This window comes from Trichococcus collinsii (genome assembly GCF_900107505.1).
In the GTDB taxonomy this organism is placed as follows: Bacteria; Bacillota; Bacilli; order Lactobacillales; family Aerococcaceae; genus Trichococcus; species Trichococcus collinsii.
Window position 1 is genome coordinate 346,030 of sequence record NZ_FNQH01000001.1, and the last position, 57,671, is coordinate 403,700.

The following is a 57,671-nucleotide window of genomic DNA, read 5'->3' on the forward strand; positions in this document are numbered from 1 at the left end:
CAACAATACAGGGAAGCTTTATGGGATGCCAATGAACTATTGGAAAATGTCATAAGTATCATCCAACGCGGCGTCGATGACGCTATCGAAAAAGATGAACCATGATGATTGAAGAGATATATTAATTGAGGTGAAAAAATGCCACAGAAGACTAAAAACACGCCCATGATGGAGCAGTACCTATCCATAAAAGAGCAGTATCCGGATGCGTTTTTGTTTTATCGCTTGGGCGATTTCTATGAATTGTTCCATGATGATGCTATGAAGGCTGCAAAATTACTGGAAATTACGCTGACGAGCCGCAATAAAAATGCCGACGAACCGATTCCCATGTGTGGGGTCCCGTATCACGCAGCGGCGGAATATATCAGAAGACTCGTGGAAATGGGGCACAAGGTCGCCGTTTGCGAACAGATGGAGGATGCCAAGCTGACAAAAGGCATGGTGCGGCGGGAAGTCGTCCGGGTTATTACCCCAGGTACATTTTTGAATGAGAACGGTAGCGAGAGCAAGACAAATAATTACTTGGCAAGTGTCATTCAAATCGAAGCCGCGGGGTACGCGCTGGGATATGTCGATATCGGAACGGGGGAACTGAAAGTCACCCTCCTGAGTAACGAAGATGCCGTATTCAATGAACTCCAGACATTGCCGTTCAAAGAGATCGTCTTGGATACAAAAACAGCTGATGGGCTGACGGAAAAGTTGGAAAAACATTTTGGTATCCTGGTTTCCATTCAGGCAAAGTTGATTTCGGAGACAGACTTCCACGATTTGGTTGCGGAATTGCCGCAACAGTCTGAAAAGGATGTACTTGTCCTGTTGTTGAGCTATCTTTCGGATACCCAAAAGCGTAGCCTCTCCCATCTCCAGAAAGCCGTCGCCTATCAAACCGATGCTTTCCTGAAGATGGATACCTATGCGCGGCGCAACCTCGAGCTGGCTGCATCTATCCGGACGCAGCAGAAGAAAGGCAGCCTGTTGTGGACGCTTGATGAAACCAAAACGGCTATGGGCGGGCGCATGCTGAAACAATGGCTCGAAAAGCCGTTGATCAACCTGAGCGACATACTCGAAAGACAACGGAAAGTAGAGTCGCTAGTCAATCACTACTTTGAACGAATGGACATCAATGATGCCTTGACATCGGTGTATGATCTGGAACGTTTGGTCGCCCGAGTGTCACTAGGCAATGTCAACGGTCGCGATCTGATCCAGCTGAAAACATCTCTTCAGCAGATTCCAGGATTGGTCCAAGCTATCGCCGCAATCGATGAACCGGATGTTTGGCAGGCTGTCATCGACAAATTGGAAGCTTACCCCGATGTCATCGAACTGATCGAGCGAGCGATCACGGATAATCCGCCTATCCAGATCACGGAAGGCAACATTATCCGCGATGGCTACCATGAACAATTGGATCGCTACCGCGATGCGATGAACAACGGAAAACTTTGGATAGCGATGCTGCAAAAAGAGGAAAGAGAAAGAACCGGCATAAAAACGCTGAAAATCGGCTACAACCGCATTTTTGGCTATTACATAGAAGTGACGAAAGCGAACCTTGCGGCGCTGCCTGAAGGCACGTATGAGCGCAAACAGACGCTCGCCAATGCGGAACGTTTCGTCACGCCTGCATTGAAGGAGAAAGAGACGCTTATTTTGGAGGCCGAGGAAAAGTCTGTCGAATTGGAGCATGAGCTGTTCGTAGCATTGCGAGAAGAGATAAAAGGATACAGCCGACAGTTGCAGGCACTGGCCAAACTGGTGGCGGAAATCGATGTACTTCAATCGTTCGCCCATGTCAGTGAAGCCTATCATTTTTCCAAACCGGAATTGAGCAACAGCGACCGCAATCTGTCTATCAAAGAAGGGCGCCATCCGGTTGTGGAACGCGTCATCGGCAAAGATAAATTTGTGCCCAACAGTATTTCCATGGACAAGGACAACCATATCTTGCTGATTACCGGGCCAAATATGTCGGGTAAGAGCACCTACATGCGTCAAGTGGCGTTGATTGTCATCCTGGCCCAAATGGGTTGTTTTGTGCCGGCCGAAAAGGCCCATTTGCCTATCTTTGACCAAATATTCACCCGCATAGGTGCGGCGGATGACCTCTATTCTGGGCAGAGCACATTCATGGTCGAAATGGTCGAAACGAATCAAGCGTTGCGATTCGCGACCGATAAGAGTCTGATCTTATTCGACGAAATCGGCAGGGGGACGGCAACGTATGACGGCATGGCATTGGCGGAAGCGATTCTGCGTTACATCGATCGCACAATCAAAGGCAAAACGCTGTTTTCGACGCATTACCATGAATTGACCCAACTCGAAGCCGATTTGGCGGGGACAAAGAATGTTCATGTCGGGGCAATCGAAAAAGACGGGGAATTGGTGTTTCTGCATAAACTGATGCAGGGACCAGCAGACAAAAGTTATGGCCTACATGTAGCCAAGCTGGCCGGTATGCCGAATGAGTTGATTTCAGAGGCGCAGGTCATCCTTAATTCATTGAATGAACAGCACGTGCTGCATTCAGGATCGGACGTGTCTGCTCAAGATGATACGATCGAACAGTTGGCGTTGTTCCAGGAGAATGCAATGCATCCGAACGAGAAGCACATTCTCGAGGAATTGTCGGACTTGGCTCTGGAGGAGTGCACACCGATGCAAGCCATGCTGATGATAGACAGTTGGAAAAAGTTGCTGAAATCGCAAAAAAGTAGGTGAGAACGATGGCCAAAATCAGGGAGCTTTCCCAAATATTGACAAACCAGATTGCTGCCGGGGAAGTGATTGAACGCCCAGCATCGGTCGTTAAGGAATTGGTGGAGAATGCGATCGATGCGAACAGTACGCAGATTGATGTTTTCATCGAAGAGGCGGGATTAAAAAAGGTGCAGGTAACCGACAATGGCGACGGCATCGCAGCGGACGAGGTGAAACTTGCTTTTACGCGGCACGCGACCAGCAAAATCTATACGCAGGAGGACCTTTTCCGCATCCACTCGCTGGGATTTCGGGGTGAAGCATTGCCCAGTATCGCTTCTGTTGCCAAAGTTTCGATCGAAACGGCTGTCGCCGATCAAAGCGGCACCTACTTGTCCATAAAAGGTGGCGTCAGCGGAGAGGAAAGGCCCAATAAATCGAGAAAAGGGACCACAATCATCGTCGAAGACCTGTTCTACAACACACCAGCCCGTCTGAAATACATCCGTTCCCTCCAGGCTGAGCTGTCGAACATTACAGACATCATGAACCGGATCGCCTTGAGTCATCCTGAGATCGCTTTCCGTTTGCATCATGAGGGGAACCAACTCCTGCATACGGCAGGAAATGGCGATCTGCGCCAGACTATCGCGGGTGTCTATGGGACGATGACGGCCAAGAAGATGAAACTGATTGAGGGCGAAAATCTGGACTTCAAAGTGAAGGGCTACATCAGCTTGCCGGACACGACGCGGGCTAGCCGCAACTATATCACCTTGATACTGAACGGGCGTTTCATCAAAAATTACGCTTTGAATAAAGCAATCATCGATGGCTATGGCTCCAAGCTTATGGTCGGAAGGTATCCGCTCGCTGTCATTGTGATGGATGCGGATTCCTTGCTGTTGGATGTGAACGTCCACCCTTCAAAAAAGAAGTCAGGATCAGCAAAGAAAAAGAGCTCGGGGAATTGATCCAAAACGCAATCGCTGCTGTTTTGCGGACGGAAGAACGCATCCCTAGTGGCATCGAAAATCTGAAATTCAAACGCCAAAGTTCGGCTGAACCGATCCAGATCGAGCAATTGAGCGTCTCTTTCCGGTCATTCGATCAAGAGCTTGTGCAAGAAACAGAAACGAAGCTGCCGGCGACAAGTGAAAATGAGGATTTTCGATCTTTGGAGACATCATGGGACAGTCTGCCGACCCACAATGAAAACGACGAACACACAAAGCCCTTTACAGATTCCACGGAGACTGAACCTCGTGAAGACCTTCACCTTCCAAGTGAAGAACAAGAAGTTTACGTTGTTCCGTTCAGTGGCCAGCCAAAACAGGACCGCAATGAACCAAGCATACCTTATCTATTTTCAGAACCAAAAAATCCGGCTGCCCATGAAGAACCAATCATGAAAACCGTTCAGAAAGTCGCAGCTGAGGCAGAAAAGGGACCGGTGAGCAAGCGGCCGTTCCCGGATTTGCACTTTTTTGGACAGATGCACGGCACTTACCTGTTCGCGCAGAACGAAAATGGCCTCTACATCATCGATCAGCACGCTGCCCAAGAACGCATCAAATATGAATATTACCGCGAGGAGATAGGCAAGGTTTCTAACGATCTCCAAGGTTTGTTGATACCGATCATGCTGGATTATCCTGCGAATGAATTTCAGTTGATCCAGGGAAGCCGCGAAGTGTTGGAAGAAATGGGACTGTTCTTGGAACCGTTCGGCCAAAACAGTTTCATCGTCGAAAAACATCCTGCCTGGTTTACGCCGGGTGAGGAGGAAGAAATTTTGAAGGAACTGGTGGAGATGTTTTTGAATGAAGGAGATATCTCCATCAAGAAACTTCGCGAAGCCACTGCCATCATGATGAGCTGCAAGCGCTCGATCAAGGCGAATCATTTTATCAGTGACAATGAAGCACGACAATTATTGATTGATCTTGCAAAAACGGATAACCCATACAATTGTCCGCACGGCCGGCCAGTGCTGATTCAATTCTCCAATCAGGATATGGAGAAGATGTTCAAACGGATCCAGGACCCGCACTGAAAACGTATCATTTCTTATTTCTGCTTAATTATTGTAAAATCAGGATAGTTAAATAAGAGATAGGAGTGGAAAAAAATGGTGCAAATCAATGATATCTCCGAAATGATGGGGGAACTGAACAAAAAAAGTTCGATCCAGGCTCTGGGAAGCAAAACGGGCGTTGATGCAAGCATTTTGCCGAAATTGGCTGTCGTAGCAATTCCCTTGATCCTTCGGGCATTAAGTAAAAATGCAGAGTCAAAAGATGGAAAAGATTCCTTATCAAATGCATTGGAAAAACACAAAGGTCAGATTAAAGACGTATCCTCTATCGAGGATGTAGTCAAGAAAGCCGATACGGATGATGGTGATAAAATATTGGATCATGCTTTCGGGGACAAAGATAAGGTCGTGGATCAGATTGCTGCCCAAACAGGCATCAGTAAATCCGAAGTTTCTAAGGTTTTGGCTTCCATGGCGCCGATGATTCTAGGCATGTTGGCGGACAAAAAGGATACTGATGGATTAGATTCCGACGGTGTGGCTAAACAGACCGACATCTTCTCCAAACAAGCTGAAGAAGCAGCCACGAAAAATTTCGACATCACCGATCTCTTTCCTAAGCAATCCGGAACGACGACGCCAGCTGCAACGGGCGGATTGGGCGGCATTCTGGGAAGCATTCTGGGCAATCTATTCTGATCTAAACCTGATGAAGTACCTGCAAAGCAGAACAAGACCTTTTTGTTCTGCTTTTTTGTATTTTTTGATATACTGGAGCAATGAAAAGAGAGGGGTCTGATATCACGATGGACAATAAAGAGGAACAGTTGAAGCGCTTGACGCCTTTACAATATGAAGTAACACAGAACGAAGCTACGGAAAGACCTTTTTCCGGCGAATATGATGATTTTTATGAAAAAGGCATCTATGTGGATGTCGTGAGCGGAGAGCCTTTATTCAGTTCTACCGACAAGTATGATGCCGGCTGCGGTTGGCCTTCTTTTGCAAAACCGATTTCCACTCTGAAGGAGCTGGAGGACCGTAAACTGATGCGCAAACGTACGGAAGTCCGGAGCCCTCAAGGCGACTCCCATCTGGGGCATGTTTTTGAGGACGGCCCAGCAGAGTTGGGCGGACTGCGTTATTGCATCAATTCGGCAGCGATGCGCTTTGTTCCTTATAATCAATTGGATGCAGAAGGGTACTCTGAATATAAACAATTATTCGAATAGGCAGCAAAGACAAGTCCCATGGCTACTGGTCCTGGGTCTTTTTTTTAGCGCATACAGACCAAACGAACGTTCCCGCATATAAGATGGCCGAGTGGCTGTCATTTCCGTTCCGTTTTATGTTATGATAGAAAATGAATGACAATCAGGAAATGAAGAGTAGGAGTCAGATGATGTACGAATACATAAAAGGTAAATTAGTCTATGTGGGGCCGCTTTATGTGGTTCTGGAGAACGGTGGCATAGGCTACCAATTGCAGGTGGCGAATCCTTTCCGGTTCTCCGGAAACCTGAATCAAGAGATAACGTTTTACATCTATCAGGCAGTCCGCGAGGATGCAATCACACTTTTTGGTTTCAAGGATTATACGGAAAAGCAGTTGTACTTGAAACTGATCAGCGTCTCCGGAATAGGACCGAAGAGTGGCTTGTCGATATTGGCGAGCGATGATCATCTGGGTCTGATCCAAGCGATTGAAACGGATAATGTGGGGTATTTGGTGAAATTCCCGGGAGTAGGCAAAAAGACAGCCTCGCAAATCATCTTGGATTTGAAAGGCAAACTCGGCGAGTTGCTGCCCGATACGTATTGGATGGAAGAACATCCGGTCCATGAAACAGCTGGCGGGCATTCCGCTGTGTTGACGGAAGCTTTGGAAGCTTTGGCCGGGTTGGGATATTCAGACCGTGAAGTGAAGAAAATCCTGCCGCTATTGGAAAAAGAAAACTATTCCAGCGCCGAAGAAGTGCTTCGTACGGCGTTCAAGCTACTTTTAAAAGGGTGATATAGATGACAGCTGAAAACAGAATCGTTTCCGGAAATACGGAAGATCTAACAGAAGATTTGATCGAAAAAACATTGCGTCCGCAATTGATGGCGCAATATATCGGGCAAGACAAAGTGAAGAACGAACTAAAAGTTTATATCCAAGCCGCGAAAGCGCGTAGTGAAGCCTTGGATCATGTGTTGCTGTACGGTCCGCCCGGATTGGGGAAAACGACACTCGCGATGGTCATCGCCAACGAATTGGATGTCCGCATTCACAGCACGAGCGGACCCGCAATCGAGCGACCAGGCGATCTGATGGTATTGCTCAATGAACTGGAAGCGGGGGACGTCCTCTTTATTGATGAAATCCATCGTTTGCCGCGGATTGTGGAAGAAGTGCTCTACTCTGCCATGGAGGATTATTATGTGGACATCATCATTGGGCAAGGACCGACAGCCCACCCCGTCCACTTTACCTTGCCGCCGTTCACGCTAGTAGGTGCCACGACCAAAGCCGGCAGTCTGTCGGCCCCCTTGCGTGACCGGTTCGGGATCGTTTCGCGGATGGAATATTACAGCCTTGAAGATCTCCGACAGATCGTCCATCGGTCTTCGGATGTCTTGTCCACGGAAATTGATGAGTCAGGCGCTGTCGAAATCGCCTTGAGATCCAGAGGCACCCCGCGTGTTGCCAACAGGCTGCTCCGCCGTGTGCGCGATTTCGCCCAAGTCTATCGCGATGGCCTGATCACGAAGGAAATCGCCGACAAAGCTTTGTCCATTTTGAGCGTGGACAACAAAGGGCTTGATGACTTGGATCGGCAAATATTGATGACGATGATCCGATTCTATAATGGCGGCCCCGTAGGTCTTTCGACGATAGCCGCCAACATCGGCGAAGAAATGGAAACAATAGAGGACATGTACGAACCCTACCTGCTCCAACTCGGCTTCCTGCAGCGCACCCCACGCGGCAGGGTAGCAACCCCTATGGCATATGACCATTTGGGTATCAAGTATGATACAGAAAAATAAGTGAGGTATTTTATCAATGAGGACAAGTGATTTTGATTTTTATTTGCCGGAAGAACTGATTGCCCAGACACCACTTTTGGATCGTTCATCATCCCGGCTTCTTGCCCTGAACTCCAAGACTGGAGAAATCACGGACAAGCATTTCACCGACATGGTGGAAGAGCTTCAGGAAGGCGACGCGCTGGTACTGAACAATACACGTGTACTCCCTGCGCGACTGCATGGCGTCAAGCCGGACACGGGCGGGCATATCGAAGTCCTGCTTTTGAACAATATCCAAGGGGATGAGTGGGAGACCCTCGTCAAACCAGGTAAACGGGTCAAAGTCGGGACAGTCATCTCTTTCGGGGATGGACGCTTGACGGCCGAAGTGACGCAATCGTTGGATCATGGTGGCCGCATTTTGAATTTCAAATATGACGGTGTATTTTTAGAAATACTGGAATCGCTGGGTGAAATGCCTTTGCCCCCGTACATCAAGGAGACACTGGATGATCAGGAACGCTATCAGACAGTTTACGCAAAAGAAGTCGGATCCGCAGCGGCACCGACAGCTGGGCTCCATTTCACGGCCGAACTGCTTGAGGAAGTAGCCAATAAAGGTGTCAAAATCGTCTATCTGACGTTGCATGTGGGCTTGGGTACTTTCCGTCCGGTATCGGTCGATGATATCGCCAGCCACGAAATGCATTCGGAATTCTATCAGCTAACGGATGAGGCAGCGCAAACGCTGAATGAAGTCCGTTCCAACGGAGGGAAAATAGTTGCGGTGGGCACGACTTCCGTACGGACTCTGGAAACAATCGGCACGAAATTTGATGGGGAAATCAAAGCGGATAGCGGATGGACCAAAATTTTCATTTCGCCCGGCTATTCATTTAAGGTTGTGCAAGGCATCATCACCAATTTTCATCTGCCGAAATCGACCTTGGTCATGTTGGTCAGCGCTTTTGCGGGCAGAGACAACGTCTTGGCTGCTTACGAGCACGCAGTCAAAGAAAAGTACCGATTCTTCAGCTTCGGTGATGCCATGTTCATCAAATAGAGGATAGTATCCTTGACTCGCAGAGACAAGGGGTTCCTTTATTCTTTCCGAAGGGCTAACCCGTGAAGCTGGCAATCAATTTTATAATTTTCAATTCAAAAAAACCTTCAGGAAATTTATCCCTGAAGGTTTTTTCGTTTGCTCTGCCTTGTCTAAAGCGAACTATCGGTTATTTATGGGAGACTGTCTTCGGCATCAACGCAGAAACAAGAACTACGATCAGCGCGGTAAAGATACCCGTCATGGTCGCGATCATAAAGTCATAGCTGCCGCCGGATAAGGCGCTGCCCAGATAAACAGATACTTGCCCTAAGATAAATCCCCAAAAAATGATTGCAATATATTTCATGTCGTTTACACCTCTTCTCGAAATTCATTTTATCACTTTTTTTGGAGATGACAAGCATTACTTGTCCGACGACTTTTTCGCTTCTTGGATTAGGACGGGTACGCTATAATGATAGTATTGATTAGAAAAAGGAGGTCTCAGACATGTCTTTTGTGCATTTGCAGGTCATTAGTGCCTATTCTCTTTTGCAGACGACTAGCCGAATAGAGAATTTGGTGCGCAGCGCCAAGGCAAAAGGCTATCAGGCCATCGCATTGACGGACCAAAATGTTCTTTATGGTCAAGTCGACTTCTTCAAACTTTGCAAAAAATATGCTATCCAACCCATTCTGGGAATCCAACTGGATTTGCCTGGAATCATCAGTAAAGATCGCACCTTTCCTTTGGTCTTGTTGGCAAAGAATTTTGAGGGCTACAAAAAGTTGATGGCTTTGTCGACGGTCAGGAATCAGGATGTTCCGGATAAGGAATTACTTTCCCTTTTGGAGGATGATTCAAGCCGCATCATCGCGATCACGCCCGGAGAAAAGGGTGAAATCGAAAGTTTTTTGAACGGAAATGATCAGGAAAACGCCAAAGCAGCCAGCTTGGCATGGAAAAAAATCTTCCCCCACGGCAATTTTTATTTAGGTGTTCAGCTCCACGAGAAAATGAAACCGATCATTCCGCAATTGAAGAGTTTATCGCAGGCAACAAATATTCCGACTACAGCAATGCATGATGTCAGATACTTGGAACCGAGCGATAATTTTAGTTGCCGTGTCCTGAAAGCAATCGATGCGAATGAGAAAGTAGATCTACAATCGGAGGCTTTGGATGGCGCGTATTACCTGCCGTCTTGTGAAGAAATCGAAAGGAAGTTTCGGGAAGCTGGTTTGTTGGAGCTGGCTGAAACAACCCAGAAAATTGCGGACGAAATTGAAATAGATTTGCCGCTGCATCAGTCGCTGTTGCCGCGCTATCCACTGCCTGCTGGGACGACACCGCAGGCATACCTCAGAAGGCTCTGCGAAGAGGGTCTGCGTCAGCGGGTCACCGCTCCTGAAGCAGCGTATGAAAAACGCTTGGCATACGAATTGGAAGTCATTCACGAAATGGGCTTCGATGATTACTTCCTTATCGTTTGGGATGTGATGGCTTATGCCCGAAAAGCGAAGATCATGCCGGGAGCCGGGCGGGGATCTGCCGCTGGTTCACTCGTGTCATACGTTCTACGCATCACCCATGTCGATCCCATCAAATATAATCTTTTGTTTGAGCGTTTTTTGAACAAAGAACGCTACAACCTGCCGGATATTGATCTGGATTTTCCGGATAACCGAAGGGACGACATTCTGCATTATGTCAGAGACAAATACGGTTCGGACCATGTCGCCCAGATAGCTACATTTGGGACGTTGGCTGCCAAAATGTCTTTGCGGGATACCGCCAGAGTATTCGGATTAACGGTTGCGGAGGCTCAAGCCTGGTCGAATGCAATCCCGAATCAATTAGGCATCAGTCTGGCGGAGGCAAAACAGAAATCGAAAGAATTGCAGAAACTGATCAGTACGAACGATGTGAATCGTCTTTTGTATGAGACTGCTGAAAAAATCGAAGGCGTTCCCCGGCATGTTTCCACTCATGCAGCGGGCGTCGTCATCAGCGACAATCCGTTAAGGGACATTGTACCGTTGCAGAAGAAAAACAGCGATCTGTATCTGACGCAGTACACGATGGGGAACATCGAAGAAATCGGCCTGCTCAAAATGGACTTCCTGGGGCTAAAAAATCTGACGATACTGAACGATGCGGTGCAGTTGGCCAGCGATGCCCACAAAGAGAGCATCAACATTTGGGAAATACCAATGGATGATGATAGGACGCTCGATATATTCCGAAGAGCGGATACGAATGGGGTGTTCCAGTTTGAATCCCCTGGTATAAAAAATGTGTTGCGCAAGCTCGGTCCGGAATCAATCGAAGATATTGCCGCCGTCAACGCGCTTTACCGACCGGGTCCAATGGAACAGATTGACCTCTTCATTTCGCGGAAAAAAGGGTTGGTCGAAATCGATTATCTCCATCCCGATCTGAAATCGATCCTTGAGGTAACGTACGGGGTAATGGTCTACCAGGAACAGGTCATGCAGGTGGCTTCTCGGATGGCGGGCTTCAGTCTGGGGGAAGCAGATATCCTCAGAAGAGCGATAGGCAAAAAACAAAAATCGGCCATCGATGAAGAAAGAAAACACTTTATTGAAGGTTCGTTGCAACAAGGCTATACCGAGCAGACGGCCGAGCAAGTCTATGACTACATCGAACGCTTTGCAAATTACGGTTTCAACCGTTCGCATTCGGTAGCCTATTCTTTCATAGCCTACCAACTTGCCTACATGAAGGCACACTTTCCGGAAGCATTTTTCGCCGCGTTGCTGAATTCCGTTAACCAGCACTCGGATAAAATGAGGGAGTATTTCATCGAACTGAAAAGGCGCAACATCAGCATTTCCTATCCGGACATCAACACAAGCAACTGGAAGTTTGCGCTGCGGCAACAAACGATCCAATTTGGCTTGGGCGGGATCAAAGGCCTCAGACGCGATTTTATCCAGGAAATCATCAAAGAACGTCAAGGCCATGGGCACTACAAGGATTTTGTTCAATTTTTGAGAAGGATCCATCCGAAGTGGCTGAAGAACGAAAACATCGCACCACTCATCTATAGTGGTGCGTTCGACAGTTTCGGACATTCGCGCGCGACGCTGTTGGAGTCGTTGCCGGGTATGCTGAACAGCATCGATTATAGCGGAAACAACGTCGATCTCTTTTCAATACTGGAACCGAAATATGTCGAAACGGAAGAACTTCCCTTGTTGGAATTGCTGGATTTGGAGGAAGCGGCACTGGGCCATTCTTTGAGAGGCCATCCAATCGACCAATTCGGAAAATTATACAACAACGGTGCAGTTGTGTACGTCACCGAGCTTGCCTACGACAAAAAAATGCGCACGATGGGATTGATCAAAGACATCCGCAGAATCCAGACAAAGAAGGGCGACCCGATGGCATTCGCGAACATGACAGACAGTACCGGCGAAATCAGTGTCACGATTTTCCCCGAGTACTATATCCGGTTCATGAAACTGCTGAAGGCAAACCAGTTGCTTGTCGTTGAAGGCAAGATGGAGCGGTCGAAACAAGCCGACAAAACGAATTTTTTGGTCACGCACATCTGGGATGCCGAAACCTATCAGGAAATGATGGGTCAAAAAAAGGAGAATGTCTTCATACGTTTGACGGCGGAAAACAACACGCCTGAATTGTTCGCGAAAATGTATCGGATACTGAACAAACAAACGGGGGATCATCCCGTTATCCTTTACAATGAGGCCACAAAACAAACGATGCGCTTAACAGCTGAAAACTGGGTCGCCATTTCGCCCGACCTGCTCGAAGCACTGCAAGCTATTTTTGGAAATGGAAATGTTGCCGTCAAATGAAAGCTAAAAGTTGATATCCGGATACTGTTTTCATAAATGTGAAAGCTGCCTAGACTTGTTCATCCATTTGATCTGAGCCTGCCCGGAACAATTCCCCCAGAGCGGAGCGGTAGTAATAACAATTTGTCCGAATGTGGCGATATTCCGGACAAGAAGCCATTATTTTTCATTGTTTCTTTTTTAACAATCAAAAAAACGTGAAATTAAAAGACATTTTCATAAAAAGATGATAAGATAGTGAAGGACAAATTCAAAAAATATTTAATGCATGGATTTTTTTGGAAATTGAGAGTTTTTAACTTTATTGATGAGGTGAAGTCTAATGAAACGTATTGCAGTATTAACAAGTGGTGGAGATGCACCAGGAATGAATGCCGCCATTCGCGCCGTTGTGCGCAAAGGCATTTATGACGGTTTAGAAGTATATGGCATCAATTATGGCTATGCAGGTATGGTAGCCGGAGATTTCCGTCGTCTGACGATTGATGACGTCGGAGACACAATCAGCCGTGGGGGAACAATTTTATATTCTGCCCGCTATCCGGAGTTCGCAAAACTCGAAGGACAGCTTAAAGGGATCGAGCAGTTGAAGAAATTCGGCATCGATGGCCTGATCGTAATCGGGGGAGATGGATCCTACCGTGGAGGAGCAGCGCTTACTAAGTTAGGTTTCCCGACAATCGGTATTCCAGGAACAATCGATAACGATATTCCAGGAACGGATTACACGCTTGGTTTTGATACTGCGATCAATACAGTATTGGAATCTGTGGACAGAATCAGAGATACGGCAACAAGCCATATCCGTACATTCGTTGTTGAAGTAATGGGCAGAAATGCCGGAGACATCGCTTTATGGACTGGTATCGGCAGTGGCGCTGAATCCATCGTCATTCCCGAGAAAGAATTTACAATGGAAGAAGTAGTTGCTGAAATCCAGGAAGGCAGAGCGCGCGGCAAAAAACATACGATCATCATGTTGGCTGAAGGCGTAATGTCAGGAAATGAATTTGCGGAGAAACTTTCCAAATTCGAAGAATTCCATACACGCGTCACTGTTTTGGGCCACGTGCAACGAGGCGGATCCCCATCAGCGAAGGATCGCGTATTGGGAAGCATCTTCGGCTACAATGCCGTTAAAATGTTGGAAGAAGGCAAAGGCGGAATCTGTGTGGGCATCAAGGGCGATGAAGTTGTTTTCAACGACATCATCGACACACTTGAAAACCAAAAACACTTGCCGTTACTGTCGCTTTACCAAATCAACAAAGAAATTTCTTTCTAACGAAAAGTTGACTTACGTTTTACAAAATATAAAATGAGGTGCTTATTTTCTATGAAAAAGACAAAAATTGTATGTACGATCGGGCCTGCCAGTGAATCTGTAGAAACACTTGTTAAATTGATGAATGCCGGTATGAACGTTGCCCGCTTGAACTTCTCACACGGAGACTTTGAAGAGCATGGCGCTCGTATCGTCAACATCCGCGAAGCATCTAAAATCACAGGCAAAATGTGCGCAATTCTATTGGATACAAAAGGTCCTGAAATCCGTACAAACAACATGAGAGACGGCATCGTGTCGTTGATCACCGGCGAAACAGTAAGAATCTCTATGACAGAAGTTGAAGGTACGAAGGATAAATTCTCTATTACTTATCCAGAATTGATCAACGATGTTGTTGTCGGAAACCACATCCTATTGGATGACGGCTTGATTGACCTTGAAGTGACTGAACTTGACAAAGAGAACAATGAAATTGTTACTTTGATCAAAAACTCTGGCATCTTGAAAAACAAAAAAGGCGTCAATCTACCTGGTATCAAAACAAACTTCCCTGGCCTTACACAAAAAGATGCTGACGATATCATCTTCGGTATCGAAAATGATGTCGATTTCATCGCAGCAAGCTTCGTGCGTCGCGCAAGTGATGTATTGGCTATCACTGAAATTTTGGAAAAACATAACGCAACCCACATCCAAATCATCCCTAAAATCGAAAACCAAGAAGGTCTTGATAACATCGATGAAATCTTGAAAGTTTCTCAAGGTTTGATGGTTGCCCGTGGTGACTTAGGCGTGGAAATTCCTACTGAAGAAGTTCCTATCGCACAAAAAATGTTGATCAAAAAATGTAACGCTTTAGGCAAACCAGTCATCACAGCAACACAAATGCTTGATTCCATGCAACGCAACCCACGTCCTACACGTGCTGAAGCAGGAGACGTTGCCAACGCAATCTTCGACGGAACTGATGCAGTTATGCTATCCGGAGAAACAGCTGCTGGGGATTACCCGGTAGAAGCTGTTACGACAATGGCAACAATCGCCATCCGTACGGAAGAAGCGATCGTTGGACAAGATGCATTTGCTTTGAAAGCATACAGCAATACGGATATGGCTGAAGCAATCGGTCAATCAGTTGGACATACTGCCCGCAATCTTAACATTCAAACAATCGTTGCCGCTACAGAGTCTGGACATACAGCGCGCATGATCTCTAAATACCGTCCGAAATCACACATCGTTGCAATCACTTTCTCGGAGCGTCAAAGACGTGGATTGGCCCTTTCATGGGGTGTGTATCCGTTCGTTACCGAAAAACCGAGTTCGACAGATGAAATGATGGAATTGGCTGCAAAAGTTGCCAAAGAAGAAAAATTCGCTAAAGAAGGCGACTTGATCATCATCACTGCCGGCGTACCAGTAGGCGAACGTGGTACTACCAACTTGATGAAAATCCAATTGATCGGAACAAAATTGACTTCCGGCCAAGGTATCGGCGACAAATCTGTCATCGGTAAAGCTGTCGTGGCTCTTTCAGCTGAAGAAGCAATCGCTAAAGTGACAGAGGACTGCATCTTAGTCTTGAAGAACTCAGATAAAGACTACACGCCTGCATTTGAGAAAGCTGCAGCAGTAATTGTTGAAGCTGGCGGCTTGACAAGTCATGCTGCTGTTGTCGGCATCGCAAGCGGCATTCCAGTAATCGTAGGAGCAGAAAATGCGACTACATTAGTGCAAGATAATGAATTGATCACAATCGATTCACGTCGCGGCATCATCTACCGTGGTGCAACAACTACCATCTAAGCTTAACTAAATTAGAGAGCATCTGTGGGTCTGGGACGAGAGTCTCGGACCCATTTGCTTTCCTTTTGCACGATCTGTCATCTGATTCCAAAGGGTGGTGGGATAAATATCACAAATATGACAAGCTCATAACAACGACGCTTTGGAAATCATTTTGTGATATGATAAAATGGAAGAAATACAGCGACGGAAAGACCGTTTGGAGGAAAAATATGAGTAAAGTACTAGGTACAATCATTACAGGTGTGATCGTGGACGAAAACGAGAAAAGTGTCTTCGTTCAGAAAGACGGCATCACCTACAGATTGGATAAAGAAGAGTCGGAAACGGCATTGCAATTGGGGGACACTGTCAAAGGATTTGTCTACGAAGGAATGAACAAGCAACTGCGCATGACCTTAAAGGAACCTGCTAGCCAAGTAGGACAGTATGGTTGGGGAACAGTTGTAGCTGTCCGGAAAGATTTGGGCGTATTTGTTGACATTGGTCTAGATGACAAAGAAATTGTAGTTTCTTTGGATAATTTGCCCGATATCAAATCGCTATGGCCGAAAAAGGGAGACCGACTACTGATCGCCCTTGAGCAAGACAGCAAAGATCGTCTGTGGGGCATCATCGCCGACGAACCGGTATTCCGTTCCATTTCCCGTACTCCGGGTGAGGAATTGAAAAACAAGGACATTTCCGGAACCGTCTTCCGTTTGAAATTAGTGGGAACGTTTATTTTGACGGATGATGGTTATATCGGATTCATTCACCCATCAGAGCGGGAGATTGAACCGCGCTTGGGCGAAGTCGTCAGCGGGCGAGTCGTCGGCATCAGTCAACACGGCATGCTGAATCTCTCCCTGAAACCGCGTGCGCATGAAGCTATCAGTGAAGATGCAGCCATGATTTTGGTATTGTTGGAGCAGAGTCCCACGCACAGCTTGCCTTATTGGGACAAGAGTGATCCGGAAGCAATCAAAGAATACTTCGGCATCAGCAAAGCGCAGTTCAAAAGAGCGCTGGGCCATTTGTTGAAGGCCAGACTGATCATCCAAGAAGATGGACACACAAAATTAATCAAAAAGGATTAGGTCTTCAGCCTGTCCTCAAAGGAGCCGACAGCAGTGACGGAATTGTCATTAAACACCATCAAAAAACAATTGCAAGAGGCAGGATTCAAGCTCACTCCACAACGGGAAGCGACTGTCGGCGTGCTGCTGGAAAAGGAAAAGGAGCATCTCAGTGCGGAGGAAATTTTCCTGCTGTTGCGGCTTAAACATCCTGATATCGGCCTTGCGACGGTCTATCGTACATTGGAAATCTTGACTGAATTGAATATCACGTACAAGGTAGTCTTTGAAGATGGCTTATCCCGCTACGACTTAAGAAGAACCAGCAATGAGCATTTTCATCATCATCTTTTGTGCATCGAATGCGGCAACATCGAGGAAATTCACGAGGATTTGTTGGGTGAGGTCGAAAAAGATGTCGAATCCCGCTATCAATTCGTGGTAAAAGATCGTCGCTTGACTTTTCATGGCATCTGCCGCGAATGCCAACAAAAACTGAGGAATAAATAGCCTCAAAAGGATGAAATGGGTTACCGACATGGAAGAAGAAATCAATGAATATGGACGTTATTTGAGGATCGAGAGAGGGTTGTCCGATAACACAATCATCAGTTATCTGCGAGACCTCAGAAAATACAGTCAATTTCTGGAAAAGAATGCTATTCATGCATTCGGGGATGCGACCAAACCGGACGTGCTTTTGTATCTTCAATTTTTGAATGAAGAAAAATTAGCGACAGCTTCAATCGGAAGGATGATCACCAGTCTCCGGAGATTCCATCAATACCTGAAGCAAGAAGGATTGATTGAAAACGATCCGATGGTAACTATTCAGCTGCCGAAAAAACAACAAAAGTTGCCGAAAGTGCTCTCAATGGCTGAAATTGAACGCCTGATGGCTGCACCGGATGTAAAAACTGTTTTAGGGCTAAGAGATCGCGCCATATTGGAATTGTTGTATGCCACCGGCCTTCGCGTCAGTGAACTCATCCACATCACGATGAGCGAGATCCATCTGGATATCGGGTTCATCCAAACAATCGGTAAAGGTGATAAAGAAAGAATCGTGCCGTTGGGGGAGGAAGCCGCCTTCTGGATTTCGGAATACTTGTCGGACAGTCGTCCTGCTTTGGCGCATGGGAGGAAAGAAACGGCCTTTCTGTTCCTGAATTTCCATGGCAATGGATTTACTCGCCAAGGGATCTGGAAAAATCTGAAGCAAACTGTGCGAGATGCCGGTATTCAAAAAAACGTATCGCCGCATATGTTGCGTCATTCATTTGCAACGCATATTCTGGAAAACGGAGCGGATCTGCGGATTGTGCAGGAACTGTTGGGGCATGCTGATATTTCCACAACTCAGATATATACGCACATCACAACAGAAAGAATGGCAGAAATCTATCAAAAGTATCATCCTCGTGCTTGAACCATAATGGCTCAAGTCCGTTAGGGATAAGGGAGGAACAGGATTATGAAATTTAATCGCATCCATCTGATTGTGATGGATTCAGTCGGTATAGGCGAAGCAGCTGATGCAGACAAGTTCGGCGATGTTGGTTCGGATACACTTGGACATATCGCTGAAGTTGCCGGTCTGAAAATTCCTAATCTGGAAAAGTTGGGTCTGGGCAACATCCGCGAACTGAGAGGCGTCAAGCCAGACAGTTCGTCCATAGGCTATTACACGAAACTTGAGGAGCAGTCCGTCGGTAAAGATACGATGACAGGCCATTGGGAAATCATGGGGCTGAATATCCAGTCACCATTCCGCGTTTTTCCGGAAGGTTTTCCGCAGGATTTGATCGAAAAAATCGAAAATCATACAGGCCGTAAAATTATCGGAAACAAGCCGGCAAGCGGGACTGAAATCCTGGATGAGTTCGGTGAACACCAAATGAAGACCGGTGATCTGATCGTCTACACATCGGCGGATCCGGTGCTGCAGATCGCTGCGCACGAAGAGATCATTCCGCTTGAAGAATTGTACGCGATCTGCGAATATGTAAGGGAAATCACTTTGGAAGATCCTTACATGATCGGACGGATCATTGCCAGACCGTATCTCGGTACTCCGGGCCATTTTACCCGCACAAGCAATCGGCACGATTATGCTTTGGATCCATTCGGGCAAACAACGTTGGATTACCTGAAGGACGCCGGCTACGATGTCATCGCAATCGGCAAGATCAATGACATCTACAATGGCCAGGGCATAACGGAATATGTGCGCACGAAAAGCAATATGGACGGTGTCGACCAGTTGCTGACTGTCATGGAAAAAGATTTTCGGGGTTTAAGTTTCTTGAACTTAGTCGATTTCGATGCTCTGTTCGGGCACCGCCGGGATGTGAAAGGGTATGCTGAGGCAATCGAAGACTTTGATGCGCGCATTCCTGAAATATTGGCTGCTTTAGCGGAGGATGATTTGTTGTTGATTACTGCAGATCACGGGAATGACCCAACTTTCCCGGGGACAGATCATACGCGCGAGTATGTGCCATTATTGGCCTATTCTAAAAAAATGGTGGGCCGTGGTAAGTTGGATCAAGGCAAGTTTGCGGATATCGGCGCAACCGTATCCGATAATTTTCGGGTGGCCGCTACTCAAAACGGTCGCAGCTTTTTGGATGAATTGGACTAGTGAGGTGTGGGAATATGACAAATGATCAAAATAATGTGCGGATAGCTGCCGAATATTTGGAAGAAAAAGGTTTATTGGAACCTGAATTTGGATTGATTTTGGGGTCAGGCTTGGGCGAATTGGCTGATGAGATAACGGACGCGATTGCGATTCCGTATGAGGAAATTCCTTACTTCCCTGTATCGACGGTTGAAGGTCACAAAGGCCAACTCGTTTACGGGAATCTGAGTGGAAAGAAAGTCATCGCCATGCAAGGCCGCTTTCATTTCTATGAGGGCTACGGGCTTGAAGCAGTTACTTTTCCGATCAGGGTAATGAAGCATCTTGGCATCCATTCCTTGGCGCTGACAAATGCGGCCGGAGGCATCAGTTATGCATTTACACCGGGGGATTTAATGCTGATTACGGATCACATCAATCTGACGGGCCAAAATCCATTGATCGGTCCGAATGATCCTGCGCAGGGGCCACGCTTTACGGATATGAGTCAAGCCTACGATGGCGAATACCAAGAGAAAATAAAACAAGTCGCTTCGGAGATGGGGTTGGATCTGAAGGAAGGCGTATATCTTGGACTGACAGGTCCCACCTATGAAACGCCAGCAGAAATCCGTATGTGCCGGGTGTTGGGTGCTGACGCTGTCGGCATGTCCACAGTGCCGGAAGCTATAGTAGCGCGTCATGCGGGTTTGCGCATTTTCGGTGTTTCCTGTATAACTAATTTAGCTTCAGGAATGCAAGCAACCCTAAATCATGAAGAAGTCGTTGAAACGACAACTCGAGTCAAAGAAACATTCAAAGCCTTATTGAAGAATGTATTGGCTGCCTTGTAACAAACAGGTCATGAAAAAAACTCTCTCGTACAACGTTGCTGCGAAGAGTCACAGCCGTTCAGAATGGTGCATCCCAGAACGACTGTCGGGATAAATACAAAGTGAGAAGGAGATCGAAGTGTTCATTTCTTATAATCAATCATATGAAAAAATAGCTATGGGTCTGCTTTCTTATGTGACAGATCTAAAAAATGTAGCGAGGCTGAAGCCGGAAATGGAAAGCTACATTGATAATGTCGATAGGAAACTATTCTTGTGGAAAGATGAAGAGACAGAGAATATCGTTGCTTTGATAGGTGTGCAAATACATGAAGCAATGGTGTTGGTTCGTCATATCGCTGTCTCTCCTTCGTTTCGGAAGGAAGGCATCGTGCATCGGTTGTTGGATGGCTTGCAGCAACACTATCCAACGAGCGCAATCAACGGGACTCTGGAAACCGCGCCGTTCATCGCCAAATGGAACCAGAAACAGCCGAACCCAAGCGATGAGGAAACGAGTGGATCATTGTGAGCGAACAAAATGAACTCACCCTCATATTGCCGGATTTTGAGGGACCATTGGATCTTCTCCTACACTTGATCAAAGAGCTGAAAGTCGATATTTTCGATATTCCGATTGCAGAAGTGACTTTTCAATATCTGCGTTATTTAGACACGATGCAAGAGATGAAATTGGATATCGCCGGCGATTATCTCCTGATGGCTGCGACGTTGTTGGAGATAAAAAGCCGCATGTTACTTCCGAAAAAAGAAGTGACCTTCGAAGAGGAGTTTTATGAAGAGGGCGAGGATCCGAGGGAAAGTTTGATTCAACAATTGGTGGAATACAAGCAATTCCAGGAAGCCGCCAAGGCATTGAAAACCATGGAACAAGAACGTGGTTTGTATTTCACGAAGCCGGCAACGGATCTTGAGGACCTCCAACAAGCGGTCCCTCTTGCTCCAGGCGAAGTTTCTGCGGCGGATCTGATTGCCGCGCTTCAGAAAATGTATCAGAAACTGCAGAAAAAGAAGCCGCTTCAAGCCAGAATGGAACAGGACCAATATACAGTGGATCAGACGATGACTTGGATCATGGAGAAGTTGGAAAACCTGCCGTATGATTCTGACCACAGGCTTCCCTTTACAGCCTTCTTTGAAGTGCAGACGAAATCGCAGATTGTGAATACATTTTTGGCGATGCTGGAATTAGTCAAAGAAAGAAAAATCAATTTTTCGCAAGAGAACACATACGGAGATATTTATATACTACGCAATATGGGAGTTTTAACAGATGAATAAAAAAGGGGCACTGGAGAGTCTGCTGTTTGTGGCAGGAGATGATGGCTTGAGTATGGATGAAATCACCTCTTTATTGGAGACCACACCACTGGAAGCACAAAACTTGTTGACGGAAATGCGTGCGAGTCATAACGACAATATCCACTCCGGTTTGACGCTCATCGAAACCCGCAAAAGATACCAACTCGCCACAAAAAGAGAGTACGCAGAACTAATCAAAATGTACGCTGTGTCACCATTCGCGACCCACTTATCACAAGCTGCCCTGGAGACTCTGGCAATCATCGCATACAAGCAGCCCTTGACGCGGATGGAAATCGATCAGATCCGCGGCGTCCAGTCAGCCGGATTGGTCCAAAGGCTGTTGCTGAGAGGGTTGATAAAGGAAATTGGCCGTTCGGAAACACCCGGAAGACCGATTATTTACGGTACGACCGACTATTTCATGAATTATTTCGGATTGACCACAATAGATGATCTGCCGAATGTGGACGAATTATTCCAGATGCAGGATAATGAATCGTTCGACCTTTTTGATTTTCCTGCGGATGAAGGCACAGATAGCCAACTTGCTTTTTTCAAGAAAGATTCCATCATAGCAGAACAAGAATGACCAACAAAAACAAAATAAGAATAATAGGTGAATAAATGGAAAGATTACAGAAAGTTATTGCTCATGCAGGAATAGCGTCACGGCGGAAAGCCGAAGAACTGATCACTTCTGGTGCAGTCAGCGTTAACGGAAACAAGGTAACGGAATTAGGCGTAAAAGTTTCAAAAAATGATAGAGTGGAAGTGAACGGCTTGCCGATTTATCGCGAACAGCCGGTTTACTATTTATTCTACAAACCAAAGAATACCCTATCATCTGTGAAAGATGATAAAGATCGGACTGTCGTCACTGATTTCTTCAACGTAAAAGAGCGGATTTATCCGATCGGCAGACTGGACTATGATACGACCGGGTTGCTCCTATTGACCAATGATGGTGAATTTGCGAATCTATTGACCCATCCGAAATACCACATTGACAAAACCTATGTTGCTAAGGTTGGTTGCATCCCTACGCGCTCCGATCTGAACAAATTGGAAAGCGGAATCGTGATTGACGGCAAAAAAACTGCGAAAGCGCGAGCAAAGTTGATTTCTGCCAATTCCCAAAAAAATACAGCGATCATTGAGTTGACCATCCATGAAGGTTGGAACCACCAAGTCAAAAAAATGTTCGAAAAAATTGATTGTCCCGTCGAAAAATTAAAAAGAGAATCGTTTGGTTTCCTTACGCTCGGTGATCTGAAGCCGGGGCAACACCGAGAGCTGAAGGCATTTGAAATCGACAAGCTGAAAAATATGGCTCTTGCGAACGAAAAAGCATCAAAAAGGTAGATTTCTTATCGAATCAGAGAGGGTGATCACGATGACAAATTCCAGCGGGAAAATATTGATTGTGGATGACGAGGAGCGTATCCGAAGATTATTGAAACTCTATCTGGAAAAGGATGGTTATGAAACAGCCGAGGCAGAGGATGGAACAACAGCGGTAGAAATGATTTTGAACAACCATTACGATTTGGTCTTGTTGGATATCATGCTTCCTGGAATGACTGGTATTGAAGTAGCCAAAATTGTCCGCAAGGAAAAAGAAATACCGATCATGATGATCACTGCCCGCGGCGAAGAGAACAATCGTGTAGAGGGATTCTTATCAGGAGCGGACGACTATATCGTTAAGCCTTTCAGTCCAAGAGAAGTCATGTTGCGGGTCGCAGCCATCCTAAAGCGCACGAAGCCGTCAGAAACGGAATCTAGCACAATCGAATATCCTATGTTGAAGATTTTTCCGGATGCCAGGAAAGTGCTGGTTGACGAGGTGGCCATCAATTTGACTCCTAAAGAATTTGAATTGCTTCTTTATCTTTCAAAGTCCCCCGAGAAAATCTTTACGAGGGAAGTTCTTTTGAAAGAAGTCTGGAAATACGAGTTTTTCGGCGACCTGCGCACAGTTGACACGCACGTCAAGCGGTTGCGCGAAAAATTGTTGAAGCAATCGAAACCAGTTTCAAAAATGATAGTAACCGTTTGGGGGATGGGTTATAAATTTTCCCCGAATGATGACCAAGCAGCAGACGACAAGCAATGAAAAGAACGAGCATATTCCTCAAATCATGGGTCCTATTGACTTTTTTAACTGTAGCTATAATGACTTTGATGTATATCGGCCACGCAATCATCAGTGTGAACACGATCGAAGATACTTATAATAAACTGCTGCAGGAAAAAATCACTGCGTATAAGGATACGATTATGATCGATCCTGAAGATTATCTCAGCCAAACTAGTGGTGTGCAATCGCTGGATCCAGAATTGTCCTATTACATCAAAATAGCGGATCAGAGCCGATTCGTCGTACAAAAACCGGATCTTCAAGGGCAGTCGGAACTGCTTCTTGAGAACATTCTGGCGAATGATGAAATTCTGGATGCAATCGATGGTAAAGTAGATGATTTCAGCAAAATCACCATAGAGGACGAGGAAAATAATCCCTTGCTTTTGATGGTTTTTGTTCATACTTTTGAATTGCAAGGACAAGCCGGAATGCTCGTCATCAGTTATGAGCTGGACGAATTTCAGGCTTATGAACTGAACGCAAAAAGCATCACTTTGTTGTTGCTGACAGTCTATCTAATGGGGACGATCATCTATTATCAGTACCTGATAAGGCATGTTGCCGAACCGTTGGAGGTTATGACGGATATCGCCTTCAAATACTCCCGGAATGATTTTTCCAAGCGGATCACGTTCGAATCCTATGATGAGATATCTGGATTGGGTACAGCCATGAACAAGCTAGGAAAGACCCTTCAAGCCACGACGCTGATGAACAGAGAAGAGCGGGAGCTGTTGAATCACCTGTTTGATTCTTTGCCGGCAGGAATCCTTTACTTTGACCAAAATTTTCATTTGAAATTAGTTAATGGCCCTGGCCAAGAGTTTTTGGATTTTTGGCGAAGGGTGGATCCGAATGCAGAAGCTAAAGCAATACCGCACCAGTTCAAGGAAATGGTCCAGCATGCATTCAATACAACATCCGGATCGGAAGCGGATCTCAGTTGGTCCCAGCGGCATTATAACGTTAAAGTGACGCCGGTCATCCAAACAGATCTTCAAAAAACTGCCGGGGTTCTTATTGTATTGCAGGATGTGACGAACGAAAGGCAATTGGATATTATCCGCGGTGATTTCATCACGAATGTATCCCATGACTTGCGGACGCCGTTGCAGATGATAAAAGGTTACAGCGAAGCCATTATCGATAATATCGCTGAAAGCAATGACGAGAAAATCGAAATGGCCCAAATCATTTTGGATGAAACGACCGAGATGAACAAAATGGTGAACAACCTTCTGGATCTGTCGCGTATGCAAGCGGGTTATATAGAATTGAACCGGCAAAATGTCTATCTAGATGCCTTCTTCAAACATTTGGCGGGCAGGTTCGAAAACAGTTTTAAAGAAGCGGCCATCCAATTTTCTTATGAACTGGCCGATGGCATCGAAGTCTATCCTTTTGACGAAGAGAAAATGAATCAGGTGTTTTACAATCTGATCGATAATGCGGTACGTTATTCAGCTGAAATTGGTACGCGTAGGCAAAAATTCATCCATATCACTGTCCGGTTGGATGATATGTTGGATAAAGTTGTCTTTGAAATCAGCGATAACGGGATTGGTATCCAAGCTGAGAGTTTACCGTTCATTTTCGAGCGTTTTTACAAAAATGATAAATCGCGGACATACTCGAAACAAAAGGGAACCGGCATCGGGCTTTCGATTGTGAAGACAATCGTGGAAGCACATGACGGGGAAATAGAAGTCCACAGTGAACCGGGTGTAGGGACGACTTTCTTGGTCCGTTTGCCATTTCACTCAAGTTGAGAAAAGCGATCGGGAGATAGTCTGAAAATAAATATCTCGAAACTGTGATATTATTCTTGACAATCGTGTGTGCATCGCTTATAGTTTGTATATAACAAAATATAAATAAGATTCGTCTTCAGGGCAGGGTGAAATTCCCGACCGGTGGTAAAAGTCCACGACCTCGCAGTGGTTCATTGCGAGCTGAACTGGTGTAATTCCAGTACCGACAGTACAGTCTGGATGGGAGAAGATGGGGTTTCTTTGAATTGCAATTTCAAAGGCTCTATTTTTATGTGTCCATTTGAGGATGATAAGAATAGGGTCTTTTTGGATTTGGAGAAACCCATCTCTGAGACAGTCAACAGGGAGGATTCATTAACATGCAACAAAACAAAACAAAAAGATTAGTCGGTATTTCACTATTTGGGGCATTGGCATTTGTGCTGATGTTCATCGCTTTCCCGGTAATTCCAGCATTTTCGTATCTGAAGATCGACTTCAGCGATTTACCGATTCTGCTTTCATTTTTCCTATACGGGCCAGCCGGAGGGGTCATATCTGCTGTCATCCGCTCCGTTTTGCACTACCTTCAAACAGGCGGGGATATGGGCTATCCAATCGGGGACTTCGCAAGTCTCTTGGCGACGCTTGCTTACACATTACCTGTATACTATCTATTGAAAAAAGCTAAAACAAAAACAGCCGTTATTTTGGCGCTGTTGACGGGTACTTTGGTTTTGACGGTTGTCTTATCAGTGGCCAACTGGTTCATCATCACCCCGTTATACATGCACTTGTTGAATTTTGAAATGGGTCCTATCAAAGAATTAGTTTTGGCGGGGATCTTGCCTTTCAATATCATCAAAGGACTTGTCGTAAGTGCCGTCATCCTCTTGGTGATGCCAAAGCTGAAACCTTGGCTGGCACATAACAAAGTTCCTTTTGCCCAGTAATCACCAGGGGCTGATAATTTAATTGTTTCAAGAACAAGAGGCTGCACTCTGAATCATCACTGATTCAGAGTGCAGCCTCTTTTGCGTTGTCCCCTCCGTAAGGAAGTCTCGGAGTCACTGTTCCGCAGGAGGAAACGGAGATTCTGATCGGAGGATGGCGCCAGTGGGGCATTTTCGGTAGGCATCCAGGAACGCATCAAAACGTTCGGGGGGAATAGGTGCTTTGCCCGTATTCGAATCCATTTTGGTGAAAGCAATCCCTTCAGAAGTATAGTCGAAGAGATCCGGTGAAATTATTTGGCAAAGTCCACAAGCGATGCAGTTATCTTGGTTTACTTTGGTATAATACATACAGTAACCTTCTTTACAAAAATTTGGTGGTGAGAACATGAAAAGTTTGACATACATAGAGTATCTTTTTTTAGATTGCATTTCAACTGAACGCCCCATCAAGGAAGCGACTCTTTTTTATAACCTGATTGGCAAACGGACTGTGTCCACCATGCTCCAGTGCCGTCAATATGATCTGGAGGCCTATTTCACTGTCATGCCGGGCATGAAACCGACCGTGTTGAAAAAAGGCCTCAAGCGATTGCTTTCGGATGGTTTGATCATCGGTAACGATGACGATGGTTATCTGCTGACCAAAGCGGGAAGCGAGATACAAGCTGATTTTTTCAGCAGTCACGCGCATTTTTCTTTACCAAACCAACTGGAATTTGCCCTCGTTCAGAGTGTTTTGCGCCGCCGGATGCTATTTCTGATTCAAATCCTTTCCGAAATGCTGCATAAAAATAAACATTACTATCCCATTGAGCGGGAAGCGAAAGAGCAGCTTTGGATGAAGCGCTTGTTGACGCAGCACGTCGGTGATAAAGAAACATTTGCGCGCGCTTATGGAGAAGAATGGCATATCTACCTGTCACGGCTGCCTGAAAGGGATGCCAGGCTCTTTGCGCTACAATTTGAAGGCACAGACCACCTGAGGAAAACAACCGGTCAGATGGCCGGGCTATTCTCTTTGGATGAAGCTGAAGTGAAAATACTGCTTCACCAAAATTGGCTGAGTTTGTATACTGCATTGGAAAAAGAACCAGAAAACTTTCCTGTCCTTTCTTCGGTCATGCTTAAGACGATAAAAGAAAATGGCTTGGCTTCCGCCAGTGCTGAAACGACTATGGGTTATTTCATGAACGGGCACAGCATGAATGAAATCATCTCGATGCGTGGATTGAAGCAGAGCACAATCCAAGATCATTTTGCTGAAATTGCCTTGATCTATCGGGAATTCCCAACGCAAGAATTTTTGGATAAGGAAAAATTGCACTATCTGCAACAACTCGTAGAACGAAAAGAACGTGTCGATTATCGGGAAATCCAAAAAGCATTTTCCGAAATCAACTTTTTTGAGTCCCGGTTGATACAAATAAGAAGTGAGGTGGCTGCTAAATATGGATGAAGAACAATTGAAATTAGAACTTCAGAAATACTTCGGCTACACGGCATTCAAGGACGGGCAATTGGAGCCCATCCAATCCGTTTTGGCGGGCAAGCACACGTTGGCAACTTTACCCACGGGAACCGGGAAATCCTTGATATATCAGTTGAGCGGATATCTTTTGGAGGGGATCGTCGTTATCGTTTCGCCTCTTTTATCTTTGATGGAAGATCAAGTGGCCCAACTGAAATTCATGGGTGAAAAAAGGACGGCCTCATTGAATAGCATGCTGCAGTTCGAAGAAAGGCAAAGATTATTAAGCAACCTGTATCAAATCAAGTTTTTGTTCCTTTCCCCCGAGATGCTGCAGAACCAGGTTGTATTGAACAAACTCAAGCAGATTCCACTCGCTTTGTTTGTGGTCGATGAAGCGCATTGCATTTCCCAGTGGGGCTTGGATTTCCGTTCTGATTATCTATTTTTGGGAGCTGCAAGGCAAGAATTGGGAAATCCTTTGACTTTAGCGCTCACTGCGACAGCGACGTCTGCCGTGATGGAGGATATCATCGGTTCCTTGCATATTGCTGGAAGTGAATTGAACGTATTTGAGGGCCCGGTAGACCGTGCCAATATTTATTATAAAGTCGTTGCAGTGCCTCCAGAGGGGAAACAGGAGTACCTCCTGGAGCTTTTGGAGAAATATCCATCTCCAGGCATCATCTACTTCTCCAGCAAGGCACAAGCTGATGCGGTCGCATTCATGATCCGGGGAAAAACAAATTTGCGCGCTGAGGCCTATCATGCCGACCGGACAAATGAAGACAGGATCACTATCCACCATCAATTTCTTCAGGATGAGTTGGACGTCATTTGCGCTACCAGCGCTTTTGGAATGGGGATCAATAAGCCGAACATCCGCTATGTGATCCATTACCACATGCCGAATTCCCTTGAGGAATATGTACAGGAGATAGGGAGAGCGGGACGGGACGGGCAACAGAGCACGGCGGTCCTATTGTATTCGGAAACGGACTTCAACTTCAAAGTGAAGATGCTGAAAAGTGATTTTCCAAACGATTATGCAATTGAAAGTGTCATAAAAAATAGGACGATCAATCCAGAACAGGGGAGTCCGACTGAGCAAACCTTGTTGTCGCATATCTTGCGCCAGCGATTCACAAAAGAGGAAGCACAGCATTTTGTCGCAACCCGCCACAATCTGAAGAAAAACTTACTGAAGGGCATGAAGGGATTTGCCCAAATCGATACATGCAAACGAGACTTTATCTCCGCCTATTTCGGGAAAAACAGTCTCGCCAAACCTGTATACTGCTGTGATAGCTGCGGGAACGAGGACCTGCCGTTAGTGGGGGAATTCAGGACTAGGAATACGGTTCCAATGACAGAAGCACCGCATTGGGAAAAAATCCTGTCAGACCTTTTTCTTTTATAAAATTTAACCCAAAAATTGCAAAAATGTGCTACAATTAGCATGAATCACTTATAGGAGGAACCCGAATGGATAAAAAGAATCGCAATCGCAATAATGGAGAGCCTTGGTCACGTAAATTCGGCGAAGATGAAAATCTGAAGAGCCGGCAGTATTCACGTTCGGCCAGAAATACAAAAAACAAAGAAGTAGCACCTCTATTAAAAGTATTGCTGTTTCTCTTTTTGGCTATTCTGATTATTCCATTTGCAACCATCTATTTTAATAAACAGAATCAAAATACTCCCGCACCTAAGAGTGCTGAACAAGTGATGATCAACAAGCGAGTGGCCAGTTCCAGTGTCGAAAGCAGTGAGGAAGCGTCTTCCGAAGAGACTTCAGAAGAGGTTTCCAGCGAAGTTGTGGAAAGCGCCGTGGAGCCCGAATCTTCGATTGCGGAAACGCCAAGTTCGAGCGCCGCGCCTGCAGTGGTCGAAACACCTGCTGAAACAGTTAAAGAACCGGAAACGACTACTGGGGTATACAGTAATTCATACACCATCCAAGCGGGTGACAATCTTTACCGGATTGCTATTAACCACGGGATGACATTGGATGAATTGATGCAGGCCAACGGGTTGAGCAGTACAGAAGCACAAATCGGTATGGCTTTGAAAGTTAAATAGTGAAAGCCGTCTGTCAAGGCGGCTTTTTCAATGAAATCGAACAGAATGAAGTCGGAGGTTTATTGTGAAAAAAATGAATATTGCCATCGATGGTCCAGCATCGGCAGGGAAAAGCACCATCGCGAAAAAAGTTGCGGAAAAATTGGGATACATCTATTTGGACACAGGCGCGATGTATCGAACGTTGACTTATGCGGCTCTATCCAACGGAAGCGATCTCCATGATGAAGAAGCCTTGCATACATTGCTGAAAGGAATTAGGATAACCTTTTCGACTGCCGAAAACGAAATGCAGCGTGTTTTTCTTAATGAGGAGGACGTCACTGAATCAATCAGATCGGAGGAAGTGACCCAAAACGTTTCCCTGGTTTCGTCGTTCGCGAAAGTGCGTGAAGAGATGGTTGCCCGCCAGAAAAGCATCGCACGGTCCGGCGGCGTCGTAATGGACGGCAGGGACATCGGTACGGTCGTATTGCCTGATGCTGAGGTCAAGATATTCATGACAGCGACCGCCGAAGAAAGAGCGTTGCGCCGCTACAAAGAAAACATAGCAAAGGGTATGACCACTTCCTTGGAAGAGCTGACGGAAGACATGAAGCGCCGCGACCATTTGGACAGCACCCGGACGATATCCCCGTTGAAAAAAGCCGATGATGCCATCGTTTTGGACTCAACGCATCTGGAGATCGACGAAGTGGTGAAGCGGATTCTCGGCATTATCGAAGCAAACCTAAAACCCTTACAAACATTGGATTAACAATACTAGACGATTTTAAGCAAAGATGTTAGAATGATTGTATGCAGTATTACGCTTTCAAAAATATGGAGTCAAGGATTAATTTCTGAGCCGAAAGGTGAGGAGTTAAGGGAACTAGCCAATCGGTTGCCGCAGACTTTTAGGAGGAATAGTTACATGTCAGATTACATTGAAAACCCAGAGTTAAATGAAGAAGAGTCCAATAATGTTGAGCAGACTATGCAAGATGTGTTGGATGAAGCATTATCCATTGAGGTGGGCGATACTGTCAAGGGAGAAGTTTTAAGCATCCAAGATAGACAAGCCATCGTAGGAATCATTGGGGGCGGGGTTGAAGGGGTTATTCCTTACAACGAATTATCTGCAAAACCATTCGATGAAGTTACAGAAATCCTAAACGTAGGTGACGTTGTGGATTTGGTTGTCATAAAACAAATCAAAGATAAAGAAAATGGAAGCTTCTTGCTTTCGAAGCGTCGTGTGGATGCTAAGATCGTTTGGAAAGATATTCAAGATAAATTCGAAAACAACGAAATCATCGAAGCGCCAGTCAAAGACGTCGTTAAAGGCGGATTGGTCGTTGATGTCGGCGTGAGAGGTTTTGTTCCGGCTTCAATGGTAGAAGACCATTTTGTGGAAGATTTCAGTTCTTATAAAGGCAAAGTGATGACCTTCAAGATTGTTGAACTAGAACCTAGCGAAAACCGTTTGATTTTATCACATAAAGCAGTTGTGGAAACAGAAAAAGAAGCCAATAAAGGCAAATTGATGGACGAATTGGTAGCCGGAGACATTGTCGAAGGAACTGTCGCTCGTCTGACCAACTTCGGTGCATTCGTCGATTTAGGCGGCGTGGATGGTTTGGTCCACATCTCTCAAATTGCTCACGAGCATGTGAAAAATCCTGGTGACGTTTTGGCGATTGGCCAAACTGTCAAAGTCAAAATTTTATCCATCGATAAAGAAAATGGCCGTGTATCCTTAAGCATCAAAGACACATTGGCGGGTCCTTGGAATGCGATCGCTGAGAAAGCGCCAATCGGAGCTGTATTGACTGGTGTTGTCAAACGTTTGACAAGCTTCGGTGCTTTTGTGGAAGTTTTCCCTGGTGTCGAGGGTTTGGTGCACATTTCCCAAATTTCCCATCAACACATTGCGACTCCGCATGAAGTGCTGCAAGAAGGCCAAGAAATTAAAGTCAAAGTGTTGGATGCGAAAGAAGATGAGCAACGCCTATCTCTAAGCATCAAGGCTTTGGAAGAAAAAGCTGTGACTGAAGCACCCGCAGCTGATGAGAAAAGAGAGAAAAAAGAGAAAAAAACCGAAGAATATGTTGCTGACGATTCAGACGGAAACTTCACATTAGCAGATTTATTAGGCGACAAACTTTCAGGTTTGAAAGACGATTCTGAAGCTTAATCAGCAAGGAAAGTGAACATGTGAGGGCATGGAATTCCATCCATGCCCTTTTTTTGTTGTTATTATTGACGGATGTGTGTTATAACTGACATGGACGAAAACATTGAGAAAACTATACACAGTGAGCAAATACCCAAAAAGTTTTGTGTTGTAGAGGAAAAGAAAGGCGGAGGTTAGATGCCAAATCCAGTAGTAGCCATAGTAGGCAGACCAAACGTAGGAAAATCAACAATATTCAATAGGCTGGCAGGAGAGAGAATTTCCATAGTCGATGATGTCTCAGGCGTCACTCGCGACAGAATTTATGCAAAAGGAGAATGGTTGGGCAAAACATTCAATATCATCGATACAGGCGGGATCGATATAACGGATGAGCCTTTTATGAGCCAAATCAAATTGCAGGCGCAAGTGGCGATTGAGGAAGCCGATGTCATCATCTTCTTGACATGCGTCAGAGAAGGTGTGACGGATGCAGATGAAAACGTTGCAAGAATCCTGTACCAATCCGATAAACCTGTCATATTGGCGGTAAACAAAGTGGATAATCCAGAAATGCGCGCCGAAATATTCGATTTTTACAGTCTCGGATTAGGCGAACCTTATCCTGTATCAGGTAGCCACGGCTTAGGCCTTGGGGATCTGCTTGATGCAGTTGTAGCGAATTTTCCATCAGAAGAAGAGAATGCGGAAGAAGAAGGCATCATCAACTTCAGCTTTATCGGCCGTCCGAATGTAGGTAAATCTTCCTTGGTGAATGCCATTTTGGGAGAAGAACGCGTAATCGTATCGGATATTGCAGGCACAACCCGTGACGCTATCGATACGATGTTCGTTGACGATGAAGGTGTAAAATTCCGGATGATCGATACAGCCGGAATCCGCAAAAAAGGCAAAGTCTACGAATCCACGGAAAAATACAGCGTCATGCGTGCCATCCGTGCCATCGAGCGCTCGGATATCGTTATGGTCGTGCTGAATGCGGAAGAGGGCATCCAGGAACAGGACAAAAAAGTTGCCGGATACGCGCATGAAGCAGGCAAAGGGATCATCATTCTAGTGAACAAATGGGATACATTGGAAAAAGATAATCATACAATGAAGGAATTCGAGGACAAAATCCGCAAAGAATTCCAGTATCTTTCTTATGCGCCTATCATGTATGTTTCCGCGGTAACGAAACAGCGATTGTCAAACATTCCTGCTAAAATCAAGGAAATCAGTGAAAATCAAAACCGACGTATTTCTTCATCCTTGTTGAATGATGTCCTGATGGATGCTGTCGCGCATAATCCAACACCATCCGACAAAGGACGTCGTCTGAAAATTTACTACATGACGCAAGTGGCCGTAAAACCGCCGACATTTGTTGTTTTTGTCAACGATCCGGAATTACTGCATTTCTCATATGAGCGTTTCCTTGAAAACAGAATTCGTGATTCGTTTGATTTCGAAGGGACACCATTCCATTTGATTGCCCGACAAAAAAAATAAATTACCTTCCCGTAGGCATTAAATCCACTATAATCGTTGCAGTAGCACGGTTTGTGTGATATTCTTTATTAGAAATATCTTTTCAATTTGACTGCGGTATTTCAGAACTGTTTTTGGACCACTCAAAAATAGTTATTCCATGTTTTGTTGTGTTATCAAAGAAAGCATGTATTCTTCTTCTTTAAAGGAGGTGAAAGGACAACATGGCAAACAAAGCTGAATTAATCGAAAGAGTTGCTGGAAAAACAAACTTGACTAAAAAGGATGTTACAGCAAGCGTTGATGCATTATTTGAAGTGATTCAAGAAGCATTAAAAGACGGTGAAAAAGTTCAAGTCATCGGTTTTGGTAATTTTGAAGTTCGTGATCGTGCAGCTCGTAAAGGACGCAATCCTCAAACTGGGGAAGAAATCCAAATCGAAGCAAGCAAAATCCCTGCATTCAAACCAGGTAAAGCATTGAAAGATGCAGTTAAATAATTAATGAAAATGAAGTTGGGGCCTTACGGGGCTTCGACTTTATTTTTTTTAACCAAAATCCTGAGGGAGTCTCTAACGGGGAGTCAATGTGTTTTTGACGGAGAAAAGCCTGAGGAACAAATAGATACAGATGCTGAACTTTATGATAAAATATAAAGGAAGAGCACCAGCAAGCAGAGTGTATTTGAAGGAGCAGTAGACGAATGAATAATGAAGCACATGCAATGATAGAAGCCATTCAAAAGAATGATTTGGATACGGCTGTTCAACTGTTCAAACAATCAGTTGAGCAATCCGTCCTGGAGAACAACAGCGCTGATTTGGCCGAATTGGCAGAAACGATGCATGCCTTGGGCTTCTTGAGCGAAGCAAAAGAAGCGTATGGAGCCTTGAACTACTTGGCCCCGCATATACAGGAGTGGAATATCGCCTTAGCAGAAATCGCCATCGACGAAGACGATTACGATCAAGCTTTGGATATCCTCCTAACGATCGATAAAGAAAGTGACGTATACCCGCAAGCATTGTTGACGATGGCTGATGCTTATCAAGTTCAGGGTTTGTACGAAGTCAGCGAAAAGAAAATTTTTGAAGCAATGGCACTGTTGCCGGATGAACCCATATTGGACTATGCGTTGGCGCAGCTTTACCATTCGATTGGGGAATACAAAAAGGCAATTCCAATCTATGAAGAACTTTCATACGGAAACGGCGAAATTGCATCCGCAACGCAGCTGAATTTTTTCCTGGGCGACTGTCACAATGCTATCGGTGCGTTTGAGACAGCCCTGCAGTATCTTGAAAAAATCCCGGCTGACGAACATTTCCCGGACAGTTATTTCCAACTCGGCTTCACCTATTTCCAACTCAAGGAATATGCGCGCGCCATCAGCATTTTTAATAAATTGCTCGAAGCGGATAATGCTTACCTGAGCGCATATTTGTATTTGGCGAATGCGCTTGAGGCTGAATTGGAGTTGGAAGAAGCGCTCACTGTAATGGAACAGGCCATCCTACGGAATCCTTATCAGCATGAATTTTACACGACAGCGGCCAGACTGCAATTGAAGTTGAACAGGGAGCAAGATGCGGAACAAAATTTGCGTGAAGCGGCAGCGCTTGAACCGGACCTTTCCAGTATTCATTTGGCGTTGGGCAACTTGTTGCTGAAGCAAGGAAGATTCGAAGAATTGGTAGCTTATATCGCAGACCGCGCAGATCAGGAAGACAACGATCCGCAATACAATTGGTTGCTCGCTGCCAGCCACAATGCCTTGGAGGACTACGATTCGGCAAACAAAGAATATACGGCGGCTTATCCGCATTTTGCCGACAACGAGGCATTTTTACTTGAGTACGCAGCATTCTTGAGAGAAGAAGGCAACCGCGAAAGGTTGAGTGAGGTCATTCACCAAGGCTTGGCTCTTTATCCCGCCAACACGGAGTTACTTCAACTCCATGATGATCTGCACGATTTAGATCAATAAGTCATCATCCCATCGGATAGGAGGTTTTAAAATGATGAATCCTACTTTGGAGGAGAAAAAAAATTTTATTTCTTGGTTTATTCAGAATTATCAATTGAAGCGCAGAGAGTCTCTATGGATACTCAATTATTTGCTTAATCACGAGATTTTACTGAAGAATATCCATCTGATTGAGGAAGTCCATACGACGAACAGAGGAATGGGATTTGCCGTAGTCGGAAATCCGAAAGATGCCTTCATGTACTATAAAGACGGAAAGACGTTCGAAGATCCTGAACAGGCATTCCATGATCTGCGTTTGAATTGGAAAGAGGATTTTTATCTGGAGCTGTTTTTTGATCAATCCTACCAAGTCCTTTCATTTTTTGGCGTTTTGGAAGACAATCCGTACATCCAAGAGTCCGAAATTTTCGATAAGGATCTGGAAGAAATCGTAGAAAAGTCATTAGAAAAGTTGGCGGTGAAGGATCGCATCCATTATCTGAAAAAACAGATTGACATCGCGCTGATCCAATACGATGAAACCAGCTTCAGGAAGTTCACGAAAGAATTAAAAGAGTTGGAAGAAAAAAATATGATCTGATAAAACGCGGATATGGTGCGGACCATTTGTGCCAGCAGCGTTAAACGGAAGGGAACGTGTAGAATGAGAATAGTAGTTTCAGGATTTAAAGGCAAAATGGGGACTGCCTGTACAAATATGGTCTTGCGTCAGGAAGACTTTTCTTTGGCGGCTGTATACGATCCTTTCGCAAACGAGAAGCAGCTCAACGAATTGCCGCAATATGCCGGCAATTCTGTGAGAGTGTACAGTGATAAAGCGGCCCTCGTCAAGGAAATTGACGCTGATGTTTGGATTGATTTTTCAAGACCGGATGCAGCCTATGAGAATACACGTTTTGCCCTTGAAAATGGCATGCGCCCTGTAATCGGTACTACCGGATTTTCCAGCAAACAACTTGAAGAATTGACCAACTACTCCAAAGAGTTGGGTCTGGGAGGCTTGATTGCGCCTAATTTTGCGATTGGTGCCGTGTTGATGATGGAATTCGCTGCAAAAGCAGCAAAATATTTCCCGGATGTGGAAATCATGGAATTGCATCATGAGAACAAATTGGATGCGCCAAGCGGCACAGCCATCAAAACAGCCGAATTGATTTATGAAGTGAGAGGCGACCATCCACAAGGGCATCCGGAAGAGAAAGAATTGATTGAAGGCGCAAGAGGGGCTGATTACCATGGCATGAAAATCCATAGTGTCCGCTTACCAGGTCTAGTCGCTCATCAGCAAGTGCAATTCGGAAGCGCAGGGGAAGGCTTGATCATCCGCCACGATTCATACGACCGCGACTCTTTCATGAATGGTGTAGCCCTCTCCTGCAGAAAAGTAATGGAAATCGATCGCCTGATCTATGGATTGGAAAATTTCCTATGATCATAAACGCACCGGAATTTCAAAAAGCGATACCAATCATCGAAGCCATCGAACAGGCTGGATATGAAGCCTACTTTGTTGGGGGAAGTGTGCGTGATACGCTGCTTCATTTGGATATTTCGGATGTCGACATCGCCTCGAGCGCTATGCCTGAAGAAATTCAGCGGATCTTCCCGATCACTTTCGATGTAGGCATTCAACATGGAACGGTGATGGTATTACATGAACGGGAGACATACGAAATAACAACTTTCCGGACAGAATCAAAGTATGAGAAGTTCCGCAGACCAGAGAAAGTCCAGTATGTGCGCAGTCTGCAAGATGATTTGAAAAGGCGCGACTTTACGATCAATGCGATTGCAATCGACCGCCATGGGAATATCAAAGACTACTTCAACGGGCAGGAGGACTTGGCGAACAAATTGATTCGGGCAGTAGGCAACCCGGAAGAGCGTTTCAGGGAAGATGCCTTGCGCATGATGCGCGCAGCCAGATTTGTGAGTCAGTTGGATTTTGAAATCGAACAAGCAACGAAGGAGGCCATCGTCGAGTACCATCCGCTGCTTTCAAAAATCGCGGTAGAGCGTGTGCGCGAAGAGTGGAATAAGCTTCTGCTTGGAAAAAACCGCAAGGGCGGAATCAAGTTTTTTGTCGAAACACGTCTATTTCAAATGTGTCCCGGATTTCAAAACCGGGAAAAGTCATTAATCGACTTGGCCCTCTTTCCGCTGCAATTCAAAGGGACAACGATCGCATGGACTGTATTGATCCACTTCCTTGATTTGAAGAACGATGCGATCGAACCATTTTTGCGCCAATGGAAGTGTTCCCGCAAAGAAATCATGGAAATACGCATAGGCGTGCAGGCGCTAAACAAACGCCTGCAACAATTCTGGGACTATCCACTCCTGTTCGAAACAGGGATCGAAATCGCCATGCAGATAGAAGCCATTATCGAAGGGTTCGGTTTACCGAACCAGAGCGAAAACTTGATTGAATTAAATGAATCCATGCCAATCCATACACTGAAAGATTTGGCTTTGGACGGTAAAGAATTGCTGTCCTTGCTGGGCATCAAACGTGGCGGTCCTTTTGTGGGCGAAATATTCGAAGAACTAAAAACCTTGGTGTTGGCAAACAAACTTGAGAATAGTCATTCCGCACTGAGGGATTTCATTATGAAAAGAAGGATGATTTATTTGGATGAGACATTCGTAGCCTCCTATACCGTCGGACAAAAGGATTTGGCTTCCGAAATCGGTTCGGGAACGTTACCGATTCTGGCAACGCCGGCATTGCTGGTCATGATCGAAAATGCCTGCATGGGAATCGTCAAGGAACATCTTTCCGAAGGCGATACGACAGTCGGGATACATTGTGATCTCCATCATAAAAAAGCTTCTCCCATCCACTCAGAAATAACGGTGACGGTCAGAGTGACGGAACACAGAGGAAACAAATATTTCTTTGAATGCGTGGTCCATTCACAAGGTAATGAAATCGCATCGGCGAAGCACACAAGGGCAGTTGTTAACGCAAATGAATTCATGGATAGTCTCTAGCAAATTAACTTACTTTTTTTCCCATCATTGGAAGGGTATGAGTACCCACTTGATAAAAAATATGATAAAATAGTTACATATTCAAAAAGTAAATATATCAGGAGTGATTTCGATGAAAAAAGTAATGACAGGTTTGAGATTTATTTTTAGAAACGGCGAAACATGGACGATCAAGCGTGAATATATCGGAGATCTATGGATCAAACAAGTCACAACGAGCTACGGCCGAATCGGAAACAGTGATTTTCAAGAAATCCACCCTTGTGAATCTTTGCGTATCGAAATTAACCAAGAAGCAGATCACGTCAACACGAGTGATATCAATTTGGGCGGACTTGAACAAGGCATGTTCGAGCGCGTTGCGAGTCATCAAGACATCGAAAAAATGGATATCCTGTACCAAGATGAGGATCATCCAAAATCCGACGTCATTGTAGAAGTGGACCGCATCTACTTCCCGTATAAAGCCACGGATACCGACGGATTCGACAATGAACATCAATCTTCATTCGTTTCATCCGAAAACAAATTATATATCGTAATCGATCCGGAAAAAGATGTGAAAGATATTTATCCTGACATCGTTTAATGGATACCAAAAATGGGCCCTTGCTGATAAAGCGAGGGTCCATTTTTGTGATGTCGGGTAGGGAAGTTGTTCATGCAAGCCATCAAAAAAATCCGATAATTATCGATTTTACGGTAACAATATCCACGACATAGGATATAATGAGGTGAGCTGCATGCAATGCACAGTTTGATCGGAGAGGCTCCTGTTTTTATAAGATATCTTCAGGGAAAGTCTTGCAGAAAGAAATACCGGAACAGGAGAAGCTTCTGTTTATTTAGGAGATTGTTTTTTATGAAGAAAACCTACGCCATTGTCGATCTTGAGACAACGGGATCCAGCTTTAAACGAGGAGATCGGATCATTCAATTTGGGTGTACCTTGCTTCAGGCAGGCAAAATAGTTCAGGAAATCAATATAACCATCAATCCCGGCAGAAAAATACCGGATGTCATCGAGAAGCTGACGGGAATCAAGAATAAAGATGTCAAAGAAGCTCCCTATTTTGAAGACGTATGTGATTTCATCTACAACACGTTGGAAGGGTGTGTTTTTGTAGCGCATAACGTGCATTTCGATTATCATTTTTTGGACTATTCATTCCAAGAAGTCGGCATGCCGCCACTTTCGCTGCGCGCGATGGACACGGTGGAGTTGACGAAAATATTATATCCGACGTTATCCAGTTATCGTTTGGGCGATCTATCAAACCACTTCTTTCTGACGCATGATAGTGCCCACGATGCCGCAAGCGATGCGCATGCAACTGCGGAACTTTTCCTCCAGTTGAAGGAGAAAGCCAACAACTTACCGTTGGTCACGCTGGAAAAGTTGAATTTCTTGTCGGCGCATTGTCAGGTGGACAACGATTCCTTTTTTTATGAGAGCTATGAAACCGCCAAAGAGATACGCTCCCCACTTCCGCAGAAAATCTACGTCAAAAATGGGTTGGCGCTGAAGGAAAAAGACATACTTTCGGAACAGACGGCTTACAGGGAAAAAGAAATATCTAATTTCTCGGAAGTGGCCAAAAGCCTGATGGGAAATAACGGCTTGGAAATCCGTGCAGAGCAGATAGAGATGATGCAATCACTTTTCGACTTCCACGAAGCCGAATCTTCTGAAAATTTAGCAATCGAGGCTGCGCCGGGCATCGGCAAGACTTTGGCCTACCTACTGCCTGCAGCTTATCAGGCAACTCCGGAAAATAAAGTCCTTATCAGCACTTCCACGCTGCTTTTGCAGGAACAGATCATGGATAACGAGATGACCCGGTTACGTAAAATGCTGCCATTTGAGCTGCAGATAAGTTCATTGAAAGGGAAGACGAACATCGTCCACCTGGAGAAATTGGCCGCATTAACCTTGGAAGCCCTCACCAAAAAAGAATCCTTGATCATGATGAGCATCTATGTCTGGTTGACCGAGACGGAAACCGGTGATATCAGCGAGTTGAGCCAAGCACAGAACTTTGATTTTCTCTGGGAAAGGCTGACCTTTGAAAGCCACGAGGCCCCTTTAAAAGGGAAGTGGGCCGATGATGATTTCTTTGCCTTCAATAACAAGAAAGCAGAACAATCCAGTCTTATTGTCACAAACCATTCCTTCTTGAGTCATCACATCGATGATCTGGCAATTTTTGACCATTGCGAGTCCATCAACTTGATCCTCGATGAGGCACATCAGTTCCCACGCGTCTATCAGGATGCGCACAAGAAAAGTGTAGCCCTATCCATCCTGAAACGGCGTTTGAAGCGCTTCGGCTACTTCCTCCGGGATTATCGCGAGGCAATAGAAAAGGATCCAAATGGCGACTCCCTGGACTATGATTTATTCAACCTCGAATTCGCGATCGATCAACTACAGCAAGAATGTGCCCATTCGGAAGAAGTGTTGGTGCGTTCCCTTATCCACGAGGTGGGGGAAAAAGGTGAAGTTTATCTTGATGAAAATTTCCTGGTTGAGAACGGAATTAAAAAAATATTCAAGAAAATGCACCAGTATATAGAGGAAACAAGGATTGCCGCCAGGCGTTGTCTGGATAAAGCGGACTTGAGGAATGATCCGGTTATGGGTCCGCGCGCAAAGGCAATTTTGGATGATTTGGGGGCAGTCCAAGTCAATTTGCACTACTTTTCTGAAGATCGCCTAGGTACGTATCATGTGCTGCAATACAATTGGGATAATGACCTACTTTCGCTGGCAATCGAAATAAACCAAATTGATCTCTCAGATGAAATTCATTCAAAAATAGAAGAGCGATTCAGAAGAACCGTCTATTTAAGTTCAACCCTCAAAGTGGATGGCTCGCTGGACTATTTCAAAAATAAAATCGGCGAAGACAAATTGCAGGAAGCATATTTTGCTTCTCCCTATAAGTTGAGCGAACGGTTGCGGGTCTTCCTTCCGACAGACATCACTGCCATCACCTCTTTGGATGACAAACAAGCGGCCAAACAGATTGTTTCGACTTTGCAAGAAATCGTGCTGCCGCAACAAGGCAAAGCTTTGGTTTTGTTCACATCCAATCGCTTGCTGGAGGAAGTTCATAGTCAACTCAAAAATGCTGTTTCTTCCGGATTCCCAGGAACGGAAATACTCGCTCAAGGTTTCTCCGGCAGTCGGAGAAGGATGCACAATCGGTTCATGTCAGCCAATGCGGCTATTTTGCTGGGTTCTGCTTCTTACTGGGAAGGGATCGATTTTTCTGATCAAGCCGTTGAAATCCTGGTGATAACCAGGCTGCCGTTCGATCCGCCACATCGCCCTGAAAATGCTGCCTTCCAAGCATATCATCAGGATAGAGGCAAGAAGGCTTTTTATGAAGAGTTTCTTCCACGAGCGATGATCCGTCTGAAACAAGGGATAGGCAGACTCGTCCGATCCAGAAATACGAAAGGCGTCGTCATTTGCTTGGACGACAGATTGATTAAGAGTAATTATTCGAAACGGATGCAACAGATGCTACCGGAGGGCGTAGGCATAAAAATAGCCGGTCAAGCGGAAATAAATGCGGAAATTCAAGAATTTCTAAAAAAATAATGCAGTGGGATATTCCATCAGCATGAAGTTTAAGGTATCATTAATAATTAGGTGAGATTGCGATTAAGTTTCAACCAAAGATAAGGAAGTGGAAGATGTGAAGAAGAATATCATTGTGGGGACGATTGTACTTCTTTTCCTGATGATCGTCAGCTCTTACACGATATTTTACCGAAGCCAGCAGCCGATCCTGCAAGCACAAAAAGAAGCAACCGCCATCGCGAAAGCCAACGCCAATATCCAAAAAGTCCAGGATTTTTATTGGTACAATGGATCTGAGACGTATTTTTCACTGGCTGGTATCGATGACAAGAACGAAGAATTATATGTCATCATTAAGAAAGACGGCGGTGAAACCACTATCCTGAAAACGGCGGAAGTCATCACCGAAAGTGAAGCTAAATCAATCACTCAGGCGGATAAGAACCCTGAACGGATTCTGGAGGCAAGACTGGGGATAGAGAACGAAGAACCTGTTTGGGAAGTCACCTATAAAAACGCAAATAATACGATTGGTTACTATTTGATATCCGCTATTTCTGGTAAATGGCTCAAAGATATAGAAAACATATAAATTGGAGTGATTGAGATGGTAAAAATTTCTGAGAGAATGAAAAAAATAAGCGAATCCCCGACATTGGCGACGTCAGCTAAAGTCAATGTCATGAAAGCGCAAGGGAAGGATATCCTGAACTTGACCGTAGGGGAACCGGACTTCGATACGCACGTTTCCATTCTGAACGCTGCAGTAGAGGCGATCCAATCAAACAAAGCGAATCACTACACCCCGACTGCCGGTATCCTGCCATTGCGTCAAGCAATAGTAGATTATCATCAGAAATATGACGGAGTCACTTTCGCCGTCAATCAGGTCATTGTGACTGAAGGTGCCAAGAATGCTTTGTTTGCGCTATTCCAAGTCATTCTTAATCCCGGAGATGAAGTCATCGTCCCTGCGCCGTACTGGGTAAGCTATACCGAACAGATCAAATTGGCGGGAGGCGTCAACGTACTGGTCGAAACAGCGCCTGAAAAAGGCTTTAAACTGACTGTGGAAGACCTAGAAAAACATCGCACCGAAAAAACGGTTGCTTTGCTTTTGAATTCGCCGTCGAACCCGACCGGCATGATCTATACGCCTGAAGAATTGAAGGCAATCGGCGAGTGGGCGGTTGAACACGATGTCTTGATCATTGCCGATGAAATTTACTACCGATTGACTTATAACGGAAATGAAGCCATCTCAATCGCTTCCCTATCAGAAGAAATCAAGAACCAAACGATCATCATCAACGGAATCTCCAAAACTTACGCAATGACAGGCTGGAGAATCGGATATGCAATCGGAAATGCGGAAATCATCAGCAAAATGATCGAATTGTCCAGTCATTCGACAAGCAACCCTGCCGGACCAAGCCAATATGGCGCGCTGGCTGCTTTGACCGGACCGCAGGATTTTGTTGAGGAAATGCGCGCAGCATTCGAGGCGCGATTGAACTTCTTCTATCCGCTTGTTGCGAGCATTCCTGGTTTCAAGGTAACAAAACCTCAAGGAGCCTTTTACTTGTTCCCGAATGTCAAGGAAGCCGCTGAAATGTGCGGTTTTGAAGAAGTAAAAGACTTTACGTTGGCTTTGATCGAGGAAGCAAATGTCGCTTTGGTTTCAGGCGATGGTTTTGGATACCCCGATTATGCCAGAATAAGTTATACTGTCAGAGAAGAACTACTTGCAGAAGCAGTAGATCGCATCAAAAAATTTATCGAAACCCATAAAAAATGATCCGATTTTTATGGAAAAAGGGGTAGAATAGATTGAAACTTATCACAATGGACCAAGCGAAAGAATATTTAGGACAAGAGATTTCCATTGGTGCTTGGGTAACCAACAAAAGAAGTAGCGGAAAGATCGCGTTTCTGCAGCTTCGTGATGGCGCCCATTTTTTCCAAGGCATCGTCATGAAAAATGATGTCGGCGAAGAATTGTTCGACGTAGCGAAATCTCTGACGCAAGAAACTTCTTTGATCGTCAAAGGGATCATCCAAGAAGACACCCGTTCGAAGCTTGGCTACGAATTGCTCGTCACCGGCATCGAAGTGGTGGGAGAAAGCCAAGATTATCCGATCACACCGAAAGAGCACGGAACAGATTTCCTGATGGATCATCGTCATCTGTGGTTGCGCTCGTCCAGACAGCATGCCATCATGAAAATCCGGAACGAAATCATCCGCGCCACTTATGAATTCTTCAATCAAGAAGGATTCATCAAGGTCGATCCGCCGATACTGACCGGCAGCGCGCCGGAAGGGACGACCGAGCTGTTCCACACCAAGTATTTTGATGAGGAAGCTTACCTGTCCCAGAGTGGGCAATTATACATGGAAGCGGCAGCGATGGCCTTCGGAAAAGTATTTTCATTCGGCCCGACTTTCCGTGCCGAAAAATCGAAGACGCGTCGCCATCTGATCGAATTTTGGATGATGGAGCCGGAAATGGCCTTCATGCATCAGGACCAGAGTCTGGAAGTCCAGGAAAAATATGTTGCTTATCTTGTTCAATCGGTCCTGGATAACTGTGATATCTACTTAGATACGTTGGAACGCGACAAAGAATTGTTGAAAGAATACACACAATTACCGTACGAGCGCATCAGCTATGACGATGCCGTAGCTTTGCTGAACGCGAACGGATTTGACGATATCGCCTGGGGAGATGATTTTGGTTCGCCTCATGAAACCTTTATCGCGAATCAATCGCAAAGACCGATATTTATCCTTAATTACCCGAAAGCGATCAAGCCTTTTTATATGAAAGAGCATCCGGATCGTCCAGAAGTCGTTTTGTGCGCGGATATGATCGCCCCTGAAGGCTATGGAGAAATAATCGGCGGCAGCGAACGTGAAGTGGACTATCAACGCTTAAGCGAACAGATCGAAAAATTCGGACTGAGCAAGGAAGACTATTCGTGGTATTTGGATTTACGCAAATACGGTTCAGTGCCTCATTCCGGTTTTGGACTGGGACTTGAAAGAATGGTGACTTGGATCTCCGGTACCGAACACATCCGTGAGTCGATTCCGTTCCCGCGTCTTCTGAACAGAATTTACCCGTAACCAGTGTTTCGTGAATCTGAATTGAATCTTAACAGAATGGGAGTGGAACAAATAGCAAACTATTTGTTCCGCTTCCTTTTACTCTAAAGGGGTTTTTATATAACATGTCATATAATGAATTAACCAAATGGATCGAATCAGGGCAGACGCTGATTCCAAATATATTGCTGCAGAACTACAAAAAAATCGGGCTTGCGGATACGGAATTTATCTTTGTACTACAGCTGAAAGCTTACATCGATAAGAATATACCTTTTCCGAATCTGGCACTGATCGCCGAAAATATGGGCATTGCCGAAAAGGATGTCTTCTCCTTGTTGCATAATCTGATGCAAAAGCAAATGATTTTGATGGAGACGAAAAATGATCTCGCGGGCAAAGTGGAGGATTCCTATTCCTTGGACCCAATCTATCAACGGCTTTTCCAATTGATGGAACGATCCGAGAAAAAACAGCCCCTTCAGCAACAAGGAAAGAATATCATGACCATGTTCGAGCAAGAATTCGGGCGGAACTTATCACCCATCGAAATGCAGACCATTGCGAGTTGGATGGATTTGGACCACTATCCGCTCGAATTGATCGAATCAGCTTTGAAAGAAGCTGTATTGAATCGCGTCTACAGCCTTAAATACATTGACCGCATTCTGTTGGCCTGGGAGAAGAAAAACATCAAAAGCGTCAAAGATTTGATCCAGCAGCAATCGACGCGGCCCCAAACCAATCAGGACAAATTCGATGAAAAGGTAGGAATGGATGCACCGATGGAAGTTCCGCTTTATAATTGGCTGGACACTGATGCGGACGCATAGGTGGGGTGAAGAATAATGCTATCAAAAAAAAAGACTATAGAAGCACTGGACGAGATGGCTGCGCTATTCCCGAACGCGGAGTGTGAACTGCTGCATCAGAACGTATTCCAACTGTTGATCGCGACGCTCCTAAGCGCCCAGGCAACGGACGTTTCCGTCAACAAAGTGACGCCAAGTCTGTTCGGACGGTTCCCTACGCCCGAAGCTTTCATTGCGGCTCCACTCGAGTCGATCATGCAAGAAATCAGAACGATCGGCTTATACAGGAACAAAGCCGCCAACATCCAAAAATGCTGCAAAATGCTGCTGGAGGACTTTGGCGGCGAAGTGCCGCGTACTCTTGAAGAACTGACCAAGTTGCCCGGAGTGGGGCGAAAAACAGCGAATGTCGTCATGAGCGTCGGGTTCCATATCCCGGCTATTGCCGTGGATACCCATGTGGAACGGATAGCCAAACGACTGCGCATCGCTCCCCAGAAAGCATCAGTGTTGGAAGTGGAGGAGTTGCTGATGAAAAAAATTCCGAAGGAACGCTGGTCCGATGCGCATCACCAGATGATTTTCTTCGGCAGGTATCATTGCACAGCCAGAAATCCCAAGTGTGACGTTTGCCCGTTGCTTTCGATGTGCGAGGAAGGGCAGAAACGTTTGGGTTTTAAGTGAAGCGGACAAACGCAGCTTGCAGCATCAGGAACAAAAAACAGCCAGCTCCTTCAAATCGGGAGTTGGCTGTTTTTTTTATGGATTCTGTGTTGCTTCTTCTTCATCCTGTGCAGCGGATGATGATTCATCGCTTACCGCTGATGAGTTTGATGAAGATGATGAGGAGTCGCTTGATGCTTTGTCTTTGTCTTTCTCCTCCGCTTCGGAGGATTCCTGAGCCGGGTCGGCGATGGTCACCTGGATTGTGGCAGCAGGTGATGTGCTTGAGCTGACTTTTACGAGCAAAGAAATCGTGATTGTGCCTTTATCAGGATTATCAATGACGACTTTGGTATCTGTTGTCGTTTCGGATGCGCCACCTGCTGTCACCGTGTATTGCGCTTGTGCATTTGAATCGGTGCCGCTGGCTGAATATTTATCCCATTCGATGGTCAACTCGTCCTTATCGGTGTTGTAGCTAGCCTTCAAACCAGAAGGCGCCAACAGAGTTACACCGTATTTCTTGGAGGTGGAAGTAGGTTCCGTTCCCTTGACAAAAAGTTCTGTTGCGATCAGGTTGCTTGGCGTATTTGAGCCGGGCTTCATGATCGGATCAGTGTACTTTTCGATCGAGACTTGGCTGACCGATGCGGGCTGAGTCCAATCGGCATAATCGGTATCCTCGGAAACGTAGGACATCAACTCACGATAGATATCACGCGTTAGACTTTGTGTCTGGTAATCCAAAAAGTTACCGTATTCCTTAGAATTGTCATAGCCAACCCATACCGCAATGGAATAGCTTGTCGAATAACCGGCAAACCAGGCATCAGGAGCGGCATAGGGTACGTTTGTACCACCGACTGCGGCCAATTCATCATCTGTATAGTTGGTAGTACCGGTTTTGCCGGCCTGCGGCAAGCCGGATATCTGGGCATTCTTAGCCGTTCCCTCGGTGATGACGTCCTTCAGCATATCAGTGATCATATAAGCTGTAGATTCCTTCATCGCTTCGGTTCCGGTCGGTTCGAAGGTAAATTCTTCACCTTCAGAAGTCGTCACGGATTGGACCGTGTAAGGCTCGTAATAGGTGCCGCCGTTGGCGAAGGCGGCATAAGCTGCCGAAAGCTCAATCGGTGTTGCTTCGCCACCAATCGCATTGGATTCAACCAAATATTCCTGATCATCGTTCGTAATCGTGATGCCTAATTTTTGCAGGAACGAAAAAGCGTTATCCGCGCCGACTTCCTGGAAAGTCTTCAATGCCGGAATGTTGCGTGAATCGACCAACGCTTCGCGGATAGTCTGATCGCCTTTGTACTTATTGTCATAGTTGTTGATTTCGCTGCCGTCGGAGTAACTGTATTCCTCGTCAACCACTAATGTGCCTGTTGAGTAATCCAAGTATTCGATGGCCGGTCCGTAGACCGCCAACGGTTTCATGGTCGAGCCAATGCTGCGTTCCAGTGTCGAGGCGCGATTGAGCCCAAGTTGGACATTCTGGTTGCGCCCGCCGATTACTGCCTCGATGGCGCCAGTATTGACGTCGACCATGGAAACACCTGTCTGCAGCAAATCATCCGGGAATTCGATATAATCGTAAGTATTCACAATATCGTACAGACGTTGCTGTGCATCCATATCGATGTTGGTCGTGATCGTCAGTCCGCCTTCGTAGACGTCTAAGCCGGTTTTCTCCGTGACTTCATCGATGACGAGTTGGATGTAAGGGTCGATCACCAAGGACGTGTTTACATCGCCAGAGTGATCGAGGATGCTGCCTTGTATTTGAACCGTTTTTGCCTCAGCGCTTTCTTCGGCAGTAATCTTTTCGTTCTCGACCATCATGTCCAGAACAAGGTCGCGTCTAGCTTGAGTATCCACCGCGTTAGTGATTGGGTCATACAAGGAAGGGGCTTGCGGCATGCCCGCTAAAGTGGCTGCTTCAGCGAGTGTCACATCGGTGATGGATTTGCCGTAAAAGTATTCAGCGGCCGTTCCCATACCATAGACATTGTTGGACATGTAGACTTTATTAATGTAAAATGCCAAAATTTCATCTTTCGTATATTCCCGTTCCAGCTGCATAGACATCCAGGCTTCCTGAGCTTTTCGTTCCAAGGTCTGGTCCTCGGAACTGGTTGAAAAATAAGATAATTTAATCAATTGCTGAGTGATGGTGCTTCCGCCTTGCGAGATGCCACCTTGCTGTAGATTCGCGAACAAGGCGCCGATGATCCGGATCGGATCGACGCCGTTATGATCGTAAAAACGTTGGTCCTCTATCGATACGATAGCATCCTTTAAGACTTGGGGGATTTCTTCAGGGGTGACCAATGTCCGGTTCTGATCGTTCCCCCCGATCTCCTTGATTTCGTTTCCGTCGGCATCCAAAATGGTCGATGCCACCGTTCCGACCAATTTTTCCTCGGTCAGTTCGGGAGCTGAGGAAACATAGTAGAAGAAGAGTCCTGCTCCGGAAGCGAGTCCGATCATCCCCAGGGCCAAAACACCGAAGATTATTTTCTTCCAGAGCGGCATCCCGGCTTTCTTTGCGTTCGCTTTCGGTTTCGCTTTCGCGGCCGTTTTGCGTGGGCCTTTTGTATTTCCGTTGTTCTTTCTGTTGTTTGTGCGTGATCGTGTATTATTGCCTTCATTCGGCATGTGGTTCACCTCTTAATTATTTGATAGTGCGTTCAAGCATTTTATCCACGGCATCCAGATAATCCAATCGGGGATTGAATCCGTATGCCACTTCGATGCCATTGTCCTCAATAAAAGCTAACGGAATCGATTTACGGCCATTATTCAACGTATTTTCCCAAAAGTCAATCAGATAGGAACTGTTCAGCAAGAAAACGCGGTTAAAGCAGGAAAAACGGATCAGTACGAACGTGATCCCTTGCTGTTGGATACATCTTTTCATGTGGACGATCTGATGCTCGTGGAAGTTGCTTAAAGGTATGGCTGTCTTGTTTTTTGTTTCTTTGGCTTCAAAGTCCAGATAGAGACCTTTGTAGACACCGTTATAGTCGGTAGTGGAGGACTGCCGATAGTAAGCTTCTTTGATGACGGCTGCGCTTCTTTTGGGGTAATCTACTTTAACGACTTGGATAGGCGTCGGTTTTTTATGTATGACGGCTTTTCCTGATGAAAGGTAATGCTCATTGCTGCTGTTGATCTCTTCTTCAAGCGTCATTCCGCGGTTGCTGTATACGAAGTCTTTCCTCTTTGCAGTTTTCGGTATATGCGACTCGGCATGGAACTTTTTGCCGTTCGGATAATTTACGGCCACTGACGATCACCCCCATTGAATGATTATACCAAAAACATATGATGAAAGAAATCTAAGAAAGCATTAAAATCGAAGGCCAAAGCGTTGATAACGGGCACATTTTTTGCACGAATACGGAATAATGAAGCACTTTTTGTTTACAACACCGCTTTTCTAGTGTAGTATTGGAGAGTGTGCAATATCAAATTAATTGCAATAAAATCAAGATTTTTGGAGGAAAGTAAATGACTGCAAAATGGGAAAAAACAGGCACTAACGATGGTGTCTTAACATTTGAAATTTCAGAAGAAATCATCAAACAAGAAATGGATAAGGTCTTCAACAAAGTGAAAAAGAACGTTTCCGTTCCTGGATTCCGTAAAGGTAAAGTTCCTCGTCACGTATTCAACAATATTTATGGTGAAGAGTCTTTATTCGAAGACGCATTGAATGGCGCTTTGCCTGATGCTTATTCTCAAGCTATTGAAGAAGCTGGATTGGATCCTGTTTCACAACCAAAAATTGACATCAAGAGCATGGAAAAAGGCCAACCTTGGGTCATCGCTGCTGAAGTAACAGTGAAACCTGAAGTGAAGCTTGGAGAATACAAAAATCTTAAAGTTGAAAAACAAGACCGCGTCGTTACAGATGAGGATGTAGAAAACAACTTGAAAGAAAAACAAGAGCGTCAAGCTGAATTAGTCCTTAAAGAAGAAGGCGCAGAACTTGGCGATACAGCTGTAATCGACTACGAAGGATTCGTTGACGGTGTGGCTTTTGAAGGCGGCAAAGACCAAAACCATTCTTTAGAGTTAGGATCTAATCAATTCATCCCAGGTTTCGAAGAACAATTGGTTGGCGTTAAAGCTGGAGAAGAAAAAGACATTGTCGTGACTTTCCCTGAAGATTATCAAGCTGAAGATCTTAAAGGAAAAGAAGCTACATTTAAAGTAATCGTACACGAAATCAAAACAAAACAATTACCTGCTTTGGATGACGAATTCGCAAAAGATGTCGACGAAGAAGTAGCGTCATTGGACGAATTGAAAGCTAAAATCCGCAAGGAATTGGAAGAAAGCAAAACTGCTGCAGCTGACGAAGCTGTTCAGGATCTAGCTTTGAGACAAGCCGTTGCCAATGCTGAAATCGTTGAATTGCCGCACGTAATGGTCCACGATGAAGTACACCGTCAAATGGATCTTTTCCTGAATGATATGCAACGTCAAGGAATCTCTCCTGAATTGTACTACCAAATTACAGGTACTACTGAAAAAGACTTGCACGTCCAAATGGAATCTGATGCTGATGAACGCACGAAAACATCACTAGTATTGGAACAAATCATCAAAGATGAAAACATCGTTGTTTCTGAAGAAGAAATCGCTGCAGAAATCGAAGAACTAGCAAAACAATATAACATGGATGCAGACCGTGTCCGTGGATTGGTCAGCCCTGATATGTTGACTAACGATATCCAAATGAAGAAAGCGATGAGCATCATCACTGATTCAGCAATCGAAGCATAAGAAAAGTTGAAACAGAATACAGAGATCGGGACATTGTCTTCCATAGTCAGTGTCCCATCTGTTTATACTCAGGGATATATTCGGACTTTAACCCCACTAGGTATACGGATCATATTCTTTTTCAATTTTTCCTTTCTGTGTTAAGATGTAAACCGTTCGTAAGCGGTCAGGGTCAACGCACCACAGCAGTTGGCGGATCCTGGCAAGTTATACTGGATCGGAAAGTAAGTATATAGAGAGGAGAATGATTGTGTTCCATGATGAAAGTATCGGAACAATACATTGTTCATTCTGCGGAAAATCTCAGGACCAAGTGAAAAAGATCATTGCGGGGCCGGATGTATATATTTGTAATGAGTGTGTAGATTTATGCAAAGAGATCATCGAAGAAGAAATCTATGCACCAAGCGAAGCGGTATTCACCGAGGTGCCAAAACCGCAGGAAATCCAAAAGATTTTGAGCGAATATGTTATTGGTCAAGAAAAAGCCAAACGTACGCTGTCTGTAGCGGTCTATAATCACTACAAGCGTATCGGTCAAATGAGTATGATGTCAGAAGACGATAATGTAGAGTTACAAAAAAGTAATATTTGTTTGATAGGCCCGACTGGTTCGGGTAAAACCTTCCTAGGTCAAACATTGGCGCGTATCCTGGATGTCCCATTTGCGATTGCTGATGCGACAAGTTTGACGGAGGCCGGCTATGTTGGTGAGGATGTCGAAAATATCCTATTGAAGTTGCTTCAAGCTGCCGATTTTGATGTCGAGCGGGCTGAACGCGGAATCATCTACATCGATGAGATTGATAAAATCGCCCGTAAAGGTGAAAATGTATCGATCACGAGAGACGTGAGTGGTGAAGGGGTTCAACAAGCGCTGCTTAAAATTTTGGAAGGTACTGTTGCAAACGTTCCACCGCAAGGCGGCAGAAAACACCCGCAACAAGAGTTCATCCAAATCGACACGACGAACATTTTGTTCATTGTTGGTGGTGCCTTTGACGGCATCGAAACGATCGTGAAAGAACGTCTTGGCGAGAAAGTTATCGGCTTCGGCTCTCCACAAGCCAAACATTTAGAAGACAAGAGCATCATGCAGCAGATTATACCGGAAGATTTGTTGAAATTCGGGTTGATACCGGAATTCATTGGTCGTTTACCGATAATGGCTGCGTTGGAAAAATTGACAGAAGACGATTTGGTTCATATTCTGACTCAACCAAAAAATGCCTTGGTAAAACAATACAAAAAATTACTTGAGTTGGATGGCGTCGAATTGATATTCGAAGATGACGCATTGCGCTCCATCGCCAAAAAGGCACTGGAAAGAAACACTGGTGCCCGTGGACTGCGCTCCATCATCGAAAATATCATGCTGGATATCATGTTTGATATCCCAAGCAGAGATGAAATCGTGAAGTGCGTCATTACGGATAACATAGTGAATGGCATCGGTGCGCCGTTGCTGTTCGATGAAGACGGCAAACAAATCAACTAAACATGAGCTTGCGTTTGAAGTCCGGCGAATCAGACAATTTCCAATCTGATTTCCGGATTTTTTCGCATAATCATGACAGTCGGTTGCAGAAATAGTATTAAGCGTCGTTTCAATTGCAGACGGCTTTGAAAAGGAGTGGAAACAAATGCACGTAAAAGATGCGGAAATCGTAATGAGCGCGGTCGATCCCAAACAATACCCGGCAACTGGCTTTGCAGAAATCGCTTTGGCGGGGCGGTCCAATGTGGGTAAATCATCGTTCATCAATAAACTCATCAATCGCAAAGCGTTAGCGCGGACATCAAGTAAACCGGGAAAGACCCAGACTTTGAACTTCTATCTAATCAATAATTCATTCTATTTTGTAGATGTTCCAGGTTATGGTTACGCAAAAGTTTCAAAAACAGAACGGGCCAAATGGGGCCAAATGTTAGAGACGTACTTCACACAACGGGATACGTTACGACATGTCTTTTTGATTGTAGATTTTCGCCATGAGCCAACCGAAGACGATATTCAAATGAAGGATTTCATTGAATATTACAACCTTCCTTATTCGGTCATTGCCACCAAATGCGATAAAATTCCGCGCGGGAAATGGAATCAACATTTCTACCGCATAAAAAAAGCTTTGAATCTTCCGAGTGATGAGTCTTTGATCATGTTCTCAAAAGAAACGGGTGAAGGTTTGGAAAAAGCATGGACCTTGATTGAAGGAATATTGACTGAGTATGATGAAGCAGCACAAGAATAAAATAATTGAAAAACAATGGGCAACATCCTACTATTGGGTGTTGCCCATTCTTTGTCCATTCGTTATGATGGGTTAGACAAGCTGTTTCTAGTCGAATGAAAAGAACAAGGGAGGGTAATATGGAAACTGAGAAAAAGCTAAACCGTTATACTACCGAAGAAAAAAGTTGGATCATGCAGGATTGGGCGAATTCGGCATACTCCATCATGATCACGACGGCAGTATTCCCTTTGTATTTCAAGTCGATTGCGGAAAGTGGTGGATTGACGGATGCTGACTCGACAGCCTATTGGGGATATGAGAATGCGGCCGCAACGCTTGTTGTGTCATTGCTTGCTCCTGTGTTGGGAGCCGTCGCGGATTACAAAGGCTTCCGTAATCCCTTATTTACAGGCTTTACATTGGCCGGTATCTTCGCGACAATCGGGTTCGTGTTTGTGCCTGCTGCGAATTGGCTGTTTCTGTTGGGATTGTACATGTTATCGGTTATCGGTTTTTCCGGCGCAAATATCTTCTATGATGGCTCCTTGATGGACGTGACGACCGATGAACGGATGGATCGTATTTCCTCTGCAGGATTCGGCTGGGGTTATATCGGCAGTTCCATCCCGTTCGTCATCTTCATTTTTTTCCAATTGACAGGCATTTTGCCAGTGAGCACGATCGGTATTGTGAAAGGTGGCTTCATCCTTACTGCTATTTGGTGGTTCGTCTTCACCATCCCTTATTGGAAGAATGTCAAACAGAACTATTACATCGAAAAAGAAACGCAAGTGATCCGCAAGAGTTTCCTCAGGTTATGGGAAACACTGAAGAACATTAAGGAACACAAACAAGCCTTTTTGTTTTTGCTGGCCTATTTCTTTTACATCGACGGGGTTGGAACCATATTCAAAATGGCGACCGCAGTCGGATCGGATATTGGCCTCTCTTCGAATGAACTGATCGTTGTCATGCTGGTTGTCCAGTTTGTGGCTTTTCCGTTCTCCATTCTGTACGGGCGTGCATCCAAACGGTTCGGCAACAAGAACATGATTTTTGTGGGTATTGTAACGTATATTTTCATTTGTATCTATGCTTTGCAGTTGGACTCCTTGCTGACATTCATTATTTTGGGTCTGCTAGTCGGTACGGCCCAAGGAGGCGTGCAGGCGTTGAGCCGATCCTTATTCGGCCAACTGATTCCGAAAGAGCAAGCGAACGAATTCTTTGGATTCTATAATATCTTCGGAAAATTTGCGGCAGTGGTCGGTCCGTTGCTTGTCGGAGTCATCTCGCAGCTGACAGGAAACTCGTTGGATGGGGTTTTTGCCCTGATCATCCTGTTCGTGATCGGTGGAATCCTGTTGTTTTTTGTGAAAATTCCGGATTTGAAAGGAGAACAGCTGGGTTGATCACTTTGATGCCCAGCTGAGTAAATATTTGCATGTGTTGAGCAGATGTGGTAAAATTTATTTTGCATCTTTATGCGCGTTTTTATAAAATGAAGACATTTCTTCAAGGTGGGAGACATTTGGCAGAACGTATTTCAGAAGAAAAATTAGCGCAGATCAGAACCGAAACAAATATTGTTGATGTCGTCAGCCAATATGTACAACTCAAAAAAAGAGGCAAGAATCATTTCGGATTTTGCCCGTTCCATGACGAGAAGACCCCTTCATTTTCTGTAGCAGAAGAAAAACAGATTTTTCACTGTTTCAGCTGCGGAAGAGGAGGGAATGTTTTTACTTTTTTGATGGATGTCGAGGGTATTTCATTCGTTGAAGCAGTCATTAAGACAGCCGAATTAAGCAACATTGAATTGGATTTCTCGTACGAAAACCATGCGCAAGATAATCCGCTGCAGTCAAAAAAAGAAAAACTGATCCAAATCCATGAGGAAGCTGCGGCTTTTTACCATCAAGTCCTCATGAACACCGTTACGGGGCAAGCTGCGCTGGATTATATGATACAACGCGGCTTCACGCCGGAGACACTAAAAGAATATCAAATAGGTTTCTCTCCATCCAATCGGACAGCACTCTTTCAAATGCTGAAAGCGAAGGCATTCGATGAAGGACTCCTTCAAGAAAGCGGTATTTTCACGGATAGGCAAGGGCAAAACGAACTTTTCGATCGGTTCTCAGCCCGGATCATTTTCCCGCTGCGGAACGCTAAAGGAAAGACGGTCGCTTTTTCCGGCCGAATTTTGCATGCAACCCCAGCGGATGAATCAGGTTACCATGAAGCAAAATATCTGAACAGCCCCGAAACACTGTTGTTCAATAAACGGGATTTCCTTTTCAACTTCGACAAAGCCCGCAGTGAAATCCGGAGACATTCAGAAGTGATCCTTTTTGAAGGGTATATGGATGTCATATCCGCTTGGCAAGCGGGTGTTAAAAATGGCGTCGCCTCGATGGGGACTAGTCTGACGGATGAACAGAACCGGATACTGACGAAAACGGCCGACAAAATAGTTATTGCCTATGACGGCGATCGTCCCGGTGTCGAAGCGACCAAGCGCGCCATAGAAATACTGGAACGCAACAAGCACTTCGATATTTCGATTTTCCCGTTGGAAGCAGGTATGGATCCGGATGAATACATCCAACAAAAAGGTCCGGAGGCATTCGTTAAGGCACTGAAAAACAGCAGGGAAACAGTCATTCAGTTCTATTCACGCTACCTCAAGATGAATCTGAACCTGGATTCCGAAAAAAACCGCATCACCTATATCGAAACCATGCTTAAGGCATTGGCCCCCCTAGATTCTTTGATCGAAAGAGAGCTTTACATGAAGGATATCGCGGATGAATTCAGTATCCCGGTAGATATCCTGCAAAAGCAATTGAAGGGGTATCAACAAGAAGTGCTTCAGCAACGGCCTGAACGCGAGCCGGTCAGGAGAGCCGTACCGCATGATGCCACCTCTCACTCGGTGTATCCAAGCACGAACAAACGCAAAATGACCCAGGCAGAGCAAAGTGAAAAACAATTGCTCTACCGTCTGTTTCATTTCGAAGAGGTCTGGTCGTATCTGAACGAAATTGATGCAGATTTTAATTTCATCCATGATGATTATCAGACGATTTACATTTTGTATGAAGAATTTTTCAGGCAGACTGGGTTGGTCGGGAATATCGACCAATTTTTGGACCGCATCAACAATCAAGCACTTCAAAATGTGATTACGGAGATCGAATGGTTCCAATTGGATTCGGAAGTCACTTATCAGGAAATTCAGGATCTCGTCCATATCATCCGGGATAAGTCATCCCTTCAAGACCAGCTGACCAAGAAACAGGCAGAAATGAAGGAAGCCCGAAAGAAAAATGACAACGAGCGTCTGAAGACAATCATGTTGGAAATCGTTTCACTATCAAAAGAATTAAAAGCAACAAAGAAATAGCCCGCATCGAATGGAGGAATCATTTTATGGCAATCGAAAAAAATGATCAAGGTTTCACGTTAGAACAGGTCACCAAAAAGCTGATCGCAGAACACAAATTATTGGGGTCCGTCTTCTACGACGAATTGGCCGATAAGATAGCTACGCCTTTCCAATTGGACGCGGATGCAATGGATAAGCTGATACAAAAAATGGAAGATGGCGGTGTCAGCGTCGTAGACGCAGACGGCGGTCCGACTGCTCGTCAACTTGCCAAAGAAACAGTGAAGCCTGAAAAACCAGCAGCAGCCAAGAAGGATGAAGAAGAAGACCCGATGGCTGTGCCTCCCGGAGTGAAAATCAACGACCCGGTCCGCATGTACCTGAAGGAAATCGGCCGTGTGCCTTTGTTGAACGCAGAGGAAGAAGTCAATTTGGCTCTCCGCATCAA

Annotated in this window: 50 protein-coding genes, 1 pseudogene and 1 riboswitch (2 of these 52 only partly in view); of the genes and pseudogenes, 47 read left to right on the plus strand and 4 right to left on the minus strand. The window is 45.2% G+C overall.

The annotated features are described in order from the left end of the window. The 8 genes and pseudogenes from BLV66_RS01705 to queA form a co-directional block, all read left to right on the plus strand. Positions 1 to 105 carry the 3' end of a YlbF family regulator gene (locus BLV66_RS01705; protein ID WP_086985186.1) on the plus strand. It extends 192 nt beyond the left edge of the window, so 105 of the gene's 297 nt are visible here — the last part of the coding sequence; the start codon falls outside the window, past its left edge; it ends in the stop codon at positions 103 to 105. A gap of 33 nt (positions 106 to 138) precedes the next feature. Next, positions 139 to 2,733: a DNA mismatch repair protein MutS gene (gene mutS, locus BLV66_RS01710; RefSeq protein WP_086985184.1), complete on the plus strand. Its 2,595-nt coding sequence runs from the start codon at positions 139 to 141 to the stop codon at positions 2,731 to 2,733. Between the two features lie 5 nt (positions 2,734 to 2,738). Further along, positions 2,739 to 4,768 (plus strand): annotated as a pseudogene (gene mutL, locus BLV66_RS01715) (DNA mismatch repair endonuclease MutL). Between the two features lie 75 nt (positions 4,769 to 4,843). Further along, entirely contained in the window at positions 4,844 to 5,449 is a 606-nt protein-coding gene (locus tag BLV66_RS01720; RefSeq protein WP_086985182.1) for a DUF937 domain-containing protein, read from the plus strand. A 107-nt stretch (positions 5,450 to 5,556) separates the two neighbouring features. Further along, positions 5,557 to 5,982 carry a peptide-methionine (R)-S-oxide reductase MsrB gene (gene msrB / locus BLV66_RS01725; protein ID WP_086985180.1) on the plus strand — a complete coding sequence of 142 codons (426 nt, stop codon included), beginning with the start codon at positions 5,557 to 5,559 and terminating at the stop codon, positions 5,980 to 5,982. A 170-nt stretch (positions 5,983 to 6,152) separates the two neighbouring features. After that, the gene (ruvA, locus tag BLV66_RS01730) at positions 6,153 to 6,764 is read left to right on the plus strand and encodes a Holliday junction branch migration protein RuvA (RefSeq protein ID WP_086985178.1); all 612 of its coding nucleotides are present in this window, start codon (positions 6,153 to 6,155) and stop codon (positions 6,762 to 6,764) included. 5 nt (positions 6,765 to 6,769) lie between these two features. Beyond that, on the plus strand, positions 6,770 to 7,783 hold the full coding sequence (ruvB, locus tag BLV66_RS01735) for a Holliday junction branch migration DNA helicase RuvB (protein WP_086985176.1): 1,014 nt from the start codon (positions 6,770 to 6,772) through the stop codon (positions 7,781 to 7,783). 16 nt (positions 7,784 to 7,799) lie between these two features. Then, a complete protein-coding gene (gene queA / locus BLV66_RS01740; RefSeq protein WP_086985174.1) occupies positions 7,800 to 8,828 on the plus strand; it encodes a tRNA preQ1(34) S-adenosylmethionine ribosyltransferase-isomerase QueA in 1,029 nt (342 codons plus the stop codon). 169 nt (positions 8,829 to 8,997) lie between these two features. Here queA and BLV66_RS01745 read toward each other — a convergent pair whose 3' ends face one another. Next, positions 8,998 to 9,177, minus strand: a complete 180-nt coding sequence (locus tag BLV66_RS01745; RefSeq protein WP_086985172.1) for a YjzD family protein — start codon at positions 9,175 to 9,177, stop codon at positions 8,998 to 9,000. Positions 9,178 to 9,320: 143 nt separating this feature from the next. Between BLV66_RS01745 and dnaE the strand changes: the two genes are divergently transcribed. The 15 genes from dnaE (at position 9,321) to BLV66_RS01820 (ending at position 26,440) form a co-directional block, all read left to right on the plus strand. Then, positions 9,321 to 12,659 carry a DNA polymerase III subunit alpha gene (gene dnaE, locus BLV66_RS01750; protein ID WP_086985170.1) on the plus strand — a complete coding sequence of 1,113 codons (3,339 nt, stop codon included), beginning with the start codon at positions 9,321 to 9,323 and terminating at the stop codon, positions 12,657 to 12,659. 322 nt (positions 12,660 to 12,981) lie between these two features. Continuing rightward, the gene (gene pfkA / locus BLV66_RS01755; RefSeq protein ID WP_086985168.1) at positions 12,982 to 13,944 is read left to right on the plus strand and encodes a 6-phosphofructokinase; all 963 of its coding nucleotides are present in this window, start codon (positions 12,982 to 12,984) and stop codon (positions 13,942 to 13,944) included. Positions 13,945 to 13,995: 51 nt separating this feature from the next. Beyond that, complete coding sequence (gene pyk / locus BLV66_RS01760) at positions 13,996 to 15,753, plus strand: pyruvate kinase (protein WP_086985166.1); 1,758 nt, start codon at positions 13,996 to 13,998, stop codon at positions 15,751 to 15,753. A 212-nt stretch (positions 15,754 to 15,965) separates the two neighbouring features. After that, on the plus strand, positions 15,966 to 16,832 hold the full coding sequence (locus tag BLV66_RS01765; protein WP_086985164.1) for a CvfB family protein: 867 nt from the start codon (positions 15,966 to 15,968) through the stop codon (positions 16,830 to 16,832). A 33-nt stretch (positions 16,833 to 16,865) separates the two neighbouring features. Beyond that, entirely contained in the window at positions 16,866 to 17,321 is a 456-nt protein-coding gene (gene fur, locus BLV66_RS01770) for a ferric iron uptake transcriptional regulator (protein ID WP_086985162.1), read from the plus strand. 28 nt (positions 17,322 to 17,349) lie between these two features. Further along, complete coding sequence (gene xerD, locus BLV66_RS01775) at positions 17,350 to 18,240, plus strand: site-specific tyrosine recombinase XerD (RefSeq protein WP_086985160.1); 891 nt, start codon at positions 17,350 to 17,352, stop codon at positions 18,238 to 18,240. 45 nt (positions 18,241 to 18,285) lie between these two features. Beyond that, entirely contained in the window at positions 18,286 to 19,455 is a 1,170-nt protein-coding gene (deoB, locus tag BLV66_RS01780) for a phosphopentomutase (RefSeq protein WP_086985158.1), read from the plus strand. A 14-nt stretch (positions 19,456 to 19,469) separates the two neighbouring features. After that, entirely contained in the window at positions 19,470 to 20,288 is an 819-nt protein-coding gene (locus BLV66_RS01785) for a purine-nucleoside phosphorylase (protein WP_086985156.1), read from the plus strand. A 118-nt stretch (positions 20,289 to 20,406) separates the two neighbouring features. Next, positions 20,407 to 20,799 carry a GNAT family N-acetyltransferase gene (locus BLV66_RS01790; RefSeq protein WP_086985154.1) on the plus strand — a complete coding sequence of 131 codons (393 nt, stop codon included), beginning with the start codon at positions 20,407 to 20,409 and terminating at the stop codon, positions 20,797 to 20,799. Then, entirely contained in the window at positions 20,796 to 21,569 is a 774-nt protein-coding gene (locus BLV66_RS01795; protein ID WP_086985148.1) for a segregation/condensation protein A, read from the plus strand. The genes BLV66_RS01790 and BLV66_RS01795 overlap by 4 nt, the downstream gene beginning before the upstream one ends. Then, positions 21,562 to 22,182, plus strand: a complete 621-nt coding sequence (scpB, locus tag BLV66_RS01800; protein WP_086985146.1) for an SMC-Scp complex subunit ScpB — start codon at positions 21,562 to 21,564, stop codon at positions 22,180 to 22,182. Before BLV66_RS01795 ends, scpB begins: the two co-directional genes overlap by 8 nt. 35 nt (positions 22,183 to 22,217) lie before the next feature. Further along, positions 22,218 to 22,955 (plus strand): pseudouridine synthase, encoded by a 738-nt coding sequence (locus BLV66_RS01805; protein WP_086985144.1) that lies wholly within the window; start codon positions 22,218 to 22,220, stop codon positions 22,953 to 22,955. Positions 22,956 to 22,986: 31 nt separating this feature from the next. Then, positions 22,987 to 23,709 carry a response regulator transcription factor gene (locus tag BLV66_RS01810; RefSeq protein ID WP_086985140.1) on the plus strand — a complete coding sequence of 241 codons (723 nt, stop codon included), beginning with the start codon at positions 22,987 to 22,989 and terminating at the stop codon, positions 23,707 to 23,709. Between the two features lie 59 nt (positions 23,710 to 23,768). Next, on the plus strand, positions 23,769 to 25,505 hold the full coding sequence (locus tag BLV66_RS01815; protein ID WP_176974091.1) for a sensor histidine kinase: 1,737 nt from the start codon (positions 23,769 to 23,771) through the stop codon (positions 25,503 to 25,505). A 110-nt stretch (positions 25,506 to 25,615) separates the two neighbouring features. Then, a riboswitch (FMN riboswitch) is annotated at positions 25,616 to 25,743 on the plus strand. 124 nt (positions 25,744 to 25,867) lie between these two features. Beyond that, positions 25,868 to 26,440 (plus strand): ECF transporter S component, encoded by a 573-nt coding sequence (locus BLV66_RS01820; protein ID WP_086985132.1) that lies wholly within the window; start codon positions 25,868 to 25,870, stop codon positions 26,438 to 26,440. A gap of 114 nt (positions 26,441 to 26,554) precedes the next feature. Here BLV66_RS01820 and BLV66_RS01825 read toward each other — a convergent pair whose 3' ends face one another. Continuing rightward, a complete protein-coding gene (locus BLV66_RS01825; protein ID WP_086985131.1) occupies positions 26,555 to 26,791 on the minus strand; it encodes a ferredoxin in 237 nt (78 codons plus the stop codon). Positions 26,792 to 26,828: 37 nt separating this feature from the next. On the opposite strand from BLV66_RS01825, the gene BLV66_RS01830 reads away from it, so the two are divergent. The 18 genes from BLV66_RS01830 to nth all read left to right on the plus strand — a co-directional run bounded on the left by BLV66_RS01830 (position 26,829) and on the right by nth (position 46,819). Beyond that, a complete protein-coding gene (locus BLV66_RS01830) occupies positions 26,829 to 27,899 on the plus strand; it encodes a helix-turn-helix domain-containing protein (RefSeq protein ID WP_086985130.1) in 1,071 nt (356 codons plus the stop codon). Then, complete coding sequence (locus BLV66_RS01835; protein WP_086985129.1) at positions 27,892 to 29,331, plus strand: RecQ family ATP-dependent DNA helicase; 1,440 nt, start codon at positions 27,892 to 27,894, stop codon at positions 29,329 to 29,331. The genes BLV66_RS01830 and BLV66_RS01835 overlap by 8 nt, the downstream gene beginning before the upstream one ends. A gap of 65 nt (positions 29,332 to 29,396) precedes the next feature. Beyond that, the gene (locus tag BLV66_RS01840) at positions 29,397 to 29,993 is read left to right on the plus strand and encodes a LysM peptidoglycan-binding domain-containing protein (RefSeq protein WP_086985127.1); all 597 of its coding nucleotides are present in this window, start codon (positions 29,397 to 29,399) and stop codon (positions 29,991 to 29,993) included. Between the two features lie 61 nt (positions 29,994 to 30,054). Next, a complete protein-coding gene (gene cmk / locus BLV66_RS01845; RefSeq protein WP_086985125.1) occupies positions 30,055 to 30,750 on the plus strand; it encodes a (d)CMP kinase in 696 nt (231 codons plus the stop codon). A 156-nt stretch (positions 30,751 to 30,906) separates the two neighbouring features. Then, positions 30,907 to 32,169 (plus strand): 30S ribosomal protein S1, encoded by a 1,263-nt coding sequence (rpsA, locus tag BLV66_RS01850; RefSeq protein ID WP_086985123.1) that lies wholly within the window; start codon positions 30,907 to 30,909, stop codon positions 32,167 to 32,169. A gap of 177 nt (positions 32,170 to 32,346) precedes the next feature. Then, a complete protein-coding gene (gene der / locus BLV66_RS01855; protein WP_086985120.1) occupies positions 32,347 to 33,660 on the plus strand; it encodes a ribosome biogenesis GTPase Der in 1,314 nt (437 codons plus the stop codon). 203 nt (positions 33,661 to 33,863) lie between these two features. Further along, complete coding sequence (gene hbs / locus BLV66_RS01860; RefSeq protein WP_068560639.1) at positions 33,864 to 34,139, plus strand: non-specific DNA-binding protein Hbs; 276 nt, start codon at positions 33,864 to 33,866, stop codon at positions 34,137 to 34,139. 203 nt (positions 34,140 to 34,342) lie between these two features. Further along, positions 34,343 to 35,626 carry a tetratricopeptide repeat protein gene (locus BLV66_RS01865; protein WP_086985118.1) on the plus strand — a complete coding sequence of 428 codons (1,284 nt, stop codon included), beginning with the start codon at positions 34,343 to 34,345 and terminating at the stop codon, positions 35,624 to 35,626. A gap of 31 nt (positions 35,627 to 35,657) precedes the next feature. Beyond that, positions 35,658 to 36,209 carry a YpiB family protein gene (locus BLV66_RS01870; protein ID WP_086985116.1) on the plus strand — a complete coding sequence of 184 codons (552 nt, stop codon included), beginning with the start codon at positions 35,658 to 35,660 and terminating at the stop codon, positions 36,207 to 36,209. Positions 36,210 to 36,272: 63 nt separating this feature from the next. Then, positions 36,273 to 37,061, plus strand: a complete 789-nt coding sequence (gene dapB, locus BLV66_RS01875; protein ID WP_086985114.1) for a 4-hydroxy-tetrahydrodipicolinate reductase — start codon at positions 36,273 to 36,275, stop codon at positions 37,059 to 37,061. After that, positions 37,058 to 38,623, plus strand: coding sequence for a CCA tRNA nucleotidyltransferase (locus BLV66_RS01880; protein ID WP_086985112.1), 1,566 nt, complete (start codon positions 37,058 to 37,060; stop codon positions 38,621 to 38,623). Before dapB ends, BLV66_RS01880 begins: the two co-directional genes overlap by 4 nt. A gap of 112 nt (positions 38,624 to 38,735) precedes the next feature. Continuing rightward, positions 38,736 to 39,212 carry a hypothetical protein gene (locus BLV66_RS01885; protein WP_086985110.1) on the plus strand — a complete coding sequence of 159 codons (477 nt, stop codon included), beginning with the start codon at positions 38,736 to 38,738 and terminating at the stop codon, positions 39,210 to 39,212. Between the two features lie 273 nt (positions 39,213 to 39,485). Continuing rightward, positions 39,486 to 42,233, plus strand: a complete 2,748-nt coding sequence (locus BLV66_RS01890; protein WP_176974092.1) for a helicase C-terminal domain-containing protein — start codon at positions 39,486 to 39,488, stop codon at positions 42,231 to 42,233. A 97-nt stretch (positions 42,234 to 42,330) separates the two neighbouring features. After that, entirely contained in the window at positions 42,331 to 42,807 is a 477-nt protein-coding gene (locus BLV66_RS01895) for a cell wall elongation regulator TseB-like domain-containing protein (protein ID WP_086985106.1), read from the plus strand. Positions 42,808 to 42,822: 15 nt separating this feature from the next. Beyond that, complete coding sequence (locus tag BLV66_RS01900) at positions 42,823 to 44,013, plus strand: pyridoxal phosphate-dependent aminotransferase (protein WP_086985104.1); 1,191 nt, start codon at positions 42,823 to 42,825, stop codon at positions 44,011 to 44,013. 47 nt (positions 44,014 to 44,060) lie between these two features. Beyond that, positions 44,061 to 45,344: an asparagine--tRNA ligase gene (gene asnS, locus BLV66_RS01905; RefSeq protein WP_425445305.1), complete on the plus strand. Its 1,284-nt coding sequence runs from the start codon at positions 44,061 to 44,063 to the stop codon at positions 45,342 to 45,344. Positions 45,345 to 45,448: 104 nt separating this feature from the next. Continuing rightward, positions 45,449 to 46,156 (plus strand): DnaD domain-containing protein, encoded by a 708-nt coding sequence (locus BLV66_RS01910; RefSeq protein ID WP_086985100.1) that lies wholly within the window; start codon positions 45,449 to 45,451, stop codon positions 46,154 to 46,156. Positions 46,157 to 46,171: 15 nt separating this feature from the next. Beyond that, positions 46,172 to 46,819, plus strand: a complete 648-nt coding sequence (nth, locus tag BLV66_RS01915; RefSeq protein WP_086985098.1) for an endonuclease III — start codon at positions 46,172 to 46,174, stop codon at positions 46,817 to 46,819. Between the two features lie 75 nt (positions 46,820 to 46,894). Here the strand turns inward: nth and BLV66_RS01920 are convergent, their stop codons facing one another. Then, the gene (locus tag BLV66_RS01920) at positions 46,895 to 49,462 is read right to left on the minus strand and encodes a PBP1A family penicillin-binding protein (RefSeq protein WP_086985096.1); all 2,568 of its coding nucleotides are present in this window, start codon (positions 49,460 to 49,462) and stop codon (positions 46,895 to 46,897) included. A gap of 16 nt (positions 49,463 to 49,478) precedes the next feature. Next, on the minus strand, positions 49,479 to 50,093 hold the full coding sequence (gene recU, locus BLV66_RS01925; RefSeq protein WP_086985094.1) for a Holliday junction resolvase RecU: 615 nt from the start codon (positions 50,091 to 50,093) through the stop codon (positions 49,479 to 49,481). A gap of 224 nt (positions 50,094 to 50,317) precedes the next feature. Here recU and tig point away from each other — a divergent pair, with 224 nt between their 5' ends. From tig to rpoD, 6 genes are all read left to right on the plus strand, one after another. After that, complete coding sequence (gene tig, locus BLV66_RS01930; RefSeq protein WP_086985092.1) at positions 50,318 to 51,598, plus strand: trigger factor; 1,281 nt, start codon at positions 50,318 to 50,320, stop codon at positions 51,596 to 51,598. Between the two features lie 244 nt (positions 51,599 to 51,842). Then, the gene (gene clpX, locus BLV66_RS01935; protein WP_086985090.1) at positions 51,843 to 53,096 is read left to right on the plus strand and encodes an ATP-dependent Clp protease ATP-binding subunit ClpX; all 1,254 of its coding nucleotides are present in this window, start codon (positions 51,843 to 51,845) and stop codon (positions 53,094 to 53,096) included. Between the two features lie 145 nt (positions 53,097 to 53,241). Next, positions 53,242 to 53,850, plus strand: coding sequence for a ribosome biogenesis GTP-binding protein YihA/YsxC (yihA, locus tag BLV66_RS01940; protein ID WP_086985088.1), 609 nt, complete (start codon positions 53,242 to 53,244; stop codon positions 53,848 to 53,850). A 119-nt stretch (positions 53,851 to 53,969) separates the two neighbouring features. Beyond that, on the plus strand, positions 53,970 to 55,244 hold the full coding sequence (locus BLV66_RS01945; protein WP_086985086.1) for an MFS transporter: 1,275 nt from the start codon (positions 53,970 to 53,972) through the stop codon (positions 55,242 to 55,244). A 119-nt stretch (positions 55,245 to 55,363) separates the two neighbouring features. Then, the gene (gene dnaG / locus BLV66_RS01950) at positions 55,364 to 57,241 is read left to right on the plus strand and encodes a DNA primase (protein ID WP_086985084.1); all 1,878 of its coding nucleotides are present in this window, start codon (positions 55,364 to 55,366) and stop codon (positions 57,239 to 57,241) included. A gap of 26 nt (positions 57,242 to 57,267) precedes the next feature. After that, positions 57,268 to 57,671, plus strand: partial view of an RNA polymerase sigma factor RpoD gene (rpoD, locus tag BLV66_RS01955; RefSeq protein ID WP_086985082.1) — the 5' portion only. Its footprint extends 733 nt past the window's final position; 404 of the gene's 1,137 nt are visible here — the first part of the coding sequence; the start codon lies at positions 57,268 to 57,270; its stop codon lies off the right edge, out of view.

What these genes read in the sequence shown, in the direction of transcription:
- deoB (WP_086985158.1), top strand. Translation starts at nt 18,286, where the DNA reads ATGAAATTTAATCGCATCCATCTGATTGTGATGGATTCAGTCGGTATA.
- BLV66_RS01890 (WP_176974092.1), top strand. Translation starts at nt 39,486, where the DNA reads ATGAAGAAAACCTACGCCATTGTCGATCTTGAGACAACGGGATCCAGC.
- nth (WP_086985098.1), top strand. Translation starts at nt 46,172, where the DNA reads ATGCTATCAAAAAAAAAGACTATAGAAGCACTGGACGAGATGGCTGCG.
- BLV66_RS01785 (WP_086985156.1), top strand. Translation starts at nt 19,470, where the DNA reads ATGACAAATGATCAAAATAATGTGCGGATAGCTGCCGAATATTTGGAA.
- pfkA (WP_086985168.1), top strand. Translation starts at nt 12,982, where the DNA reads ATGAAACGTATTGCAGTATTAACAAGTGGTGGAGATGCACCAGGAATG.
- BLV66_RS01880 (WP_086985112.1), top strand. Translation starts at nt 37,058, where the DNA reads ATGATCATAAACGCACCGGAATTTCAAAAAGCGATACCAATCATCGAA.
- hbs (WP_068560639.1), top strand. Translation starts at nt 33,864, where the DNA reads ATGGCAAACAAAGCTGAATTAATCGAAAGAGTTGCTGGAAAAACAAAC.
- der (WP_086985120.1), top strand. Translation starts at nt 32,347, where the DNA reads ATGCCAAATCCAGTAGTAGCCATAGTAGGCAGACCAAACGTAGGAAAA.
- rpsA (WP_086985123.1), top strand. Translation starts at nt 30,907, where the DNA reads ATGTCAGATTACATTGAAAACCCAGAGTTAAATGAAGAAGAGTCCAAT.
- BLV66_RS01920 (WP_086985096.1), bottom strand. Translation starts at nt 49,462, where the DNA reads ATGCCGAATGAAGGCAATAATACACGATCACGCACAAACAACAGAAAG.
- BLV66_RS01745 (WP_086985172.1), bottom strand. Translation starts at nt 9,177, where the DNA reads ATGAAATATATTGCAATCATTTTTTGGGGATTTATCTTAGGGCAAGTA.
- tig (WP_086985092.1), top strand. Translation starts at nt 50,318, where the DNA reads ATGACTGCAAAATGGGAAAAAACAGGCACTAACGATGGTGTCTTAACA.
- BLV66_RS01900 (WP_086985104.1), top strand. Translation starts at nt 42,823, where the DNA reads ATGGTAAAAATTTCTGAGAGAATGAAAAAAATAAGCGAATCCCCGACA.
- BLV66_RS01945 (WP_086985086.1), top strand. Translation starts at nt 53,970, where the DNA reads ATGGAAACTGAGAAAAAGCTAAACCGTTATACTACCGAAGAAAAAAGT.
- BLV66_RS01805 (WP_086985144.1), top strand. Translation starts at nt 22,218, where the DNA reads ATGGAAAGATTACAGAAAGTTATTGCTCATGCAGGAATAGCGTCACGG.
- BLV66_RS01830 (WP_086985130.1), top strand. Translation starts at nt 26,829, where the DNA reads ATGAAAAGTTTGACATACATAGAGTATCTTTTTTTAGATTGCATTTCA.
- queA (WP_086985174.1), top strand. Translation starts at nt 7,800, where the DNA reads ATGAGGACAAGTGATTTTGATTTTTATTTGCCGGAAGAACTGATTGCC.
- pyk (WP_086985166.1), top strand. Translation starts at nt 13,996, where the DNA reads ATGAAAAAGACAAAAATTGTATGTACGATCGGGCCTGCCAGTGAATCT.
- asnS (WP_425445305.1), top strand. Translation starts at nt 44,061, where the DNA reads ATGGACCAAGCGAAAGAATATTTAGGACAAGAGATTTCCATTGGTGCT.
- ruvB (WP_086985176.1), top strand. Translation starts at nt 6,770, where the DNA reads ATGACAGCTGAAAACAGAATCGTTTCCGGAAATACGGAAGATCTAACA.
- scpB (WP_086985146.1), top strand. Translation starts at nt 21,562, where the DNA reads ATGAATAAAAAAGGGGCACTGGAGAGTCTGCTGTTTGTGGCAGGAGAT.
- BLV66_RS01885 (WP_086985110.1), top strand. Translation starts at nt 38,736, where the DNA reads ATGAAAAAAGTAATGACAGGTTTGAGATTTATTTTTAGAAACGGCGAA.
- xerD (WP_086985160.1), top strand. Translation starts at nt 17,350, where the DNA reads ATGGAAGAAGAAATCAATGAATATGGACGTTATTTGAGGATCGAGAGA.
- BLV66_RS01840 (WP_086985127.1), top strand. Translation starts at nt 29,397, where the DNA reads ATGGATAAAAAGAATCGCAATCGCAATAATGGAGAGCCTTGGTCACGT.
- BLV66_RS01910 (WP_086985100.1), top strand. Translation starts at nt 45,449, where the DNA reads ATGTCATATAATGAATTAACCAAATGGATCGAATCAGGGCAGACGCTG.
- mutS (WP_086985184.1), top strand. Translation starts at nt 139, where the DNA reads ATGCCACAGAAGACTAAAAACACGCCCATGATGGAGCAGTACCTATCC.
- ruvA (WP_086985178.1), top strand. Translation starts at nt 6,153, where the DNA reads ATGTACGAATACATAAAAGGTAAATTAGTCTATGTGGGGCCGCTTTAT.
- BLV66_RS01810 (WP_086985140.1), top strand. Translation starts at nt 22,987, where the DNA reads ATGACAAATTCCAGCGGGAAAATATTGATTGTGGATGACGAGGAGCGT.
- dnaE (WP_086985170.1), top strand. Translation starts at nt 9,321, where the DNA reads ATGTCTTTTGTGCATTTGCAGGTCATTAGTGCCTATTCTCTTTTGCAG.
- BLV66_RS01815 (WP_176974091.1), top strand. Translation starts at nt 23,769, where the DNA reads ATGACTTTGATGTATATCGGCCACGCAATCATCAGTGTGAACACGATC.
- BLV66_RS01870 (WP_086985116.1), top strand. Translation starts at nt 35,658, where the DNA reads ATGATGAATCCTACTTTGGAGGAGAAAAAAAATTTTATTTCTTGGTTT.
- BLV66_RS01825 (WP_086985131.1), bottom strand. Translation starts at nt 26,791, where the DNA reads ATGTATTATACCAAAGTAAACCAAGATAACTGCATCGCTTGTGGACTT.
- dapB (WP_086985114.1), top strand. Translation starts at nt 36,273, where the DNA reads ATGAGAATAGTAGTTTCAGGATTTAAAGGCAAAATGGGGACTGCCTGT.
- clpX (WP_086985090.1), top strand. Translation starts at nt 51,843, where the DNA reads ATGATTGTGTTCCATGATGAAAGTATCGGAACAATACATTGTTCATTC.
- BLV66_RS01720 (WP_086985182.1), top strand. Translation starts at nt 4,844, where the DNA reads ATGGTGCAAATCAATGATATCTCCGAAATGATGGGGGAACTGAACAAA.
- BLV66_RS01820 (WP_086985132.1), top strand. Translation starts at nt 25,868, where the DNA reads ATGCAACAAAACAAAACAAAAAGATTAGTCGGTATTTCACTATTTGGG.
- msrB (WP_086985180.1), top strand. Translation starts at nt 5,557, where the DNA reads ATGGACAATAAAGAGGAACAGTTGAAGCGCTTGACGCCTTTACAATAT.
- BLV66_RS01865 (WP_086985118.1), top strand. Translation starts at nt 34,343, where the DNA reads ATGAATAATGAAGCACATGCAATGATAGAAGCCATTCAAAAGAATGAT.
- yihA (WP_086985088.1), top strand. Translation starts at nt 53,242, where the DNA reads ATGCACGTAAAAGATGCGGAAATCGTAATGAGCGCGGTCGATCCCAAA.
- BLV66_RS01835 (WP_086985129.1), top strand. Translation starts at nt 27,892, where the DNA reads ATGGATGAAGAACAATTGAAATTAGAACTTCAGAAATACTTCGGCTAC.
- BLV66_RS01765 (WP_086985164.1), top strand. Translation starts at nt 15,966, where the DNA reads ATGAGTAAAGTACTAGGTACAATCATTACAGGTGTGATCGTGGACGAA.